The 54,962-nt window shown below is 70.1% G+C and carries 56 protein-coding genes, 2 tRNA genes, 1 other RNA gene and 3 pseudogenes (1 of these 62 running past the window's edge); 22 read left to right on the top strand and 40 right to left on the bottom strand.

The window, feature by feature from the left end:
* From ACFWP5_RS17305 to ACFWP5_RS17275, 7 genes are all read left to right on the top strand, one after another.
* Positions 1 to 84 carry the 3' portion of an amidohydrolase family protein gene (locus ACFWP5_RS17305; RefSeq protein ID WP_384156423.1) on the top strand. Its footprint begins 798 nt before the window's first position, so 84 of the gene's 882 nt are visible here — the last part of the coding sequence; the start codon falls outside the window, past its left edge; the stop codon is at positions 82 to 84.
* A 220-nt stretch (positions 85 to 304) separates the two neighbouring features.
* Positions 305 to 1,045 (top strand): response regulator transcription factor, encoded by a 741-nt coding sequence (locus tag ACFWP5_RS17300; RefSeq protein ID WP_384156420.1) that lies wholly within the window; start codon positions 305 to 307, stop codon positions 1,043 to 1,045.
* Entirely contained in the window at positions 1,042 to 2,751 is a 1,710-nt protein-coding gene (locus ACFWP5_RS17295; RefSeq protein ID WP_384156417.1) for a sensor histidine kinase, read from the top strand. Before ACFWP5_RS17300 ends, ACFWP5_RS17295 begins: the two co-directional genes overlap by 4 nt.
* Before the next feature lie 13 nt (positions 2,752 to 2,764).
* Positions 2,765 to 4,273 carry a glycosyltransferase gene (locus ACFWP5_RS17290; protein WP_384156414.1) on the top strand — a complete coding sequence of 503 codons (1,509 nt, stop codon included), beginning with the start codon at positions 2,765 to 2,767 and terminating at the stop codon, positions 4,271 to 4,273.
* On the top strand, positions 4,270 to 6,495 hold the full coding sequence (locus ACFWP5_RS17285; protein WP_384156412.1) for a glycosyltransferase family 39 protein: 2,226 nt from the start codon (positions 4,270 to 4,272) through the stop codon (positions 6,493 to 6,495). Before ACFWP5_RS17290 ends, ACFWP5_RS17285 begins: the two co-directional genes overlap by 4 nt.
* A 110-nt stretch (positions 6,496 to 6,605) precedes the next feature.
* A complete protein-coding gene (locus tag ACFWP5_RS17280) occupies positions 6,606 to 8,099 on the top strand; it encodes an MFS transporter (protein ID WP_384156409.1) in 1,494 nt (497 codons plus the stop codon).
* Between the two features lie 116 nt (positions 8,100 to 8,215).
* Entirely contained in the window at positions 8,216 to 8,986 is a 771-nt protein-coding gene (locus ACFWP5_RS17275; RefSeq protein ID WP_384156407.1) for a TetR/AcrR family transcriptional regulator, read from the top strand.
* 15 nt (positions 8,987 to 9,001) lie between these two features.
* Here ACFWP5_RS17275 and ACFWP5_RS17270 read toward each other — a convergent pair whose 3' ends face one another.
* From ACFWP5_RS17270 to ACFWP5_RS17255, 4 genes are all read right to left on the bottom strand, one after another.
* Complete coding sequence (locus ACFWP5_RS17270) at positions 9,002 to 9,472, bottom strand: PPOX class F420-dependent oxidoreductase (protein ID WP_384156404.1); 471 nt, start codon at positions 9,470 to 9,472, stop codon at positions 9,002 to 9,004.
* Between the two features lie 48 nt (positions 9,473 to 9,520).
* A complete protein-coding gene (locus ACFWP5_RS17265) occupies positions 9,521 to 10,345 on the bottom strand; it encodes a YceI family protein (protein ID WP_384156401.1) in 825 nt (274 codons plus the stop codon).
* Positions 10,346 to 10,458: 113 nt separating this feature from the next.
* Positions 10,459 to 13,008 carry an MFS transporter gene (locus ACFWP5_RS17260; RefSeq protein WP_384156398.1) on the bottom strand — a complete coding sequence of 850 codons (2,550 nt, stop codon included), beginning with the start codon at positions 13,006 to 13,008 and terminating at the stop codon, positions 10,459 to 10,461.
* A gap of 21 nt (positions 13,009 to 13,029) precedes the next feature.
* Positions 13,030 to 13,548, bottom strand: coding sequence for a MarR family winged helix-turn-helix transcriptional regulator (locus ACFWP5_RS17255; RefSeq protein ID WP_384156467.1), 519 nt, complete (start codon positions 13,546 to 13,548; stop codon positions 13,030 to 13,032).
* Positions 13,549 to 13,738: 190 nt separating this feature from the next.
* Here ACFWP5_RS17255 and ACFWP5_RS17250 point away from each other — a divergent pair, with 190 nt between their 5' ends.
* Positions 13,739 to 13,942 (top strand): hypothetical protein, encoded by a 204-nt coding sequence (locus tag ACFWP5_RS17250; RefSeq protein ID WP_384156395.1) that lies wholly within the window; start codon positions 13,739 to 13,741, stop codon positions 13,940 to 13,942.
* A gap of 60 nt (positions 13,943 to 14,002) precedes the next feature.
* Here the strand turns inward: ACFWP5_RS17250 and ACFWP5_RS17245 are convergent, their stop codons facing one another.
* The 10 genes from ACFWP5_RS17245 to ACFWP5_RS17200 all read right to left on the bottom strand — a co-directional run bounded on the left by ACFWP5_RS17245 (position 14,003) and on the right by ACFWP5_RS17200 (position 19,733).
* Positions 14,003 to 14,446 (bottom strand): GNAT family N-acetyltransferase, encoded by a 444-nt coding sequence (locus tag ACFWP5_RS17245; RefSeq protein WP_384156392.1) that lies wholly within the window; start codon positions 14,444 to 14,446, stop codon positions 14,003 to 14,005.
* Between the two features lie 33 nt (positions 14,447 to 14,479).
* On the bottom strand, positions 14,480 to 15,154 hold the full coding sequence (locus ACFWP5_RS17240; protein WP_384156389.1) for a hypothetical protein: 675 nt from the start codon (positions 15,152 to 15,154) through the stop codon (positions 14,480 to 14,482).
* A 56-nt stretch (positions 15,155 to 15,210) separates the two neighbouring features.
* Complete coding sequence (locus ACFWP5_RS17235) at positions 15,211 to 16,101, bottom strand: RNA polymerase sigma factor SigF (RefSeq protein ID WP_384156387.1); 891 nt, start codon at positions 16,099 to 16,101, stop codon at positions 15,211 to 15,213.
* A gap of 299 nt (positions 16,102 to 16,400) precedes the next feature.
* Entirely contained in the window at positions 16,401 to 17,249 is an 849-nt protein-coding gene (locus ACFWP5_RS17230; protein WP_384156384.1) for an RNA polymerase sigma factor SigF, read from the bottom strand.
* A gap of 173 nt (positions 17,250 to 17,422) precedes the next feature.
* Complete coding sequence (locus tag ACFWP5_RS17225) at positions 17,423 to 17,716, bottom strand: Dabb family protein (protein ID WP_384156381.1); 294 nt, start codon at positions 17,714 to 17,716, stop codon at positions 17,423 to 17,425.
* 30 nt (positions 17,717 to 17,746) lie between these two features.
* The gene (locus tag ACFWP5_RS17220; protein WP_019054914.1) at positions 17,747 to 17,923 is read right to left on the bottom strand and encodes a hypothetical protein; all 177 of its coding nucleotides are present in this window, start codon (positions 17,921 to 17,923) and stop codon (positions 17,747 to 17,749) included.
* A 167-nt stretch (positions 17,924 to 18,090) separates the two neighbouring features.
* Positions 18,091 to 18,175: transfer RNA gene (locus ACFWP5_RS17215), tRNA-Ser, on the bottom strand.
* 80 nt (positions 18,176 to 18,255) lie between these two features.
* Positions 18,256 to 18,687, bottom strand: a complete 432-nt coding sequence (tadA, locus tag ACFWP5_RS17210; protein ID WP_384156378.1) for a tRNA adenosine(34) deaminase TadA — start codon at positions 18,685 to 18,687, stop codon at positions 18,256 to 18,258.
* 56 nt (positions 18,688 to 18,743) lie between these two features.
* A complete protein-coding gene (locus tag ACFWP5_RS17205) occupies positions 18,744 to 19,283 on the bottom strand; it encodes a hypothetical protein (RefSeq protein WP_384156464.1) in 540 nt (179 codons plus the stop codon).
* Between the two features lie 243 nt (positions 19,284 to 19,526).
* Entirely contained in the window at positions 19,527 to 19,733 is a 207-nt protein-coding gene (locus ACFWP5_RS17200; protein WP_384156375.1) for a hypothetical protein, read from the bottom strand.
* Between the two features lie 128 nt (positions 19,734 to 19,861).
* Between ACFWP5_RS17200 and upp the strand changes: the two genes are divergently transcribed.
* Positions 19,862 to 20,497 (top strand): uracil phosphoribosyltransferase, encoded by a 636-nt coding sequence (upp, locus tag ACFWP5_RS17195; RefSeq protein WP_384156372.1) that lies wholly within the window; start codon positions 19,862 to 19,864, stop codon positions 20,495 to 20,497.
* A gap of 136 nt (positions 20,498 to 20,633) precedes the next feature.
* On the opposite strand, the gene ACFWP5_RS17190 is transcribed toward upp, so the two are convergent.
* A complete protein-coding gene (locus ACFWP5_RS17190; RefSeq protein ID WP_384156461.1) occupies positions 20,634 to 21,260 on the bottom strand; it encodes a LytR C-terminal domain-containing protein in 627 nt (208 codons plus the stop codon).
* A gap of 167 nt (positions 21,261 to 21,427) precedes the next feature.
* Entirely contained in the window at positions 21,428 to 21,724 is a 297-nt protein-coding gene (locus ACFWP5_RS17185; RefSeq protein WP_003999914.1) for a type II toxin-antitoxin system VapB family antitoxin, read from the bottom strand.
* Between the two features lie 105 nt (positions 21,725 to 21,829).
* On the opposite strand from ACFWP5_RS17185, the gene ACFWP5_RS17180 reads away from it, so the two are divergent.
* The gene (locus ACFWP5_RS17180) at positions 21,830 to 23,350 is read left to right on the top strand and encodes a helicase HerA-like domain-containing protein (protein WP_384156369.1); all 1,521 of its coding nucleotides are present in this window, start codon (positions 21,830 to 21,832) and stop codon (positions 23,348 to 23,350) included.
* 30 nt (positions 23,351 to 23,380) lie between these two features.
* Here the strand turns inward: ACFWP5_RS17180 and ACFWP5_RS17175 are convergent, their stop codons facing one another.
* The 6 genes and pseudogenes from ACFWP5_RS17175 to ACFWP5_RS17150 all read right to left on the bottom strand — a co-directional run.
* Entirely contained in the window at positions 23,381 to 23,503 is a 123-nt protein-coding gene (locus ACFWP5_RS17175) for a hypothetical protein (RefSeq protein WP_019054906.1), read from the bottom strand.
* A gap of 51 nt (positions 23,504 to 23,554) precedes the next feature.
* Positions 23,555 to 23,905 (bottom strand): hypothetical protein, encoded by a 351-nt coding sequence (locus ACFWP5_RS17170; RefSeq protein WP_384156366.1) that lies wholly within the window; start codon positions 23,903 to 23,905, stop codon positions 23,555 to 23,557.
* Positions 23,906 to 23,980: 75 nt separating this feature from the next.
* The gene (locus tag ACFWP5_RS17165; RefSeq protein ID WP_384156362.1) at positions 23,981 to 24,640 is read right to left on the bottom strand and encodes an HdeD family acid-resistance protein; all 660 of its coding nucleotides are present in this window, start codon (positions 24,638 to 24,640) and stop codon (positions 23,981 to 23,983) included.
* A 62-nt stretch (positions 24,641 to 24,702) separates the two neighbouring features.
* Entirely contained in the window at positions 24,703 to 25,299 is a 597-nt protein-coding gene (locus ACFWP5_RS17160; RefSeq protein ID WP_384156360.1) for an HhH-GPD-type base excision DNA repair protein, read from the bottom strand.
* A gap of 25 nt (positions 25,300 to 25,324) precedes the next feature.
* Positions 25,325 to 26,677, bottom strand: a pseudogene (locus tag ACFWP5_RS17155) (hypothetical protein); the annotation flags it as partial.
* Positions 26,678 to 26,879: 202 nt separating this feature from the next.
* Positions 26,880 to 27,514: pseudogene (locus ACFWP5_RS17150) on the bottom strand (siderophore-interacting protein); the annotation flags it as partial.
* A gap of 8 nt (positions 27,515 to 27,522) precedes the next feature.
* Between ACFWP5_RS17150 and ACFWP5_RS17145 the strand changes: the two are divergent.
* From ACFWP5_RS17145 to ACFWP5_RS17130, 4 genes and pseudogenes are all read left to right on the top strand, one after another.
* Positions 27,523 to 27,621, top strand: a pseudogene (locus tag ACFWP5_RS17145) (siderophore biosynthesis protein); the annotation flags it as partial.
* Between the two features lie 9 nt (positions 27,622 to 27,630).
* Positions 27,631 to 28,113 carry a cupin domain-containing protein gene (locus tag ACFWP5_RS17140; RefSeq protein ID WP_384156357.1) on the top strand — a complete coding sequence of 161 codons (483 nt, stop codon included), beginning with the start codon at positions 27,631 to 27,633 and terminating at the stop codon, positions 28,111 to 28,113.
* Positions 28,101 to 28,880 carry an SDR family NAD(P)-dependent oxidoreductase gene (locus tag ACFWP5_RS17135; protein ID WP_384156354.1) on the top strand — a complete coding sequence of 260 codons (780 nt, stop codon included), beginning with the start codon at positions 28,101 to 28,103 and terminating at the stop codon, positions 28,878 to 28,880. The genes ACFWP5_RS17140 and ACFWP5_RS17135 overlap by 13 nt, the downstream gene beginning before the upstream one ends.
* A gap of 150 nt (positions 28,881 to 29,030) precedes the next feature.
* The gene (locus ACFWP5_RS17130) at positions 29,031 to 30,854 is read left to right on the top strand and encodes a copper resistance CopC/CopD family protein (RefSeq protein WP_384156458.1); all 1,824 of its coding nucleotides are present in this window, start codon (positions 29,031 to 29,033) and stop codon (positions 30,852 to 30,854) included.
* A gap of 17 nt (positions 30,855 to 30,871) precedes the next feature.
* On the opposite strand, the gene ACFWP5_RS17125 is transcribed toward ACFWP5_RS17130, so the two are convergent.
* The 3 genes from ACFWP5_RS17125 to ACFWP5_RS17115 are packed head-to-tail and all read right to left on the bottom strand — an operon-like array spanning position 30,872 to position 33,008.
* Positions 30,872 to 31,237 (bottom strand): GIY-YIG nuclease family protein, encoded by a 366-nt coding sequence (locus ACFWP5_RS17125; RefSeq protein ID WP_384156455.1) that lies wholly within the window; start codon positions 31,235 to 31,237, stop codon positions 30,872 to 30,874.
* Positions 31,238 to 31,266: 29 nt separating this feature from the next.
* A complete protein-coding gene (locus ACFWP5_RS17120; protein WP_384156352.1) occupies positions 31,267 to 32,184 on the bottom strand; it encodes a haloalkane dehalogenase in 918 nt (305 codons plus the stop codon).
* The gene (locus tag ACFWP5_RS17115; protein WP_384156349.1) at positions 32,181 to 33,008 is read right to left on the bottom strand and encodes an SDR family oxidoreductase; all 828 of its coding nucleotides are present in this window, start codon (positions 33,006 to 33,008) and stop codon (positions 32,181 to 32,183) included. The genes ACFWP5_RS17120 and ACFWP5_RS17115 overlap by 4 nt, the downstream gene beginning before the upstream one ends.
* Positions 33,009 to 33,109: 101 nt before the next feature.
* Between ACFWP5_RS17115 and ACFWP5_RS17110 the strand changes: the two genes are divergently transcribed.
* On the top strand, positions 33,110 to 33,712 hold the full coding sequence (locus ACFWP5_RS17110; protein WP_384156346.1) for a TetR/AcrR family transcriptional regulator: 603 nt from the start codon (positions 33,110 to 33,112) through the stop codon (positions 33,710 to 33,712).
* 9 nt (positions 33,713 to 33,721) lie between these two features.
* Here ACFWP5_RS17110 and ACFWP5_RS17105 read toward each other — a convergent pair whose 3' ends face one another.
* From ACFWP5_RS17105 to ACFWP5_RS17065, 9 genes are all read right to left on the bottom strand, one after another.
* Complete coding sequence (locus ACFWP5_RS17105; protein ID WP_384156343.1) at positions 33,722 to 34,720, bottom strand: cytochrome c oxidase assembly protein; 999 nt, start codon at positions 34,718 to 34,720, stop codon at positions 33,722 to 33,724.
* 113 nt (positions 34,721 to 34,833) lie between these two features.
* Positions 34,834 to 35,397 (bottom strand): alpha/beta hydrolase-fold protein, encoded by a 564-nt coding sequence (locus ACFWP5_RS17100; protein WP_384156340.1) that lies wholly within the window; start codon positions 35,395 to 35,397, stop codon positions 34,834 to 34,836.
* On the bottom strand, positions 35,367 to 35,723 hold the full coding sequence (locus tag ACFWP5_RS17095) for a GMC family oxidoreductase N-terminal domain-containing protein (RefSeq protein WP_384156337.1): 357 nt from the start codon (positions 35,721 to 35,723) through the stop codon (positions 35,367 to 35,369). Before ACFWP5_RS17095 ends, ACFWP5_RS17100 begins: the two co-directional genes overlap by 31 nt.
* Positions 35,724 to 35,970: 247 nt before the next feature.
* Positions 35,971 to 37,215: an ABC transporter permease gene (locus tag ACFWP5_RS17090; RefSeq protein WP_384156335.1), complete on the bottom strand. Its 1,245-nt coding sequence runs from the start codon at positions 37,213 to 37,215 to the stop codon at positions 35,971 to 35,973.
* Positions 37,212 to 37,916, bottom strand: coding sequence for an ABC transporter ATP-binding protein (locus ACFWP5_RS17085; protein ID WP_384156332.1), 705 nt, complete (start codon positions 37,914 to 37,916; stop codon positions 37,212 to 37,214). Before ACFWP5_RS17085 ends, ACFWP5_RS17090 begins: the two co-directional genes overlap by 4 nt.
* Complete coding sequence (locus ACFWP5_RS17080; RefSeq protein WP_384156329.1) at positions 37,913 to 39,373, bottom strand: peptidoglycan-binding protein; 1,461 nt, start codon at positions 39,371 to 39,373, stop codon at positions 37,913 to 37,915. Before ACFWP5_RS17080 ends, ACFWP5_RS17085 begins: the two co-directional genes overlap by 4 nt.
* On the bottom strand, positions 39,370 to 40,281 hold the full coding sequence (locus ACFWP5_RS17075) for a hypothetical protein (RefSeq protein ID WP_384156326.1): 912 nt from the start codon (positions 40,279 to 40,281) through the stop codon (positions 39,370 to 39,372). The genes ACFWP5_RS17080 and ACFWP5_RS17075 overlap by 4 nt, the downstream gene beginning before the upstream one ends.
* A gap of 106 nt (positions 40,282 to 40,387) precedes the next feature.
* Positions 40,388 to 41,218: a hypothetical protein gene (locus ACFWP5_RS17070; RefSeq protein ID WP_384156323.1), complete on the bottom strand. Its 831-nt coding sequence runs from the start codon at positions 41,216 to 41,218 to the stop codon at positions 40,388 to 40,390.
* Positions 41,219 to 41,220: 2 nt separating this feature from the next.
* The gene (locus tag ACFWP5_RS17065) at positions 41,221 to 41,838 is read right to left on the bottom strand and encodes a SigE family RNA polymerase sigma factor (protein WP_384156320.1); all 618 of its coding nucleotides are present in this window, start codon (positions 41,836 to 41,838) and stop codon (positions 41,221 to 41,223) included.
* A 330-nt stretch (positions 41,839 to 42,168) separates the two neighbouring features.
* On the opposite strand from ACFWP5_RS17065, the gene ACFWP5_RS17060 reads away from it, so the two are divergent.
* Positions 42,169 to 42,615: a hypothetical protein gene (locus ACFWP5_RS17060; RefSeq protein WP_384156317.1), complete on the top strand. Its 447-nt coding sequence runs from the start codon at positions 42,169 to 42,171 to the stop codon at positions 42,613 to 42,615.
* 41 nt (positions 42,616 to 42,656) lie between these two features.
* Positions 42,657 to 42,986, top strand: a complete 330-nt coding sequence (locus ACFWP5_RS17055; RefSeq protein ID WP_384156314.1) for a hypothetical protein — start codon at positions 42,657 to 42,659, stop codon at positions 42,984 to 42,986.
* A 366-nt stretch (positions 42,987 to 43,352) separates the two neighbouring features.
* On the opposite strand, the gene ACFWP5_RS17050 is transcribed toward ACFWP5_RS17055, so the two are convergent.
* Entirely contained in the window at positions 43,353 to 43,631 is a 279-nt protein-coding gene (locus ACFWP5_RS17050; protein WP_384156311.1) for a glutaredoxin domain-containing protein, read from the bottom strand.
* Complete coding sequence (locus ACFWP5_RS17045; RefSeq protein ID WP_384156308.1) at positions 43,624 to 44,595, bottom strand: LysR family transcriptional regulator; 972 nt, start codon at positions 44,593 to 44,595, stop codon at positions 43,624 to 43,626. The genes ACFWP5_RS17050 and ACFWP5_RS17045 overlap by 8 nt, the downstream gene beginning before the upstream one ends.
* A gap of 102 nt (positions 44,596 to 44,697) precedes the next feature.
* On the opposite strand from ACFWP5_RS17045, the gene ACFWP5_RS17040 reads away from it, so the two are divergent.
* From ACFWP5_RS17040 to ACFWP5_RS17030, 3 genes are read left to right on the top strand one after another with little or no spacing between them, the layout of a single operon-like run.
* Entirely contained in the window at positions 44,698 to 46,155 is a 1,458-nt protein-coding gene (locus ACFWP5_RS17040; protein WP_384156305.1) for an acyclic terpene utilization AtuA family protein, read from the top strand.
* Position 46,156: 1 nt separating this feature from the next.
* Positions 46,157 to 46,492, top strand: coding sequence for a hypothetical protein (locus tag ACFWP5_RS17035; RefSeq protein WP_384156302.1), 336 nt, complete (start codon positions 46,157 to 46,159; stop codon positions 46,490 to 46,492).
* A 4-nt stretch (positions 46,493 to 46,496) separates the two neighbouring features.
* On the top strand, positions 46,497 to 48,098 hold the full coding sequence (locus tag ACFWP5_RS17030; RefSeq protein ID WP_384156299.1) for a carboxylesterase/lipase family protein: 1,602 nt from the start codon (positions 46,497 to 46,499) through the stop codon (positions 48,096 to 48,098).
* A gap of 79 nt (positions 48,099 to 48,177) precedes the next feature.
* Here ACFWP5_RS17030 and ACFWP5_RS17025 read toward each other — a convergent pair whose 3' ends face one another.
* The 4 genes from ACFWP5_RS17025 to ACFWP5_RS17010 all read right to left on the bottom strand — a co-directional run bounded on the left by ACFWP5_RS17025 (position 48,178) and on the right by ACFWP5_RS17010 (position 53,233).
* Complete coding sequence (locus tag ACFWP5_RS17025; RefSeq protein WP_384156295.1) at positions 48,178 to 48,321, bottom strand: hypothetical protein; 144 nt, start codon at positions 48,319 to 48,321, stop codon at positions 48,178 to 48,180.
* Positions 48,322 to 48,949: 628 nt separating this feature from the next.
* Positions 48,950 to 50,371, bottom strand: a complete 1,422-nt coding sequence (locus ACFWP5_RS17020; RefSeq protein WP_384156292.1) for an ATP-binding protein — start codon at positions 50,369 to 50,371, stop codon at positions 48,950 to 48,952.
* Positions 50,372 to 50,435: 64 nt separating this feature from the next.
* Complete coding sequence (locus ACFWP5_RS17015) at positions 50,436 to 52,871, bottom strand: helicase C-terminal domain-containing protein (protein ID WP_384156289.1); 2,436 nt, start codon at positions 52,869 to 52,871, stop codon at positions 50,436 to 50,438.
* 274 nt (positions 52,872 to 53,145) lie between these two features.
* Positions 53,146 to 53,233, bottom strand: a tRNA-Ser gene (locus ACFWP5_RS17010).
* A 71-nt stretch (positions 53,234 to 53,304) separates the two neighbouring features.
* Here ACFWP5_RS17010 and ffs point away from each other — a divergent pair.
* Both ffs and ACFWP5_RS17000 read left to right on the top strand, forming a co-directional pair.
* Positions 53,305 to 53,403, top strand: an RNA gene (gene ffs / locus ACFWP5_RS17005) — signal recognition particle sRNA small type.
* Positions 53,404 to 53,585: 182 nt separating this feature from the next.
* Positions 53,586 to 54,962, top strand: a 1,377-nt coding sequence (locus tag ACFWP5_RS17000) for a DNA polymerase III subunit gamma and tau (RefSeq protein WP_384156286.1), incomplete at its 3' end; no start/stop codon positions are given.

Raw genomic sequence — 54,962 nt, 5'->3', positions numbered from 1 at the left:
CACGTCCTGGAGCGGCTGGACCTCGGCGACGACTGGCTGCGCGCGGTCTGCCACGACAACGGGGCGCGGCTGTTCGGACTGTGAGGGGGAACTGAGAGCCCGGCCGGTACGGGTGATGCGGGGGGAATGTGCAGATACAGGGGAGACCGAGGCGACTGTGAGAAGGATGCACGGCTCTGTGACCGCTGGATGAGAGCTGGGCAAGCGGTTTCAAGGCGTGGCCTGAGAGGCGCCTGTGCGTTTCTCAGGAAAATCACAGACTCCGGAAAGCGTGTTCTTAGGGGACCCCGACAAGGTGTCCACTATGACCACGACCTCGCCCCAGGGGCGCACCGAACTGCTGAGGCCGGACGGGAGCCCCGTCCGAGTGCTTGTGGTGGACGACGAGCTGTCGATCACCGAGCTGCTGTCCATGGCCCTGCGATATGAGGGCTGGCAGATCCGTAGTGCGGGTGACGGGACCGGCGCGATCCAGACCGCGCGCGAGTTCCGGCCCGACGCCGTCGTACTCGACATGATGCTGCCCGACATGGACGGCCTGACCGTTCTAGGGCGGATGCGGCGCGAGCTGCCGGACGTGCCGGTGCTGTTCCTGACGGCGAAGGACGCCGTCGAGGACCGTATCGCCGGGCTCACCGCCGGCGGCGACGACTACGTCACCAAGCCCTTCAGCCTCGAAGAGGTCGTCGCCCGGCTGCGCGGACTGATCCGCCGCTCCGGTGCCGCCGACCGCCGCTCGGACTCCGTGCTCGTCGTGGGTGACCTCACCCTCGACGAGGACAGCCACGAGGTGTCGCGGGCCGGGGACGGCATCCACCTCACCGCGACCGAGTTTGAGCTGCTGCGCTTCCTCATGCGTAATCCCCGGCGTGTACTCAGCAAAGCGCAGATCCTCGACCGTGTGTGGTCGTACGACTTCGGTGGGCAGGCCAATGTGGTCGAGCTCTACATCTCGTACCTCCGCCGCAAGATCGACGCCGGTCGTGAGCCGATGATCCACACCCGGCGTGGGGCCGGTTACCTGATCAAGCCCGCGGTGTCATGAGCGGGCGACGACGGCCGCGTGCGCAGAAGAAGCGAGCGGGTAAGCCGCGCACCCTGCGGACACGGCTCGTCGTCGCGTCCGTGACGCTGATCGCGGTGGTGTGTGCGGTGATCGGGACCGTGACGACTGTCGCGTTGCAGTCGCACCTGTACCAGCAGCTCGAGGGCAAGGTGACGGACACGGCCATCCGTGCCGTGGGCCGTCCTCAGGACGCCCCGGGTGGCAGCAACGAGAACGGTGCCCCGGGCGTTGATCCGGGGAACCCGGACAAGCCATCCTCCAACTCGTCCTCTTCTTCCTCGGGTTCCGATCCCGGTAAGGCCGTCACGCCGGCCCGCAAGGTCAACAGGCTCCTCACCGGCCTCATCGGTCCGACGCAGGAGAAGACCGTCGCCGCCTATGTGAAGAAGGGCGTGATCACCACCGCGTCCTACAACAAGCAGAAGACCGACAGCAGCGGCGCGGGCAACGGGATGGCCACCGTAGGTCTCAACACGGCTCAGAAGCAGGCCCTCGCCTCGGTGGCGAAGGACAACAAGACACACACCGTGACCATCCCCGGCCTCGGTGACTACCTCGTCAAGTACGCCAAGACCCCCGACACGACCAACGAGGGCTTCTACGTCGCCCTGCCGACCACGGACGTCGACAACACCGTCAACACCCTCATCCTGGTCGAACTCAGCGTCACCGCCGCCGGCCTGGTGGCCGCCGGTATCGCCGGGTACGTACTGGTCGGCATCGCCACCCGCCCCCTCCGCCGCGTGGCCTCCACCGCCACCCGGGTCTCCGAACTCCCCCTGCACACCGGCGAGGTCACCCTCAACGAACGTGTCCCCGAGTCCGAGACCGACCCGCACACCGAGGTCGGCCAGGTCGGGGCCGCGCTGAACCGGATGCTCGACCATGTGCACGGCGCCCTGCACGCCCGCCAGCAGAGCGAGATGCGGGTACGGCAGTTCGTGGCCGACGCCAGTCATGAGCTGCGGACGCCGCTCGCCTCCATCCGCGGTTACGCGGAGCTGACCCGGCGCGGCCGGGAACAGACCGGCCCGGACACCAAGCACGCCCTCGGCCGGATCGAGTCCGAAGCGGGCCGCATGACCCTCCTCGTCGAGGATCTGCTGCTCCTCGCCCGGCTCGACGCGGGCAGACCGCTTCAGTTCGACCAGACCGACCTCATCCCGCTCGTCGTGGACACCATCAGCGACTCGCGCGCGGCCGGCATGGACCACAACTGGCGGCTCGACCTGCCCGACGAACCGGCCCTCGTGTCGGCGGACGCGGCCCGCATCCAGCAGGTGCTGATCAATCTGCTGGGCAACGCCCGCAAGCACACCCCACCGGGCACGACGATCACCGCACGCGTCCAGCGGCGCGGGCCGTGGATGTGCGTGGACGTCGAGGACAACGGCCAGGGCATCCCGGCGGATTTGCTGCCGCATGTCTTCGAGCGGTTCGCGCGCGGCGACTCGGCGCGCTCCCGCTCCACCGGATCGACCGGTCTGGGTCTCGCCATCGTGCAAGCGGTCGCGACCGCGCACGGTGGTGCCGTCACCGTGGACAGTGTTCCCGGACGCACTGTGTTCACCGTGCATCTGCCCGCGCTTGCACCCGCTGTGCCCGCGCCTGCCCCCGAAACGAATTGGCAATCGCACTCACAGGCACAGCACAGTGCCACCACATGGGTGCAACAGGGCGCTTGAGGAGAGTCGGTGCATGCGAACCGACTCTTCTCCCGGCACCCTGCCGGCGCGGGAGCACCTCCCGGCCGGAGACGCCGGTACGCCTGTCCTGGACGTAGTGATCCCCGTCTACAACGAGGAGAAGGACCTCCAGCCATGTGTGCTCAGACTGCACGAGCACCTCAAGCGCACGTTCCCGTACGCGTTCCGCATCACCATCGCGGACAACGCGTCGATCGACACCACTCCTCAGGTGGCCGCGCGGCTGGAGTCGGAAATCCCCGAGGTGAAATCCTTCCGGCTGGAGCAGAAGGGGCGCGGTCGAGCACTGCGCACCGTCTGGTCCGCCTCGGACGCCCCGATCCTCGCCTACATGGACGTCGACCTCTCCACCGACCTCAACGCGCTGCTCCCCCTGGTGGCGCCGCTGATCTCGGGTCACTCAGACCTGGCGATCGGTTCCCGGCTGGCCCGCTCGTCGCGTGTCGTGCGTGGCGCCAAGCGCGAGTTCATCAGCCGGACCTACAACCTGATCCTGCGCGGCTCGCTGCAGGCCCGCTTCTCGGACGCCCAGTGCGGGTTCAAGGCGATCCGGCGTGATGTGGCCCAGGCCCTGCTGCCGCTCGTCGAGGACACCGGCTGGTTCTTCGACACCGAGATGCTGGTGCTCGCCGAGCGGGCCGGACTCCGTATCCACGAGGTGCCGGTCGACTGGGTCGACGACCCGAACTCGACCGTCCACATCGTGAAGACCGCGACCGAGGACCTGAAGGGAGTGTGGCGGGTGGGCAAGGCCCTGGCCTCCGGTTCGCTGCCGCTCGACCGTGTTACCCGGCCCTTCGGCGACGACCCGCGCGACCGCGACATCCAGGATGTGCCCAAGGGGCTGGCCCGCCAGCTCGTCGGGTTCTGCGTGGTCGGCGGTCTGTCCACCCTCTTCTACCTGGTGCTCTACAGCCTCTTCCGGCAGTTCGGCGGCTCGCAGATCGCCAACGCGCTCGCGCTGCTGGTCTCGGCGGTCGCCAACACCGCCGCGAACCGCCGGCTGACCTTCGGGGTCCGCGGCCGGGGCGGCGCCGTCCGTCACCAGGCACAGGGCCTGGTCGTCTTCGCCATCGGCCTCGCGCTGACCAGTGGTTCGCTCGCCGCGCTCAACGCGGCCAGCAGCGACCCGGCGCACTCCACCGAACTGGCGGTCCTGGTGGCCGCCAACCTCGCGGCGACCGTGCTGCGGTTCCTGCTCTTCCGCGCCTGGGTGTTCCCGGACCGCGACGACAACGACCAGGAACCGGCGGTCGTAGCCCTCAACACCCCTTCCTCGCCCACCTATGCGACGGCGTCGCACCACCCGCAGAACCCGCAGCACCCCGGTTCGTACACCCAGCTGCCCCAGCGCCAGCCCCAGCAGGGGACGTACGACACCACCACGAACACCACCACCCAGTTCCGCGCCGGTGAAGCCGCGGACGGCACCTGGAGGGACGCGACGATGCGGTTGCAGCCGGTGCGTCCCCACGACACCGATCCGAGGGACCCCCGATGAGCACCGACACCGATCAGACGACCTATCCGGGAGGAGACAGCCCCTCGTCCTGGGGGCCGCCTACCGGTGACAGCGACACGGGCAGAGACACGGCCGTGGCTGAGCCGGTCGTCGTGGACTCGCACACGCCGGCTCCCGGGGCCGGTGAGCCGAAGCAGCCGCTCGGGCGCCGCCTGTGGCGCGGCCGGCCCGAGGACCCGCGCTGGGTGCGCCCCGCGTTCTGGGGCATGCTGCTGGCGACGGCGCTGCTCTACCTCTACAACCTGAGCGCGTCCGGCTACTCCAACTCCTTCTACTCGGCGGCCGTCCAGGCCGGCAGCAAGAGCTGGAAGGCGTTCCTGTTCGGCTCGCTCGACGCGAGCAACGCGATCACCGTCGACAAGCCCTCGGCCTTCATGTGGCCGATGGAGATCTCGGTCCGGATCTTCGGCCTGAACTCGTGGGCGATCCTGGTCCCCGAGGCCCTCATGGGCGTCGGCACGGTCGCGGTCGTGTACGCGGCGGTACGCCGCCGCTACAGCCCCGAGTCCGGTCTGATCGCGGGCGCCGTGCTGGCGCTCACCCCGGTCGCCGCGCTGATGTTCCGGTTCAACAACCCTGACGCCGCACTGGCGTTGCTGATGGCGGTCGCCTGCTACCTCGTCGTCCGGGCCCTGGAGGACGGCCGTACGAAGTGGCTGGTGTGGGCCGGTGTCGCGATCGGCTTCGCGTTCCTGGCGAAGACCCTGCAGGCCTTCCTGGTCCTGCCGCCGCTGGCCATCGTCTATGCGGTGTGCGCGCCGGTGAGCGTGAAGAAGAGGTTCGCCCAACTGGGCCTGGCCACGGGCGCGTTGGTCGCCGCGGCCGGCTGGTGGGTCGCGATCGTCGAACTGTGGCCGGCGTCCTCCCGCCCGTACATCGGCGGCTCGCAGGACAACAGCTTCCTCGGACTGACCTTCGGCTACAACGGCTTCGGCCGGCTCAGCGGCGACGAGACCGGCAGCGTCGGCGGCGGAGGCGGTGGCACCGGGACGGGCATGTGGGGTGCCACCGGCTGGAACCGCATGTTCAACTCCGAGATCGGCAGCCAGATCTCCTGGCTGCTGCCCACCGCGCTGATCCTCCTCGTCGCGGGCCTGGTGGCCACGCGCAAGCTGGGCCGCACGTCGGTCAGGCGCAGTTCGCTCCTGGTGTGGGGCGGCTCGCTGGTGACGACACTGCTCGTCTTCAGCTACATGGCGGGCATCTTCCACCAGTACTACACGATCGCCATCGCCCCCTACATGGCGGCCGTCATCGGTATCGGCGGCGGCTCCCTGTGGGAGAAGCGCAGCGAGATCTGGGCGTCGATCACCCTCGCGGCCTCGGTCGTGGCGGCAGGCGTCTGGGGCTACGTCCTCCTCAACCGCACCCCCGACTACCTGCCCTGGCTCAAGTGGCTGGTCCTCCTGGGCACCCTGGTCGGCGCGCTCGGCCTGATCTTCGTCGCGAAGATCGGCCGCCAACTCGCCCTCGCGGCAGTCGGCTTGAGCATCGTGGCGGGTATCGCCGGTCCTACGGCGTACACGCTCTCGACGGTCAACTCCGCGCACACCGGCTCCATCCCGACGGCCGGTCCGGCCGGCGCGAGCATGATGGGCGGCGGCGGCCGAGGCGGCTTCGGCGGCGGCAACCGCACCGGCGGCACGGGCACCGCGCCCGGTGGCGGCGGTACGACGCAGAACCAGGGCGGAGGCTTCCCGGGCGGCGGCACGGGCACGATGCCCGGCGGCGGTACGGGCACCGCACCCGGCGGTGGCGGTACGACCCAGAACCAGGGCGGCGGCTTCGGCGGCGGTCGGACGGGTGACGGCGGCATGGGTGGCGGGGGCGTCGGCGGCCTGCTCAACGGCGCGACGGTCACCTCCGCGGCCAAGAAGCTGCTGCAGACGGACGCGAGCAAGTACACCTGGGTGGCCGCGTCCATCGGCTCCCAGAACGCCGCGAGCTACCAACTCGCCACCGGCGACCCGGTGATGGCGATCGGCGGCTTCAACGGCACCGACCCGTCGCCGACGCTGGCCCAGTTCCAGAAGTACGTGGCGGACGGCAAGATCCACTACTTCATCTCGGGCAGCACCATGGGCGGCAGCAGCAGCACCGGCAGCTCCTCGCAGATCACCTCGTGGGTCGAGAAGAACTACAAGAAGGTGACGGTCGGTTCGGCCACCTTCTACGACCTGACGCAGAAGACGAGCAGCTGACGGTTCCCTGCTGAGCGGCGGTTGAACAGAGGCGGTGGCCCGCGACAAGGCCACCGCCTCTCTCGTATCTCCGTTGTACGCCGTATAGGAGTTGTTCTACGGTGTACAACATGTCGACTTCCCCAGGCCCCCGAGGCACCCGCCCCCAAGGCCTCCAGGGCCACCCCCAGCGCTGGATCGTCCTCGGAGTCATCTGCCTCGCGCAGCTCACCGTGCTGCTCGACAACACCGTCCTGAACGTCGCGATCCCCTCGCTCACCCGCGAACTCGACGCGAGCACCGCGGACATCCAGTGGATGATCAACGCGTACTCGCTGGTGCAGTCCGGGCTGCTGCTCACCGCGGGCAGCGCGGCCGACCGGTACGGCCGTAAGAAGATGCTGATCGCGGGTCTCGTGCTGTTCGGCGTGGGCTCGCTGGTCGCCGGACTCGCCCAGTCCACCGGGCAGTTGATCGCCGCGCGGGCCGGGATGGGGGTCGGCGGGGCGCTGCTCATCACGACCACCCTCGCCGTCGTGATGCAGATCTTCACCGCCGAGGAACAACCGAGGGCGATCGGCATCTGGGCCGCGGTCAACGCGCTCGGCTTCGCGACGGGTCCGCTCCTCGGCGGCTTCATGCTGAACCACTTCTGGTGGGGCGCGATCTTCCTGATCAACCTCCCGGTCGCGGCACTCGCCCTGGTCGCGGCGGTGGCCCTCGTCCCCGAGTCGAAGAACCCCCGCGGCGACCGCCCCGACCTCCTGGGCGCCCTGCTCTCCACTGTCGGCATGGCCGCGCTGGTCTACGCGATCATCTCCGGCCCCGCGCACGGCTGGACGTCCGGCCGGGTGCTGCTCACCGGCGCGGTGGCGGTCCTGGTCCTCGCCGCCTTCGCGTACTGGGAGAGCCGGATCCCGTACCCGATGCTCGACCTGTACTTCTTCCGCGACCGCCGCTTCACGGGCGCGGTCACCGGCGTGGTCCTGATCACCTTCGGCATGGCCGGCTCGCTGTTCCTGCTCACCCAGCACCTCCAATTCGTCCTCGGCTACGGCCCGTTGGAGGCCGGTGTCCGTACGGCGCCGCTTGCTCTGGCGATCGTCGCGCTCAACTTCTCGGGGTTGGCGGCGAAGTGGACGACGAGACTTGGGGCGCCGGTGTCGATCGGGCTGGGGATGGTGTTGATGTCGGCGGGGCTCGTGTCGATCGCGTCGCTTGCGCCCGGCGGGTATGCGGGGACGTTGGTGGGGTTGTTGCTGATCGGGGCGGGGGCGGCGTTGGCGAATCCGGCTATGGCTCACGCGATCATGAGTGCGATTCCTCCGGAGAAGGCGGGGGTCGGGGCCGGGATCAACGGCACGTTGGGGGAGTTCGGGAACGGGTTGGGGGTTGCCGTGTTGGGGGCGGTGTTGAGTTCTCGGTTCGCGGCGGTGTCCCTGCCGGTCGGCTTGGCGGGGGCGTCTTCGGTGGAGGAGAGGCAGAAGGTGACCGATTCCTTCGCTGCCGGGCTGGAGGTCAGTCAGTTGGTGGGGGCGGTCGCTGTTTTGGCCGGGGGGTTGCTTGCCGCGGCGTTGTTGTGGAGGGCTGAGCGGGCAGACTCGGGGGTGGTGGTCGCTCAGTAGTGTCTGCGGGTGCGTTGTGGCTGGTCGCGCTCACGCGGCGGTAGCCGCATATGTCACAGCCCCGCACCCCTAGGTGAGTACAGCCGGCCGGGATTTGACGTTGAGGAAGGTGTGTTGTGGCCAAGACATCGCCGCCGTCGGGGCGTTCTGCGCGCACCAGTGTCTGGCTTGAGACGAAGACGCGCCGGAGCGGGCGCGGCGGCGGAGGGCAACCCGGCCTCGACCGCACCCGCATCACCGACGTGACCGTACGGCTGCTGGACGCCGAAGGGCTGGCCAAGTTCTCGATGCGGCGGCTGGCCGCGGAGCTGAACGTGACCGCGATGTCCGTCTACTGGTACGTCGACACCAAGGACGACCTCCTCGAACTCGCCCTGGACGCCGTTTTCGGCGAGTTGCGGCTGCCCGATCCGGAGGCCGAGGGCGAGGAGTGGCGGGACCAACTCCGCGCGCTGGCAACGGAGTACCGGGCCCTGCTCGTCCGGCACCCCTGGCTGTCGCCGCTCGCCGGTACCTTCCTCAACATCGGGCCGAACTCGCTCGCGTTCTCCCGTGTCGTCCAGCGCGTGATCCGGCGCACGGGGCTGCCGGACCACGGGCTGACGGGGGCGATCTCGGCCGTCTTCCAGTTCGTGTACGGCTACGGCACGATCGAGGGCCACTTCTTCGCCCGGGTCGCCGACACCGGCATGACCCCCGACGACTACTTCCGGCACGCCATGACGACGCTGGACGGGGCCCCGACGACCGCCGAGGTCGTGGAGGAGTCCAAGCAACTCATGGCGGCCCGGGGCGGCGACACGGTCGCGGAGATGATGGACCGCGACTTCACCTTCGCCCTGGACCTGCTGGTGGCGGGCATCGAGGCGATGGTGAAGCGGGGCTGAACTCCCCTGTGGGTTCTAGTCGTCGGTGGCCATCCGCGCCGGGAAGCCTCCCGTGGCCACCGGACCCCACCGCTCCGGCGTCACCCGCACGATCGACTTCCCCTGCTTCACCATCGCCGCCCGGTACTCGTCCCAGTCCGGGTGCTCGCCGGAGATGTTCCGGAAGTACTCGACGAGGGGTTCCACGGAGTCCGGGGAGTCGATGACCTCGGCGGTGCCGTCGATCTGGACCCACGGGCCGTTCCACTCGTCGCTCAGGACGATCAGGCTGACCCGCGGATCCCGCTTGGCGTTGCGGGTCTTGGCGCGCTCGGGGTACGTGGAGACCACGATCCGCCCCGAGTCGTCGACCCCGCAGGTCAGCGGCGAACCCTGCGGGCTGCCGTCCGTCCGGCGGGTCAGCAGGATGGCCCGGTGCCGGGGGCGTACGAAGTCCAGCAGCTCGTCCAGGGACACAGAGGTGTTGCTCGCGATGTTCGAAGCCATACGGCCAGCCTAGGCGCCCCGCCCCCGCCCAGGGTGGCCGTGTCGTTCCTACGCACCCTGCGGCAGCGCGTCGCCCTGTACCGCCTGGATGTCCAGCTCGACCCTGAGCGTCGTACCGATCGCGGCGATGCCCGCCTGGACGACCTGGTTGTAGTTCATCGCGAAGTCCTCGCGGTGCAGTTCCGTGGTGGCCCGGAACGCGGCGCGCGTGCCGCCCCAGGGGTCCGCTCCGGTGCCGAGGTAGGCGAGGTCCAGGTCGACGGGCCGTACGACCCCGTGGAGGGTCAGCTCGCCGTGGACCGTCCAGCGGTCGGAACCGGCCGGGGTGAGGGCGGTGGAGCGGTAGGTGATCTCCGGGTAGCGGGCCACGTCCAGGAAGTCCGCGGAGCGCAGGTGCTCGTCGCGCATGCCGTTGCCGGTGTCGATGGACGCGGCCCGGATGACCGCCTCCACCCGGGACTTGGCGATGTCGTCGGGCGCGATCTCGACCGACGCGGTGAAGTCGGTGAACCGGCCGCGCACGCTGGAGATGCCCAGGTGCTGGGCGACCGCGCCGACCGTGGAGTGCGCCGGATCGACCGTCCAGGGTCCGGGCGGCGGCAGTTCGGTGCCGCCCTGCCGGGCCAGCGTCACCGTGCCGACCTCGGCCCGGCCGCTCGCGGTGACGATCGCGGTGGCGGCGGCGGGCGCGTACCCGACGGCCGTCACGATCACTGTGTACGGCCCGGGGGCCATCGGATTCGGATCCCGTACGGCCCCCTCCGCGTCCGCCTCGGCCCGCAGCACCTGCGCCCCGGTCATGTCGGTCACCGTGACGACCGCGTGCGACACGGCCCATCCGTCGCGGGTACGGATCTTCGCCGTCAGTCCCATGTCCCTCAAACTCCTTGCCTTACAAAGCCGTTCAAGCCGTACACATGCAACCGGCCCGTGGAGCGCCCTCGTTCGGAAAGCGCTCCACGGGCCGAGGTGCTGAACTACGTCAACTACTCACCGGGGTGGGCGAGTTCGATGTCGTGGCCGTCGGCTCCGCGGCCGTTCACCGTGAGGGCGGTCGCGACCGGCGGGTAGCCCGTCGCGATCACCGTGTACTCGCCGCCGCTCAGGTCGGTGAAGGCGTACGCCCCGTCCGAACCGGTGGTGGCGGTGCCGACCACGTTGCCCGCCGCGTCCACGAGGGTGACGCGGGCGTCGGGGAGGGGGCCGTGCGGGGCGCGGACGACGCCCTGGACCTGGGCGCCGGAGTCGAGGTCTATCTCGACCCGGGTGACGCCGGTGCCGCCGACCTCGACGGGCAGCGCGCGCGGCCGGTACCCGGCGGCGTTCACCGCGACGGTCACGGCACCCGGCACCAGCTCGGCGAAGGCGAACTCGCCCTGCTCACCGGTGGTTCCGGTGGAGAGAAGGTCGCCGCGCACGTCCGTCACGATGACCATCGCGTCCTTGACGGGCAGGCCCGTCTCCGCCGCCCGGACGAGCCCGTTCAGGCCGCTGGTGCCGCTGAGCAGGACGTCGTAGGACACCGGCTCGTGGCCGTTGACGACGACCGTGGACGCCTGCGGCTGGAAGCCGTCGGCGGAGGCGATCAGGACGTACGAGCCCACGCTCGGCGCGTCCAGCGCGTAGGAGCCGTCCGCCTGCGTGACCGAGCGGCCCAACTGGCGTCCCCCGAGGGAGATCAGGGTGACGGCGGCCTGCGGGACGGGCGCGCTCTCGGCGCCGCGGACGTAGCCGCGGAGGGGAGTTCCACTGGACACGGGGGCGGTCTCCTCCCTGGCCACCGTGGTTACGGCGGCGAGTTGCCGGGTGCCTTCGGGACCGGACTCGGTGCTTGTCTCCGAGGTGGCGACGGCCCAGCTCGGGGTCTGCTCCTCGACCGGTGCGGGAGCCTGTGCGGCGGCGGGGACCTCGGTCGCCGGAGCCTCCGCGGTGTCGTCGGCGGCCTGCGCCAGCGCGCCCTTGGTCCGCAGCGGGACCTCCTTGATGAACAGCGTGACGAGGAAGGCGAGCAGTGCCAGGCCCGAGGCGATCAGGAAGACGTCCGCGATGCCGTGGCCGTACGCGCTCTCCATGACCGTGCGCAGCGGCGCGGGCAGCTTGTTCATGTCGGGGATGGAGTCGCTGGAGCTCGAACCGGAGGCCAGGGCGGCGTACTTGGGGTCGAGGCCGGCGATGCCGTCCTTGGCGTAGTCGGTGATCCGGTGGGCCATGACGGCGCCCAGCGCGGAGACGCCGACCGCACCGCCGAGGGAACGGAAGAACGTGACCGTGGAGCTGGCCGAGCCGAGGTCGGCCGGGGCCACCTGGTTCTGCGTGGACAGCACCAGGTTCTGCATCATCATGCCGATGCCGAGACCCAGCAGAGCCATGAAGATGGCGATCTTCCAGTAGTCCGTGTCGTACCTGATGGTGCCCAGCAGGCCCAGCCCCGCCGTCAGCAGCACACCGCCGCTGACCAGCCAGATCTTCCACTTGCCCGTCCGGGTGATGAACTGGCCGGAGACGGTCGAGGAGATGAAGAGCCCGCTGATCATCGGGATCGTCATGACCCCGGACATGGTCGGGGACTTGTCCCGGGCCAGCTGGAAGTACTGGCTGAAGAAGACGGTGCCGGTGAACATCGCGACGCCCACGAACAGCGAGGCGAGCGAGGACAGCGTGATGGTGCGGTTGCGGAACAGCCGCAGCGGGATGATCGGTTCGCTCGCCTTGGTCTCCACGAGGATGAACAGCAGGCCGAGCACGACCGAGCCGCCGACCATCGCGTACGTCTGCCACGAGATCCAGTCGTACTTGTCACCGGCGAAGGTGATCCAGACCAGCAGCAGGGAGACGGCGGCGGAGATGAAGAACGCGCCGCCCCAGTCGACCTTGACCTCGCGCTTGACGACGGGCAGGTGCAGGGTCTTCTGCAGCACGATCAGCGCGATGATCGCGAACGGCACACCGACGTAGAAGCACCAGCGCCAGCCGAGCCACGAGGTGTCGGTGATGACGCCGCCGAGCAGCGGGCCGCCGACGGTGGCGACGGCGAAGGTCGCGCCGAGGTAGCCGGAGTAGCGCCCGCGCTCACGCGGGGAGATCATCGCGGCCATCACGATCTGCGCGAGGGCGGACAGACCGCCGACGCCGACGCCCTGGACGACACGGCAGGCGATGAGCATGCCCGGGTTCTGGGACAGACCGGCGGCGGCCGATCCCAGCACGTAGATGACGAGGGCTATCTGTACGAGCGCCTTCTTGCTGTACAGGTCGGAGAGCTTGCCCCACAGAGGCGTGGTCGCGGTCATGGCCAGCAGCGAGGCCGTGACGACCCAGGTGTAGGCGGACTGGCCGCCGCCCAGGTCGCCGATGATCTTGGGGAGTGCGTTGGTGACGATCGTCGACGACAGGATCGCGACGAACATTCCGAGCAGCAGCCCGGAGAGCGCCTCCATGATCTGCCGGTGCGTCATCGGAGCGCCGTCGGGGGCAGCGGGGGATGCCCCTCCGTGCTTGGCGTGAGCCCGCACACCGGCTGGTGTGGTCGTTGCCATGGGCTTCCTTTTCTTCCGTGCTTATGCGGGTGTACGGGTGGTGTGTTCGAGTTCGTGGTGGGGCGTGTGGGGGGTTTCGAAGGCGGTGGTCGTGGGCCGTGGCGGCGCCGCGCGGCAGTCGTCGAAGCTCGCCCGGAGCCGGGTCATCAGCCGGATCAGCTGCCCGACCTCCTCGTCGCTCCAGTCGCTCAGCCGGTCGGCGAGCAACCGGGCGGTCCGCCGGGACAGTTCGTCCACCTGGGCCCAGCCGCTGGGGGTGAGGCGCAGGATGCGGGAGCGCTTGTCCGCGGGGTCGGGGGAGCGTTCGATCCAGCCCCGGTCGGCGACGTGCGCGACGTGGCGGCTGGTCACGGACATGTCGACGGCGAGCAGCTCCGCGAGCCTGCTGATGCGCATGTCGCCGTGCCGGCCGAGCAGGGTCAGTACGGCCACGGAACCGCTCGGGCAGTCGGACGGCAGGATCCGCCCCAACTCCCTGCGTACGGCGCCGAAGGCACTGAACTGACGGATCAGCTCCTCGTACTGCGCCTGCTCGGCCATCACACCTCCCATGTTCGTTGCTTAGGGCAACCATAAGATCTATTGGTTGCTACAGGCAAATAAAACCGGGCAGGCATGGCATAAAAAGTTGGCAAAGGCAAGCATTGCTGCATGTAAACCCGCAGGTGGGAAAGGATGTCCGAGGCCCCGCACTTGGGTGTCACCCGGGGATTCGCTAGTGTCTCGGCCCATGGCAAACACCCAGGGCCCCGAGGGCAACTACGACCCCGCCGGCAGCACCCAGATGTTCCGTGCCTTCGTCGACGAGACCCCACAGGGCGTCCGGCAGCAGGCCGCGCCCACCGCGTCGGCCGGACCCCGCGTCGGCCTGATCATCGGCGTCGTCGTCGCCGTGCTGGTCGTGGCGGCGGTGGCCTACCTGGCCTTCATGTAGCACTGACCGTTCAGCACCGACCGCTTGATACCGACCGCTTCATCCGGGCGGGGCGGTGGTCTACCGGGCAGGCCCCAGAGGGAACCGGTAGACCGTCGACTCCCGGACCCGGAAGCCGAGCCGCTCGTACAGCCGGTTCGCCGCGGCGCGGTCCGGCCGCGAGGTGAGATCGACGGTCCGCGCCCCGGCCTCCCGGGCGATCCGCAGCGCTTCGTCGATCAGCAGCGCGGCGATCCCCCGCCCCCGGGCGGCGCTGTCGACGACCACGTCCTCGACGCGCCCGCGCAGCCCGGACGGCACGGGGGACATCACCAGCGTCAGGGTGCCGACGACCGCGCCCTCAACCCGCGCGACCAGCACGGTGTTCGTGGCGCACGAGACCAGCCGCTCGACCGCCGCCCGGTCCAGCGGCTTGGCCGTCGAGGACAGCTGCGGCAGCAACAGGCCGAACGCGTCCACCAGTTCCTGGGTCGCCGCGCGCACGACCTCCACCTGAACGTCCATGCCGCGGAGCCTACCGACCGCCCCCGGCGCGCCCTACTTCCACTCCACGGACACGTCCCGCGTCTCGATGTGCATCCCCAACGGCACGCGCCACGCGTCGACGCACACCGTCCAGGTCTTGTCCTTGCGCGCGTCGGCAGCGATCGGCGCGGGGAGTTTTTCGGTGGAGTCGATCGTCGCCCAGTCGATCCCGAGGGCGCCGATGATGTGCGTCCCGAGGGTCACCGTGCCCGAACGCACCGCCGTACCGCCGGAGTTGCGGAAACTCAGGGTCACGTCCTCGCACCAGCGCTGATCCGTGGCCTTGCGCACGGGGTCGCCCCAGCTGAGGGCGGCGGGGGTGCCGGGAGCCGTCGTAGGACCGGTAGTTGGGGTCGGTGACGGTGAAGTGGTGCTGCTAGGGCCGGACTTGGCGCCCGTGGGTGGAGAGGCCACCGGGGTGGGCGTGCCGGACGCCGGTTCTGGGGTGCTCGCGGTTTCCGAAGTCCCGCTCGCGGCAGGTGACTTCGGGGCGTCGAGCGGCACCAGGGTGACGCTTCCGGTCGGGCGTACCGCCGTAGTCGATGGGCGGGGCGGCCCGACCGCCACGTAGCCGTCGCCGCCACTGCCGCCTCCGCAGGCGGTCAGGAGGCCGGTGAGGCAGGCGACGGCCGCCGACGCACCCGGGAGGGCGCACCGGCGGCCACGTGTCCGGGTCGCTCGGAGCATCGCGCCATGGTGGCTGACACTCCGTCAAATAGGAACCCTCGCGACCCTGTTGGGGGTCAGTCCGAGATCAGGCCCTCGCGGAGCGTCGAGAGGGTGCGGGTCAGCAGCCGGGAGACGTGCATCTGGGAGATGCCGACCTCCTCGCCGATCTGCGACTGGGTCATGTTGGCGAAGAAGCGCAACATGATGATCCGGCGCTCGCGGGGCGGGAGTTTGGCGAGCAGCGGCTTGAGCGACTCGCGGTACTCCACGCCCTCCAGGGCCGTGTCCTCGTAGCCGAGGCGGTCCGCGAGGGAGCCCTCGCCGCCGTCGTCCTCGGGGGCCGGGGAGTCGAGCGAGGAGGCCGTGTAGGCGTTGCCGACCGCGAGGCCGTCGACGACGTCCTCCTCGGACACGCCCAGGACCACGGCGAGTTCGGGGACGGTCGGCGACCGGTCCAGCTTCTGGGAGAGCTCGTCGCTGGCCTTCGTCAGGGCCAGCCGCAGCTCCTGCAGGCGACGCGGGACGCGCACCGACCACGACGTGTCGCGGAAGAAGCGCTTGATCTCGCCCACGACGGTCGGCATCGCGAACGTCGGGAACTCCACCCCGCGTTCGCAGTCGAAGCGGTCGATCGCCTTGATCAGGCCGATCGTGCCGACCTGGACGATGTCCTCCATCGGCTCGTTGCGGGAGCGGAAACGCGCGGAGGCGTACCGGACCAGCGGGAGATTGAGCTCGATGAGGGTGTCCCTGACGTAACCACGCTCGGGGCTGTTCTCGTCGAGTGCGGCGAGCCGCAGGAAGAGGGAGCGGGACAGGGTGCGGGTGTCGATGGCTCCCGTGGTCGGGAGGGCCGGGGCCGGTACGGCGGGTACGGCCTCAAGGACCGTAACGGCGTCGAGTGCGGGCTCGGCTTCGCTCTTGGTGAGCGTGAGCACCTTCGAGCTGCCCTGGTCTGCGGACATGCCACCCCCTTTGGGTCGCGGGACGGTCGCGGCGATCGCCCCCGTCTGGGGAGCGGTGCCTTCACCTGAATACCGGAGCCGGAGCCACGGCAAACGCGCTTCCCGCAGAATGTCACATGTCGGCAACACGCTGTAGTGACATGTCGACATGTCAGTGACGAAACAGCCCTGGAAACAGGGGGTCTGACGGCTTTTCAGCGCAGAACCGTCGGGAAAGGGCCGCGTGAGCGATTCGTTCGTACCGGTGACAGCTCGCTCGGGCTTTCGGTTATGCCCCGATACGGCTTCGCCTACGGCTTCTACGCCTCGATGCGGTTCGCGGAACGCAGCCGCTGGAAGCTGCGCGCGAGGAGTCGCGAGACGTGCATCTGGGAGACGCCGAGTTCCGCGCTGATCTGCGACTGGGTGAGGTTGCTGTAGTAGCGCAGCAGGAGGATCCGCTGTTCCCGCTCGGGGAGTTGGACGAGGAGATGCCGGACCAGATCGCGGTGTTCGACGCCATCCAGGGCCGGGTCCTCGTAGCCGAGCCGGTCGAGGAGGCCGGGCAGTCCGTCGCCCTCCTGGGCGGCCTCCAGGGAGGTCGCGTGGTACGACCGTCCGGCCTCGATGCAGGACAGCACCTCGTCCTCGCCGATGCGCAGCCGCTCGGCGATCTCGGCGGTCGTGGGGGTGCGTCCGAAGGCGGTCGTCAGGTCCTCGGTCGCCGCGTTGACCTGCACCCACAACTCGTGCAGCCGGCGCGGGACATGGACTGTGCGAACGTTGTCACGGAAGTACCGCTTGATCTCGCCGATGACGGTCGGCATCGCGAACGTCGGGAACTGCACACCCCGGTCCGGGTCGAAGCGGTCGATGGCGTTGATCAGACCGATGGTGCCGACCTGGACGACGTCCTCCATCGGCTCGTTGCGGGAGCGGAAGCGGGCGGCGGCGTAGCGCACGAGCGGGAGATTCGCCTCGATGAGCGCTCCGCGCACCCGGTTGTGCTCCGGCGTACCCGGCTGGAGCCCCTTGAGCTGGCCGAAGAGCACCTGGGTGAGGGCCCGGGTGTCGGCGCCGCGGCTGCGCGGCGGAGCGGCTGCCGGCGGGGTCTGGGCGGGCGCCTCGTCCTGGGGCGGCGCTGTACTGGCCGACACGGTCAACGCCACACCTCTTCAATAGGTCAACTCATCCGTCAAAAGCGGTCATAGCATCACAAGACATGTGCACTGTGTGCAAGCACCGCCTAATACCGTGTTATGCCGTGTTGAGCAACAAAAGCCCCCTGCCGGGACGGCAAGGGGCTCTGCGGGAGGGCTCTTCGACGGAGTCGGCGGCGCGCTCAGAACTCGTAGTCGGCGACCACCCAGGTGGCGAACTCGCGCCACAGCGCGACGCCGGCCTGGTGTGCCGGGTGCTCGATGTACCGCTTCAGGGCGTCGGCGTCGTCGACCGCCGAGTTGATCGCGAAGTCGTAGGCGATGGGGCGGTCGCTGATGTTCCAGCCCAGTTCCCAGAAGCGCAGTTCGTCGACCAGATCGCCGAGCGGGCGGAAGGCCTCGACGCCGGCCACGACGCGCGGGTCGTCGCGCTCGACGCCCTCGTCGAGCTTGAAGAGGACGAGGTGGCGGATCATCTGCGCGCTCCTGGGTAGTTCGCTGTGTCGCTACTGCGCCCCGTCGGCCAGCCAGGTCATGAAGTCGCCGATGGCCTTCGCGGCGTCCGATATGCCCTCGAAGCCTATCTGGACGTAGTCGGCCGCCTTCGACGGGTCCGTGATGATCACGTACAGCGCGAAGACGACGAGCAGATAGACGGCAATCTTCTTGGCGTTCACCGCCATCGCGGCCTCCCCTGTGACTCCGTGCCCGTGGGCCCCCTGTTGCCGGCGGTGAGTGTAACCTTCACGGCCCCTTTTTGGATCAATCAGGGATCAACGGCCCGCAGGTGAAGAGCCGTTGCCGGCGTCACGCACGAAGGACCCCGTCTCTCGACGGGGCCCTTCAGAAGCGGTAGCGGAGGGATTTGAACCCTCGGTGACTTGCGCCACACTCGCTTTCGAGGCGAGCTCCTTCGGCCGCTCGGACACGCTACCGAGAGAGACCTTACAACAAGGTGGGGCGTGGTTTGAAATCGGTAATCGGGGCCCCGCCGCGGGTCCTGTGACGCGTCCCGCTACCGGTCCCGGAAGAACTCCGTGAGCAGCCGCGCGCACTCGTCCGCGAGCACGCCTTCGATCACCTCGGGGCGGTGGTTGAGCCGCCGGTCGCGTACGACGTCGAAGAGCGAGCCGGCCGCGCCGGCCTTCTCGTCGCGGGCGCCGTAGACGACCCGGTCCACCCGGGACTGCACCAGCGCGCCCGCGCACATCGTGCAGGGTTCGAGGGTGACGACGAGCGTGCAGCCGGACAGCCGCCACTCACCGAGGTGAGCGGCGGCCCTGCGGATCGCGAGGACCTCGGCGTGCGCCGTCGGATCGCCGGTGGCCTCGCGTTCGTTGTGCCCGGTGGCGAGCACGGTCGTACCGTCCGGGGACAGGACGACCGCGCCGACCGGGACGTCGCCGTCCCGGGCGGCCGCTCCGGCCTCGTCCAGGGCGAGCCGCATCGCGGCCCGCCAGCGGTCGCGTACCGGGTCCGGAGTCCCTTCTGTGCGTGCTGTGGTCAGCGGACGGTCTCCAGGACCTCCGAGGCCCCCAGGGCCTCGGCGATGGAGCTCAGCGCGTCGTCGGCGTCGAGGAGACGCAGCTCCTTCTCGCCGACGCCCAGGTCGTCGAGGATCTGGACATCACCGACGGGGCTGTGCGGAACGGCCTCGGCCGAGGAGGTGCCGTCCTCGTCGTCGTCCTCCTCCTCGGTGTCACCGTCCTCCGTACCGTCGAGGTCGAGGGAGTCCAGATCGGCGACGTCGTCGTCGTCCGGATCCCGTCCGAGCAGCTCGTCGGTGAGCAGGATCTCGCCGTACGAGCTGCGTGCTGCGGCAGCGGCGTCCGAGACGTAGATCCGGGGGTCGTCCTCGCCATCGATACGGACGACGCCGAACCAGGCGTCCTCCTGCTCGATGAGCACCAGCACCGTGTCGTCCTCGGGCGAGGCTTCACGGGCCAGTGCGGCCAGATCCGACATGCTCTCGACATCGTCGAGCTCTGTGTCGCTCGCTTCCCACCCGTCTTCGGTGCGCGCGAGCAGTGCGGCGAAGTACACCGTGACTCTCCCACTGGTCATAGGTGTGCCGGTTGGGGGTCCCCCCGGCTGAGGCTGCGGGCGGGGAGAGCTCGTGCTCCGAGCCCCACCCACTCGGAATCGTGGCAGAAACAAGGCGTTCAGGGGACGTCTTCGGCTCCCTGTGTCCGCCCGTTTTGATCGACCACCAGCGGGATCGTACGCGGCGATCGCCTTACGCACGCACCGGGTTGGCCTTACGAGCTGCTGTGAGAGGGGCCCCGACTACCAGCGGAACGTGCGCATACGCATGGCGTGGCGCAGCCGGGCGGTCTTGGCGCGGCGGGGCTGGACGCGGTCGCGCAGCTCGCGCGCCTCGGTCAGCTCCCGCAGGAACTGGGCCCGGCGCCGCCTGCGCTCGGCCTCGGTCTCCCGGTCCGTCTCCCGGCCCTTCGACTGCGACGGGTCCTCGTGGGACTCACGGTCAGGCATCGGTTCACCACCCCGTTCCGTCCCTCCCACTTTCCCCCGGACGGGCGGTTTGATGCCAGTGCGGGCGGGATCGGGGCCGGTGGGAGCGGGGACCGCGGCAGCCGCGGGGCCCGGCTACTGTTGTGGACATGCGTCTCCACGTCGTCGACCACCCCCTGGTCGCCCACAAGCTCACCACCCTGCGCGACCAGCGCACCGACTCCGCGACCTTCCGTCGCCTCGCCGACGAGCTGGTCACCCTGCTCGCCTACGAGGCCACGCGCGACGTGCGCACCGAACAGGTCGACATCACGACGCCGGTCGCCTCGACCACCGGTGTCAAGCTGTCCTACCCGCGCCCGCTGGTCGTGCCGATCCTGCGGGCCGGCCTCGGCATGCTGGACGGCATGGTCCGGCTGCTGCCGTCCGCCGAGGTGGGCTTCATGGGCATGGTGCGCGACGAGGAGACGCTCCAGGCGTCCACGTACGCCACGCGCATGCCGGAGGACCTCTCCGGCCGCCAGGTGTACGTCCTCGACCCGATGCTGGCCACCGGCGGCACCCTGGTCGCGGCGATCCGCGAGCTGATCAAGCGCGGCGCCGACGACGTGACGGCCGTAGTGCTGCTCGCCGCCCCGGAGGGTGTCGAGGTCATGGAGCGCGAACTGGCGGGCACCCCGGTGACGGTCGTGACGGCCTCGGTCGACGAGCGCCTGAACGAGCACGGCTACATCGTCCCGGGCCTCGGCGACGCGGGCGACCGCCTGTACGGGGCGGCCGAGTAAGACCGAGCAGGCCTCGGTCGACACCTGATCAACACCCGACTCCCGTACGGCTCTTACCTGCCGTACGGGAGTTTTCGTACGACCTCTCCTACGGCCGTTCCCCTACGGCCATTCGCGTACGGCCGTTCCCCTACGGCTACGAGCAGCTCTTCGGTGTCGAGGCGGGCGTCGGCTCGGGTCCGGCCAGTGCGGCCAGGGCCTTGTCGGCGGCCGCCTTCGCCGTGAGGTTCTTGAAGGCGGTGCCGATGACGAGGTCGACCGCGGTGCCCTTGCGGGTGGCCTCGGTGCGGCGCTCGGCGCCGGTGAGCTGGGTGGCGAGGACGGGCAGCGAGGTGTCGAGGGCGGAGGAGGGACCGAGCAGGACGCCGGTGCCCTTGACCTTCTTGTCCCACTGCGCGGACGCGTTGCCCACGTCACCGATCTTGAAGCCGCGCTTCTTCAGCTCGTCGGCGGTCGACTTGGCGAGGCCGCTGCGGGCCGTGGCGTTGTAGACGTTCACGGTGATCTGGGCCGGCTTCGGCACGGCGGCGTCCGTGCTCGTGCCGGCCGAGGGGCTGGCCTTGGTCGCGCAGGCGGCCTTGGGACCGGCCGCCGCGGCCTGCTTGCCGCCACCGGTGAAGACGTCGATGAGCTGCAACGTGCCCCACCCGCCCACACCCAGTACGGCGACGGACGCGACCACCATGAGGACGAGCCTCCCGCGGCGCCGCGAACGGCGCATGCGCGGGAATTTGTCCCCCGTGATCCGGTACTGGCCGCCCATGCCTGGGGGAGTCAGCATGCTCATGAGCGCAGCGTAGTGCGCCCGGGCGACGATGCCTACTAGATGATCATTCGACAGCGCCGAGACCAACCCGAAAGGGTCAACGCCGGACGGATCCGAGGCTCGTCCGGCTCGGGTCGGGGGCTCGGTTCAGCCCGGTCCGGGGCTCAGTCCAGCTCCAGGACGCGCGCGTGGAGCACCTGGCGCTGCTGCAGCGCGGCGCGGACCGCGCGGTGCAGGCCGTCCTCCAGGTACAGGTCGCCCTGCCACTTCACGACGTGCGCGAAGAGGTCGCCGTAGAAGGTCGAGTCCTCGGCGAGGAGGGTCTCCAGGTCGAGCTGGCCCTTGGTCGTCACGAGCTGATCGAGGCGGACCGGGCGCGGCGCGACATCCGCCCACTGCCGGGTGCTCTCCCGGCCGTGGTCGGGGTACGGCCGGCCGTTTCCGATGCGCTTGAAGATCACACGGAAAGCCTACCGGTCATGACGTTCCGGGCGCAGCCATGGAGACGGAGTGCGACGCTGGAAAAGATGCCGCAAAGCCGGGCAAAAAGGGAACAGGGGCCTGATATGAGTGACAGCGAGACGATCGCCGCCGGGTACGCCTTCACAGGACCTGCACTCGACCTGGGCGCCCTGCTGTGGGACGGGGCCTGTCTGCCCGACGCGCAGATCCGCATCCCCCTCCCGATGCTCAACCGCCACGGCCTGGTCGCGGGCGCCACCGGCACCGGCAAGACCAAGACCCTCCAGCTCATCGCCGAGCAGCTCTCGGCACAGGGCGTGCCCGTGTTCCTCGCGGATGTGAAGGGCGATGTGTCGGGCATCTCGGCGCCGGGAGCGGCGAACGACAAGGTCGCGGGCAGAGCGGCGGAGGTGAAGCAGCAGTGGACGGCGACCGGCTTCCCGGCGGAGTTCTACGCCCTCGGCGGCATCGGCCACGGCATCCCGGTCCGGGCCACGATCACCGGGTTCGGCCCGGTGCTGCTCTCCAAGGTCCTGCAGCTCAACCAGACCCAGGAGCAGTCCCTCGGCCTGATCTTCCACTACGCCGACACCAAGGGCCTGGAGCTGATCGACCTCAAGGACCTGCGGGCGGTCGTCACCTTCCTCACCTCCGACGAGGGCAAGACGGAACTGAAGAACATCGGCGGCCTGTCCACCGCCACGGCCGGCGTGATCCTGCGCTCCCTCACCGCCTTCGAGGCGCAGGGCATGGCCGACTTCTTCGGTGAGCCAGACTTCGACACGAGCGAGCTGCTGCGCACGGCGTCGGACGGCCGGGGCATGGTCTCCGTCCTCGAACTCCCCGCCGTACAGGACAAACCGCAGCTCTTCTCGACCTTCCTGATGTGGATGCTGGCCGACCTCTTCCACGACCTCCCGGAGGTCGGCGACGCCGACAAACCGAAGCTCGTCTTCTTCTTCGACGAGGCGCATCTGCTCTTCAACGACGCCTCCAAGGCCTTCCTGGACTCCATCACGCAGACCGTCCGCCTCATTCGCTCGAAAGGGGTCGGCGTCTTCTTCGTGACGCAGACCCCGAAGGACGTACCCGGCGACGTCCTGGCCCAGCTCGGCAACCGCGTCCAGCACGCGCTGCGCGCCTTCACCCCCGACGACCAGAAGGCCCTGAAGGCAACGGTGAAAACCTTCCCGAACTCCTCCTACGACCTGGAGGAGATCCTGACGGGCCTGGGCACCGGCGAAGCCGTCGTCACGGTCCTGAGCGAGAACGGCGCCCCGACCCCGGTCGCGGTGACCCGCCTCCGCGCCCCCGAGTCCCTCATGGGCCCGATCGACGCGGCGACCCTCGACGCGGCGGTCAAGTCCTCCTCCCTCTACGGCCGTTACGCACAGGCTGTGGACCGCGAGTCGGCGTACGAGAAGTTGACGTCCCGCCCGCAGGAGGTACAGGAGACACCGAAGACGGCTGCCAAGTCGGCTCCGAAGTCGGCCAAGGAGGACGAGTCGATGGTCCAACAGGTCGTCGGCAGCGGCATGTTCAAGTCCCTGGCGCGTTCGGTCGGCACCCAGATCGGCCGCGAGATCACCCGGTCCCTGTTCGGCACGGCCCGGCGGAAGCGCTAGCCACCACCGGGCCGTGCTGCCTACGGCGGGTCAGCGCGCCCGTTCCTCCGGGGGCCGCTGCGGCTCGGGTCGGCGGACTTCCGGCTTGGGCGCGTTGCGGACGGCCTCCGCGCGCAACAGGGCGCGCAGGACCGCGTACGGGTCGATGGGCATGGCTGTGTTCCTAGCGTCGCGGTGACGGTTGACCTGGGGACGGTCGGTCCGTCAGCAGCGCAGGACGACTGTGCGCAGAGCGCGGAGGGTGTACGGCGGCCGGGGCGGCGCGGGGAGGGAGCGGCTCTGGGGACCGGGGGACGCCGGGCTCGGGGCGGGCGCGGGTCGTAGAGGCGCGGTGGGCCGGTGGACGGTGAGGGAGACGGGCCGTAGGGCAGCCGCCGTATCGAGGACGTCGTACTCGATGGTCGTCTCTGCGGACGACGACGCGACCGGCATCGCGCGCACCTCGGCATGCGTGCCGGGCACCAGCAGGGCGAGCAGCAGCACGAGCGCCCGCAGCCGGGCGCGGCTGCGGGGGAGGCTTCGTGCGGGGCTCACCCCGCTCACCCTCGTGCTCATGGAAGGTCATCTCCCAGCGGCCGTACGGCGTTCATCGCGGCGGGCGCGTAAACCGCCCGCACGGCCCAACGAGCCTCACAGGGCCTGGGGCACCTGCTTGGCGTGGCTCCTCATCCGGACGGCGGTGACGATCTCGACGACGCCGACCGCGACCAGCCAGATGCCGCAGACGAGGGTGAGGACGGCGACCGAGCGGAAGGGCGAGTCGATCAGCACGATGCCGGCGATGAAGGTGACGATCCCGAGGAAGATCTGCCAGCCGCGGGCGGGCATGGTCTGGTCGTGGATGGCGGCCAGGGTCTGGGTGATGCCCCGGATCAGCCAGCCGATGCCGATCCACAGGGCGAGCAGCAGGATCGACTGCATCGGGCCGCGGAAACAGAACAGGCCCAGCACGATCGACAGCGCGCCGCTGATGAACGCCAGCACGCGCAGCGAGGTCGCCCGGTGGGTGCCGAAGGCGGCGACCAGCTGGAAGACGCCGCTGATCAGGAGGTAGACGCCGAAGAGGATCCCGGCCGCGAAGAGGGACGCGCCCGGCCACACCAGGACCAGGACGCCGAGGATCAGGGACGCGACGCCGGTGAGCAGGACGACCTGCCAGGCGGCTTTGGAGAGGGCGAAGAGGGGCCCCTCGAGTTCCTGCTCGTCATGTGGGGGCCGCGGGGCGCGTGGTGCGTGGGCGCGGCGGTCGTCGAACTCCGGGCCCAAGGGGCCGCTCGGTGCCTCGGTCATGGTCCATGCTTTGACCGGGCGCGGACGGCCCGCCACCGGGGCGGGCCACCTGGCTGACGGGGTTACTTCCCGCCCGTGGCCTTCGCCGCCTTGGCCGCGGCCTTCATCTCCTGCTTGTGGGCGCGGACCTTGGCCAGCGACTCGGGCCCGGTGATGTCGGCGACGGACCGGAAGGACTTCGTCTCGCCGTAGGCACCGGCGGCCTCCCGCCAGCCCTTGGGCGTCACGCCCAGCTGCTTGCCGAGCAGGGCGAGAAAGATCCGCGCCTTCTGCTTCCCGAACCCGGGCAGCTCCTCAAGCCGCTTGAGCAGCTCGGCCCCCGTGCCGACGCCCTCCCAGACGGCGCTCGCGTCCCCGTCGTAGTGCTCGACGAGGTACTGGCACAACTGCTGGATCCGCTTGGCCATGGACCCCGGGTAGCGGTGCACGGCCGGCTTCTCGGAGAGCAGCGCGGCGAAGGCCTCGGGGTCGCGGGCCGCGATGTCGTGCGCGTCCAGATCGGCGGCCCCGAGCCGGTCGGCGATCGTCCGCGGCCCCTTGAACGCCCACTCCATCGGCACCTGCTGATCGAGCAGCATCCCGACCAGCGCGGCGAGCGGGGAACGGCCGAGGAGTTCGTCGGCGGCGGGGTCCTGGGCGAGGTGAAGGGTGACGTCCATGACCCCGATGATGCCTCCGCGCGGGTCAGAGCTCCACGTGAGGACTGGCGAACACCGCGCCGAAGTAGCCCTTCACGCCGTACACGGTGATGCCGGCGCTCTTGCCGCAGATGTTGGCCGAACCGTTGGGCACGGGGCCGGAGGCCGAGCCGCGGGCGACCCAGACGCAGCCGTCGCTGTTCTCGGTGGGCGCGCCGACGACCGTCTCGGCCTTGCCGTCCTTGTTCAGGTCGGCGAGGTGGACGGCCGCGCCGAACTGGTCCCCGGTCTCGACCGCACCGGGCACGCCCGCCGTGTCCTGGGTGTATCCGGCGGCCTTGGCGGTCGTCAGGCCGGAGGCGGAGCCGCGCAGCAGGACCGCGGTGCCGGCCGTCTTGTGCGTGCCGACGGCTTCACCGGGGGCGCCGACGAGGACATCGGCGTACTTGTCGCCGTCGACGTTCCCGATGCTGATCGACTGGCCGAACATGTCCCCGTTCTCGGCGGCACCGGGCACGCCTGCGGTGTCCTGCTGGTAGACCTTCGGCTTCTGGTCGGCGGTGATGCCCTGCGCGCTGCCGTAGAGGACCTGGATCTCGCCGCCCCGCCGGGCCCAGCCGGCCGGGCCGCCGGACATGGAGTCGTCCGTCGAGATGCCGGTGACGAGGTCGCCGTAGCCGTCGCCGTTGAGGTCGCCGATCGCGCCCGCGTGGCCGTCGGCGTAGGGGAGTTCGACGCGGCCACTCTGTTCCGTGATGACGTACACCGGCCCGCGGAGGTCGCCGTCCGTGGGGCCGGGCAGCCAGAACTGCTCGGCCTTCCCGTCGCCGTCGACATCGCCCATCACGACGCCACGGGTCGCGCCGAAGTCCGAACCCCGGTCGTCGTAGGTGCCCTTTCCGGCGCGGGTGAACGGGCCGCGGTAGGTCGCGCCCTCGCAGTCCGAGCCGACGGCCGCGTCCGGTACGCCGTCGCCGTCCACGTCGCCCGTGGCCAGGGACATGCCGAAGCGGCAGTACGTCCTGCCGTCCCCGAAGCCGGTCGGCGGGGCGATGCTCGCGCCGCCCTTCAGACCGCTCGGGCCGCCCCACACGACGGTCACGGTGCCCCGGGCCGGCTTGCCGCTCACGCCCTCGTACGGGGCGCCGACGATCAGGTCCGCGTACCCGTCCCGGTCGAGGTCGGCGCTGGTCACCGTGGTGCCGAAGCGGTCGTACTCCTCGGGGTCGCCGGGGATTCCCGTCGTCGCCTGGGTGATGACCGTGCGCCGCGTGGCACTGACCGTCGACGCCGAGCCGTACAGCACGACGACCGAACCGGCCGCCTCCACCGTGCCGTTGGCGGCATCCGGCGCCCCGACCGCCAGGTCCCGGTACCCGTCCCCGTTGAAGTCGTCCTGCACGGCGGCCGTGTTGGCCCCCTTGTAGGGCGCGGCGGCCGACGACGACACCGGGGTGAGCGGGACGGCGACGACGGCGGTGAGCACGACGGCCGCGGCAACTGCCTTGCGCAACGGGGGCACTCCTCGGTTAACGAAGAAACAAGAGAAACAGGTGTCCCCATGGACACCCGAAGCGCTCGGATGGTTGTACGCCCCGCCGCTATGGCCGCCAGTACCCCAGCGCGTGCACCCGCTCCCGCCGAACCCCCAACTCCCTGCGTACGTACGACGACAGCCCCGAGTCGTAGCCGTGTCGGAGGTGATCCAGACGTAGGGGTCGGGGGTGGCCTTCAGGAGGTCGGGGAGTTCCGCGCGTACCCGCTCGGCGAGTTGGCCCCTGGAGAGCCGGCGGACCTCGTGCAGTGGCGGGTCGGTGCGGAACGGCAGGCCCTCGGTCCCGCCCTCGAACCAGATCGTCGCCGGAACCGTCGAACCCACCGTCCCCAGCAGGGAGTTGATGGCCGGCAGCGACGCCGGGTCGCCGATCACGAAGAGGTGGGACGGGTCGGGGTCGGAACGGTCGAAGCCCGTGCCCTGGACCGTCGCCTCGATCGTGTCACCGGGCTTCGCGGCCCGCGCCCAGTCGCTCGCACACCCCTCGTGCAGGGCGAATTCGAGGCCGAAGGTGCCGGCCGCCGGGTCCGGGTGGACCAGGGTGTACGCCCGCTGGTGCGGCCTGCCGGCGTTGTCGAACCAGAGGCGGACCCACATCGTCGGGTGGACGCCGGTCGCCGCGAGCATGCCACCGTCGGTGAGGCGGAGGCGGAGGCGGCGGTAGTGCGGGGTGACGTCCTCGGCCCTGCCCGAAGGTCGTCCTGCCGGAGATCGACATCCCGGACGTCTTCCTGCCCGAAAAGCACGCTCAACTGGCGTTTCTCCCTCGCGAGGTGGCCTTCCCGTAGCCTGCCGGGGTGACCCCAGAAGACCTCGTCGCCCACTACGACCTGGAGCCGATCCCCCGCGAGGGCGGCCTGTTCCGCCGTACCTGGGCGGGCCCGGAACGGCCTGACGGACGCCCGGAGGGCACCGCGATCGTCGCCCTGCTCACAGCGGACGACTTCTCCGCGCTGCACCGCCTCCCCGCCGACGAGGTCTGGCACTTCTACCTCGGCGACCCGCTGGAACTCCTGCTCCTCGCCCCGGACGGCACGTCGAGCACGGCCGTCCTCGGGCCGGACCTGCGGCACGGTCAGCACCTCCAGTTCACCGTGCCCGGCGGTACCTGGATGGGGGCGCGGGTGGTGACGGGCGGCGCGTGGACGTTCTTCGGCTGCACGATGGCACCCGGCTTCACCTACGGCGGTTACGAGCACGGCGACGCGGGCGAGTTGACCGCCCGCTACGCCCGCTCCCCGTCCGAGGCCGCCCGCATCACCGGGCTGTGCCGCCCGTGAGCGGCCTGCTGGAGGGCCAGTTCGCCCTGGTCACGGGCGCGAGCGGCGGCATCGGCCGGGGGATCGCGCTGCGGTTCGCGGAGGAGGGGGCGGCGGGGGTCGTGGTCCACTGCCGTGCGGCGGTGGAGGCGGCCAGCCAAGTCGCCTCCCACGTACGGGAGTTGGGCGCCCGGGCCGTCGTACTGCAAGCCGATCTGACCGACGAGGACGCCTGCCGCGGACTGGTCCGCGAGGCGGCCGAGTGGGCCGACGGACGGCTGACCGCGCTGGTCAACAACGCGGGCGTACAGCCGACGCAACCCCTGGCGGGCATGACGGCGGCGGACTGGCGGTCGGTCGTCGACACCAACCTGACCAGCGTGTTCGCCTGCACGCAGGCGGCGGCCGAGGTGATGCGCGAGCACAGTGGCGGGGGCACGGTGACGCATATCGCGTCCATCGAGGCGAGCGCCCCCGCCACCCTCCACGCGCACTACTCCGCCTCCAAGGCCGCCGTCGTCATGCACGCGCGGTCGGCCGCCCTGGAGTACGGCCGGTACGGCATCCGCGTCAACACGGTCTCGCCCGGTCTGATCGACCGGGAGGGGTTGGAGGAGGCCTGGCCGGACGGGGTGCGGCGGTGGCGGGAGGCGGCGCCGACGGGGAGGCTGGGGCGGCCGGAGGATGTCGGGGACGCGTGCGTGTTCCTGGCCTCGCGCCTCGCCTCCTGGATCACCGGGCACGACCTGGTCGTGGACGGTGGAGTGACGGCGCGCCCCACATGGTGAGCGAGAGGTGTGGTTCCTCCGTACATAACCGGAGGCCTGCAAGTCCAAAAGACGGAAGAGTTCCGAAGACGGAGAAGTGACGTGAGCCGACGACGGAATGAGCGTGACCAGAGGCGCCGGGGCCCTGGACCCCGGGGATTTCACCGGGTGTTGCTGCTGGGCCCCCTGCTGGTCCTGTTCCTCCTCGGCACCGCGGGCACCGCGTCCGCGCACGCCGCCCTCGAATCCACCGACCCCGCCGACGGCAGCGTCCTCAAGTCCGCCCCCCGCACCGTCACCCTCACCTTCTCCGAGTCCGTCGCCCTCCTCGACGACTCCTTCCGCGTCTACGACCCCGACAACCGGCGGGTGAAGACGAGTTCCGCCCACCATGCGAAGGACGCCGGTGACACGGCGAGCGTCACCCTCCCGGCCGAACTCGGCACCGGCACCTTCACGGTCGCCTGGCGCGTGGTCTCGGCCGACAGCCACCCGGTCTCGGGCGCCTTCACCTTCTCCATAGGCAAGCCCTCCGCCACGACCACCCCGATCAACACGGCCCCGACCGAGAACCCGCTGACGGGCAGCCTGTACGACATCGCCCGCTACTTCGCCTACATCGCCGCGGCCCTCCTCATCGGCACCGCCACCTTCGTCGCCCTCTGCCGCCCCCCGAACCCGTCCGTCCTCAACAAGCCGACCCTGATGGGCTGGTGGACCCTGCTGGCGGCCACCGTCGCGCTCCTGATCCTCCGGTCCCCCTACGAAGCGGGCACCGGCCTGGCCACGGCCTTCGAACCCTCCGCGATCCCGAAGACCCTGACGAGCCGCCCCGGCCTGGCACTTGCGGCCCGGCTCCTCCTCCTCGCCGCAACAGCCGCCTTTCTCCTACGACTTCGGGGGCGGGAGCGGTTCGGGCGGGTGGCCCTGGGGACGGGTGCCGCCCTGGCGGTCGGGCTGGCGCTGACCTGGGCGTCGGCGGAACACGCGTCCGCCGGGATCCAGGTGCCGGTGGCGATGACGTCGGCGGTCCTGCATCTGCTCGCGATGTCGGTGTGGCTGGGCGGCCTGACGGCCCTGCTCACCGTCCTCTACCGCTCGCCGCGCCTCGACGCGGCCCCGGTGGCCCGTTTCTCCCGACTCGCCTTCGCCTCGGTGACCGTGCTCGTCGTCACCGGCGTCTACCAGTCCTGGCGCGGCCTCGGCTCCTGGAACGCCCTGACCGGGACGTCGTACGGCTGCATCCTGCTCGTGAAGCTCGGCGCGGTGACGCTGCTGCTCGCGGTGGCGGGGTGGTCGCGGCAGTGGACGGGGCGGATGGTGGGGGCGGAAGTGCGGCTCCGGGTGCCGGAGTTGGTGCGGGCGGGCGCGTACGGAGCGGTGGTTCCGGAGGGGGCTTCGGAGGAGCCTTCGGGAGGTACGGGTACGGGCGAGGGCGTCTCGAATCGCGGTGACGGTTCCAAGGACGGTGGCGACGGTGGTTCTCAGGACCGGGGTGACGGTCCCCAGGACCGGTACCGGCGCGGCCTGCGCCGCTCGGTGCTCTTCGAAGTCGCCGTCGGTGTCACGGTGTTGGTGATCACCACCCTCCTGACCAACACCCTCCCGGGCCGGGCGGCGGCGGAGGCGCAGCAGACGGCGACACCGGCCGGCATACCGGCGGCCTCCGTCACCACCGTCCCCTTCGCCGTCGGCAACGCGAGCGGCAAGGTACAGATCACCCTCGACCCCGGACGCGTAGGCGAGAACTCGGTCGAGGCGGTCGTCTACGGCCCCGACGGCGGTTTCGCCACCGTCCCCGAACTCCGGCTCTCCTTCACCCTCCCGGCCCAGAAGATCGGCCCCCTCGACGCCAACGTCAAGGACGAGGGCGGCTATTGGGGGACCAACACCCTCAACCTGCCGATACCCGGGACCTGGACGATGAAGGTGACGGTCAGGACGTCCGACGTGGACCAGGTGAGTGTGTCGCGGCAGGTGCGGATCGTGCGGTAGCCGGGGTTCCCGGTCGGTCACGTCGGCTGTTTGCTGGCCCGCCACTCCAGTGCCTGGGGTTCCTCGGTGAACTCGATCAGGTGCTGGCCGGTGAACGGCCGTAGCGCGTCCCGTACTTCGGTCGGGGTGGCGTAGAAGAACTCCTTGCGGCTGTTCACCTGGTTCACCCGGCGTGGAGCGAACTGCCGGTGGAGTTCCGATTCCAGTCCGACCGCGTCCTTGCTGAAGATCAACGCGTGGACGTCGAAGCGGAAGGGCACCGCGGCGCCGCTCAACTCGTAGATCCGGTCCAGGGGTTCGAGCCTGCGGGTCATGCCGATCTTCACGACACGGTCGCCGAAGGCGCCGACGTTCGAGATGACGTAGACATAGCCGGTGCGGATGTTCGCCGCGCGGGTTTTGAGCTGATCCGCTACGTGCTCACCCCGGATCTCCCCGTCGTGACTGTTCTGTGACTGTCCGTAAGGCCGAGCCGCTCCGCCCAGGCCGCTATCGCGGCCGCGATCAACTCGGGCTGGTCTTCCGGCGTGTGGTGGCCGGCCACTGCGTCGGAGTGCTCGATCTCCAGGGCCGCGATGTGCGCCGCACACCAGGCGATGATGTCCGAGCTCATCATCGTCCCCGCGCCGGGCGCGAACGTGAGCAGCAGCTTGGGTACGTCCGGGCTGGCCTCCAGCCACCGGTCGTAGGCCTCGATCCTGGTCACGACGTCGGCGGGTTCGCCGCCCAGCGGCATCGAGCGCGGCCAGCGCAGGAGGGGCCGTCGGCTCTCCCGGGTCGGGTACGGCCTGCGGTAGACGGCGAGGTCGGCCGGTGGGAGCGGGGTCGCGGAGGCGGCGGGCAGTGCCTGTTCGATGAAGGCGTTCTCGTCGAGGATCATGGCCTCGCCGACGCCCTCCGCCCTGATCGCCCGGAACAACTCCCGGCCGCCTTCGGGGAATTCGTCCCAGCTCATCGGCTTGACGATGGTCTCGGTGAACGCGATGCCGCGCACCCGGTCCGGGTGGCGCGCGGCCCGGTCGAAGGCCAGGGCGCCACCCCAGTCGTGCCCGACCAGCACCACGTCCCGCAGTCCGAGCGCGTCGAACCAGGCGTCCAGGTAGCGGGCGTGGTCGGCGAAGGAGTACTCGATGTCCGGCTTGCCCGAGTCGCCCATGCCGATGAGGTCGGGCGCCAGCAGTCGCCCGGAGCCCACGCCCGGCATGACGTTCCGCCACAGGTACGACGAGGTCGGGTTGCCGTGCAGGAACACGATCGGCACGCCGGTGCCCGACTCCCGGTGGGCCATGGTCGAGTCGAGGACGCGGGTCGAGTGGACGTCGGCGGTCACCGGAACGCCACCACGTTCCGCTCGGCCCAGGCCGCGAACGCACCCGGCGCCCGCCCCAGCACCCGCTCGACGTCGGGACTCACGCGCCGCTCCTCGGCGGTCGGTTCGCCGAGCAGCGCCAACGTGCCCTCGACCACGGGCAGCGGCATGAACCGTGCCATCAACTCGTGGGCCTCCGCGCGGGTCTGCTCCGTGAACGTCACCGGCTCCCCGAGCGCGGTCGCTATCGCCGCCGTCCGCGCGCGGGGTGTCGTCGGCGCGGGGCCGGTGAGGGTGTAGGTCGCGCCCGCGTGCGTGTCGTCGCGTAGGACGGCGGCGGCCACCGCGGCCACGTCGTCGGGGTCCACGAACGGCAGCCCCACATCACCGAAGGGCGCCGCAGCCGTGCGCCGCGCACGGATCGACTCGGCCCACGCGAACGCGTTGCTGTCCAGCCCGCCCGACCGCAGGATCGTCCAGTCGAGCCCCGACTCCCGTACGGCCGCCTCGAATTGACGCGGATGCGCGTACGCCTCCGGGCGGGTCCCGGCCCCCTGTGAGGACAGCAGCACCACCTTGCGGACACCGGCGGACTTGGCCACGTCCAGAATGTCGTACGGCCGCTCTCCCGCCACCAGCAGGAACAGCGCCTGGGCCCCCTCGAACGCGCCCCGCAGTCCGTCCGGTTCGGCCAGGTCACCGGCCAACGCCCGTACTCCCGGCGGCACATCGGCGTCGCTGATGTGCCGGGCGACGGCCGTCACCGACACCTGCCCCTCGGCTTCGCCGAGCAGGCGTACCAGCGTCCGCCCCACGTTCCCGGTCGCACCCGTCACCACGATCATGTCGGTCTCCCCAGCCCCTGAGTGATGAGTTAGTTGGCTGACTAACTCCGTTGGGGAAGACGCTAGCACGGACCGTCCACTGATTGTCTATAGTTAGTGAGGTGACTGACTCAAAAGGATCCCGTGCCGCCCGGTCCGCCGCTGTGGGCAAACGGCAGCGTCTGACGACCGCCACCGCCCGGGTCCTGCACGAGCAGGGCGTGGAGCGCACGACCATCGCCGACATCGCCCGCGCCGCCGACGTCCCGACGGGCAACGTCTACTACTACTTCAAGACCAAGGACGAGCTGATCGAGGCGGCCCTCTCCGAGCACACCGGTTTCCTGGAGACCCTGACCGCCCGGCTCGACCAGCTCCCCGACCCGCGCGAACGCCTCAAGGCCCTCATCGGCGGCTGGGTCGACCAGCGCGACATGGCGGCCCGCCACGGCTGCCCCATGGGCACCCTCGCCGTAGAGCTGGACAAGCGTGAGGAAGGCGGCCTCGATCTCGCCGCCGGCCGGGTCATACGGCGGCTGCTGGACTGGGTGGCGGAGCAGTACCGGCAGCTCGGCGCGGCCGACCCCGAGGGCCTCGCCGTGACCCTGATCGGCGCCTACCAGGGCATGTCCCTGCTCTCCAACGCCCTGCGCGACCCGGAGATCATGACGCGCGAAGGGGCCCGGCTGATACGGGAGTTGGACGACCTGGTCGTGGCCGGCTGAGGGAGGCCCTCAGCGCTGACCCCGGATGCGTTGCGCGACCTCGCTGTTCTCGGTCTCCCACCAGGGGCGTACGAGGTCGGGCCCTTCAGTTGAAGTCCCCGTTGCAGTGCCTGTCGAGGTCTCCGCGGGCGTCGCCCGGACCACTTCCAGTTCCGTGTCCAGTCGCCGGTCCAGCGCGACCGTCTCGGCGCGTTCGGTGCGGGCCCACTGGACCAGGATCGCGAGGAGGAAGGGGAGGGCGACCAGTTCGGCGATGCTGACCATCGCGCCGCCGCCGAGCTGTTGGTCGTGCTGGACGTCGGGGGCCCAGGACGGGGAGTGGCTCAGGTACCAGGCCCCGGCGATGAGCGTGCCGTGGGTCATCACCACGATGCCGGGTACCGCGTCGATGATCCCGTCGACGAACACCAGCCCCGCCCGCACCGGATGCGTGCACCAGGCGGGCAGCGCCTCCTCGCGGGTGAGCACGGGCAGGACGAACAGGCTCCCGGCGAGCAGCAGATGGAGATACATCAGCTGGTGCAGCCAGTTGTGGGCCAGGGCCGTTTCGAAGTACGGCGTGAAGTAGATCGTCAGTTCTGTCGCCAGGACCAGGGCCGTGCTGACCAGGGGGAAGGTGAGCAGCCGGAACAGCCGGCCGGTCATCGCCCCCTGCGCGCGGGCGGCGGCGCGGTCGGGCAGGGCGCGCAGGGCCAGCCGTAGCGGATCGCCCAGGGCCAGGCCGAGCGGGGCGATCAGGTCGAGGAGGACGTTCTGGACGGCGGCCGGCCAGAACAGCACGCGGTCGTACACGGCGAGCGCGGACATCGTGGCGACCACGAGCGTGCCGAGGCCGAGCAGCGCGAACGCGACGGTCCGCGCCACCGGCCACGCCTCGCCCCGGCGCCTCAGGCGCAGGACGCCCCAGCCGTACAGGCCGCCGAGGAGCACGACGACCAGCAGCGCGGGGACGTCCGCCTGCCACGAGGAGAACAGCCGTGCCACGGTGAGCTGCGGCGGGGTCTCCATCGTGATCTACCTCCACGGCCGGTCGGCCGGTTCCGCCGGTTCTGTCGGATCTGCCGCAGCACTCTATGCCTCGGAGTGCCGCGGCGAAGACCCGCCCCCGCGCGCCCGTGTCCCTACGGCGACTGCCGCATGATCCAGTCCCGGATGCCGGGGATCGTGTAGGCGACCTGCCAGGTGGCCATGTGCGCACTGGTCGTCGAGCCGGTCGGTACGACCGTGCCGGTCTTGAAGGCGGAGAAGTTCACCGGGGTCCGCTGGGCCTTCATGGCGCGGACGTCCGCCGCGAACTCGGCGGCCGTGGACTGGCCGTCCCACAGCGCGGTGCTGACCTTCGTGCCCTGGTCCTGGATGACCTCGGTGATGGCCTGCTCGCCGGGGTAGGCCTTGGTGTCGTCCGCGGAGACGAGGATCCACAGGTCCTTCTTCGCCAGCGGTACGGCCTGGGCCTCCGGCCACTGCCCGGCGACGATGAACGCCGCCGCGAACAGGTCGGGGTACTTGATGTTCAGGCCGAGGGACATCATCGCGCCCATCGACTGACCGGTCGTGTAGCGGCGGCTGCGGTCGATGCTGTACTGCTGCGAGACGGACTCGACGAGGTTGGCGGTGGCGTCGAAGAGGGTCGACGGCAGGTAGGTGTCGTCGATCACGACCGAGCCGTACTCGGGGGCGAGCACGAAGGCCTCGTGCCGGGCCTGGTCCTCCGGGCTCGCCCAGCACACCGCGCGAGCGCGTGATCGTGCAGGTTGGCCCCGGCCCCCGGCACATCGGCGACCACACCGACCCCCAGCGCACGCAGTTCGTCGGCCGGCCCGGTCCCGCCGAGCAGCAGGAGCTGGGCGGAGCCGATGGTGCCGCAGGACAGGACGACATCACCCGCGCACCGTACGGCGGTGAGCCGACCGCCCTCGATGATCTCGACCCCGCGTGCGCGTCCGCCCTCGACGAGCACCGGGGCGGCCCGTGCCCCCGTCAGCTCGGTCAACAGCGGGCTGTCCAGCACGGGCCGTGTGCGCGGGCGTCGTCACGACGGACACCCGCACCGGACCGACCCGCGCGATCCTCAACTCCGCGTGGAATTCGGGCCCTTCACGCGGCACGATCTCCACTCGGCGTCGTGATCGAGGACATGGGCCTCTTCCTCCCCGGACTCCCCGAACCTCGCACTCCCGAACCCCGAACTCCCCGAAGTCCCCGAATCGGGCCCGAGGCGTGTAAATCAGGCGCTCGCCCCTGTCTCCGTCGTACAGCTATGAAGGTGCGCGCAGCGCGTCCACCGGTTCCATGCGGGCGGCGCGCAGCGACGGATAGAGCCCCGCGAGGAGTCCGACGAGGGCGCCGGCGAGCGTGGCGCCGAGCGCGAGCCGCAGATCCAGCACCGGCGTCCACTCCTTGAACACGGCGACGCAGACCACGACCGCGATGCCCAGGGCCGCGCCGACAACTCCCCCCAGCAGTCCGATGGTTGTCGACTCCAGCAGGAACTGTCCGGCCACCTGCCGCCGCGACGCACCCAGGGAACGCCGTAGCCCGATCTCCCCGACCCGTTCCATCACCGTCACCAGGGTCACGTTGGCGATGCCGATCGCGCCGACCACGAGCGAGACGAGGCCGAGGACGAGGAAGAGGCTGTTGGCGTCGTTCTGGACGCCGGCGCGGGCCTTGGAGAGGTCGGGTGGTGCCACGACGGCGAGCGAGTCCTGGTGCCCGGGCGCGAGCGCGATCGGCGCCTGTCGCGCGACCTGCTTGGCCGCGCCCAGCGCGGTGTTGACCAGGACGCGGGTGATGTCCCGCAGCCCGAGGCGGTCGGCCGCGGTGGTGGGCGGCACCATCACGGCGGTGGACAGCCGCTCCTCGCGCCGGATCCCGCCAAGGATGCCGATGACGGTGTACGACTGCCCCCGGAAGAAGACCGCCGGTGCGTCCTCCACCCGCTTGATGCCGAGGAGTTGGGCCGCCTGGTCGCCGAGCACCACCACGTGGTCGCGCCGGGCGATGTCCCCGGCGTCGTAGAACCGTCCCGCGGTCATCGCACCGTGCACGGCGGCCGGCAGCCCCGCCGAGGCGGCGACCACGGCGAGGGTCTGGCCGGACAGGTCGCCGGGCGCGGCCACGTCGTTGGCCCGCACCAGCACGCTGTCGGTCGCGTCGGAGTCGGCGAGCGCCGCCACCGACTCCACCCCCGCAAGCCGTCCTACGGCATCGGTCCCCGACCACGGCACCAACGGCCCGGCGTCCTCCGCACCGGGCAGCGGCTCCGGCACGGTCACGGTCACCGAGGTCGCGGTGAGCGCGTCGAAGCGGCCGACGATCTGGTTGCCCGCGGTGGACGCCACCCCGATGGTGATGACGAGCGTGGTGATGCCCAGGACCGTGCCGAGCGTGGTCAGCGCGGACCGCACCGGCCGGGCGAGCACCCCCGCGAGGGCCTCCGTCCACAGGTCCCGGGGGTCCATCCAGGGCCGCTCGACCTTGTTGCCCGTGGTGAGTGTCACCCGGCCTCCTCGGCCAGGCGCCCGTCGGTGATACGGACGCGGCGCCCCGCCCGGCGGCTGACCGCCTCGTCGTGGGTGATGACGACCAGGGTCATGCCCTGCGCGCACAGGTCGTCGAAGAGTTCCAGTACGGAGAGGGTGTTCTCGGTGTCCAGGTTGCCGGTCGGCTCGTCGCAGAGCAGCAGCGCCGGATCGCTGAGCAACGCCCGCGCGATGGCGACCCGTTGACGTTCACCGCCGGACAGCCGGTCGGGCCGGAAACCCACCCGGTGCCCCAACCCCACCTGCTCCAGCGCCTGATGGGCCCGCGCGAGCCGGCCTCCACGCCCACGTTCGGGACGCGGCCTGCGATATGCCTCGGCCAGCATCACGTTCTCGTCGACCGTCCGGTACGGCAACAGATGGAAGGACTGGAACACGAACCCGATCCGGCTCCCCCGCAACGAGGTTCGCTCAAGGTCGCCGAGCCCGGTGGTCTCCACCCCGTCCAGCAGATACGACCCCGCCGTGGGCCGGTCCAGCAGCCCGAGCGTGTTGAGCAGCGTGGATTTCCCGGAACCTGACGGCCCGACGATGGCCAGGTGTTCGCCGCGCCGTACGGTCAAGTGCACGTCGCGCAGGGCGTGTACGGGCGGGTCGGAGGGGAAAGTCCGCTCTACGCCGGTGAGTTGGATGACGCTGTCGACCACGGTATCGATCACTCGCCCACCACCACCCTCTCGCCGGCCTTCAACGTGCCCTCGGCGGGCTTGACTTCGACGATCCCGGCGGCGGAGAGCCCGACGGTGACATGGACGTCGGTCACGGTGTCGCCGTGCTCGACCTTGACCCGGGCCCGCCCGTCGGACGAGGTGTGGATCGCGGCCATCGGCACGGTCAGCACCTTGCCGTCCGAGGCGCCGACCTTGATGGTCACCTTCACGGCGGCCTCGGCCTCACCGGCGAGCGGACCGGGTTCCGGAACGGTGATCCGCACCTGGACCGCGGCGGTGGAGTCGGAGGTGGAGCCGGTGTCGGTGGTCGAGCCCGTGGTGGAGGGGGCCGTGGCGGAGGCGGCGGAGGAGTCGGTCCCACCCCCTATGACGTCCACCGTGCCCTTCGCCGACTTGCCGTCCGCCGTGGTCAGTTGGGCGGTCATGCCGTGGCGCAGGAGTTGGGCGTCGGTGCCGGGGACAGCCGCCTGCACCACCAGGTCGGAACTGGTCACCGTGCCGATCTGGGCGGACGGGGTGTCGCCCGTCTTCACGCTCACCTTGTCCAGCCGGGCGGGCAGCTTCGGCAGGAAGACGACCTCGCCGGCCGGGACCTTCGTACCGTAGGTGGCCTTGAGACTGCTGAGCGCGTCGTTCGCCAGGTCCAGTGCCTTCTGGGCGGACTTGACCTGGATCTCGTGGACCTGCTGGTCGGTGCTGGACTGGGGGCTGGGGCTGCTGGACGAACCAGCGTCGCCCGAACTTGCCTCACCGGCCCCGCTGTTGGTCGTCAGGAGTGCCTCCTGCGCGGCGGAGACGGCCTGTTCGAGCGAACCGAGCTGCTGCTGATCGGCGGGGCTCGGCTCCTGGGCGTCGTACCCCTTGCTCTTGTACCAGCCGTCGACGGCGGCGGCCGTCCCCTGCCCGTACGTCCCGCTGGTGGCACCGGGGTCGAACCCGAGCCGTTTCAGGGCTTTCTGAAGCTGTGTCACATCGTCGCCCGAAGTGCCGGGTCCCAGAGCGCGGTACATCGGCACGGAACCGCCCAGCGCGAACACCGGACGGCCGTTGACCGTCATCAGGACGTCGCCCTCCTTGATCTTCGTACCGGCGACCGGCGCCTTGGTGACCCGCTGCTCGGCGCCCTCGCCGCCGTCCGTCCCCGAGGACGTCCCGCTGCCGACCGGCCCGGCCAGCGACAACGGCCGCGGCGAGGCGAACTCGACCGACCCGGTCGCCACCACACTCGCGGTGAGCGACTGCCGTACGACCGCCACCGTCACCGGACCGGCCTTCGGTGCCTGGTGCGAGGCGGCGGCGTCCGCGGGCGACTGCACCTGCGTCCCGGCGAACCACCCACCTGCCCCAACCAGCACGACCGCCGAGACAACAACCCCAAGTCGCCTACGACCGCTGCCGATTCGGCTGCTGATCCGGCGCGGGCCCTCTCCCTCCGGGTGGCTCATCCGTTCTCCCCGTAGTAGGGCTTGGTCTTCTCCTTGGGGAAGTACGCGGCGCGGAACTTCTTGCCGCACTCCAGGTCCTTCAGGGCGATGCCGATGTCCTTGTTGAGGAGGGGCAGCGCGTCGTCCTTGCTCAACGACATGAAGTTCTCCGGCAGTTGGCGGGAGATGTCGAGGCGGACCATGTCGACCATGCCGGTCGGCTGGGTGGTGCCGACCGAGATGCCCTGACCGGTCAGGCAGGTCGCGAACTGCTGGGCGAGCTGGACGAGTTGGGAGTCACCGTTGAGTGCGAGGCCGTTGGCGTGGTTCTGGTCGTCGCGGGCCTTCTCCGCGTTCTTCTCGGCCGCCGCGCTGAGCGCCGGCCCGTGCGCCGCGGCCCGCCCCGTCTCCGAGCACCCGCCGGCCTTCTCCTCGGCCTTGGTCTTGGCCGGGGGACCGGACAGCGCGATGTCGTACGCCTTCTTCTGGGCGTCGGTCAGGCCGTCCTCGTCCTGGTCCGCGGGCGTGGTCCTGTCGGCCGATGCGGCCTTGCCGTAAGGGACGTTCGGGTCGTTGGGGTAGACGGCGCCCGCGTAGTAGCCGAAGCCGTACTTCTGCCGGAACTTCTTCGCCTGCGCGTAGTCCTCCCCGTCGACCGCGGAGAACGGATCGGCCGCGGTCGAGCTCTGCACGTGCGGGGTGTAGGTGAAGCCCTGCTTCTTCATGCAGACCGCGATGGCGTTCTCCTGGATGTACTCCTTCTTCGTCGTGTCGTCCACGCCGTCCGGGACGGTGAGTTGGGTGGCTCCGTCGACTGTCGTCGTGGCCGCGCTCGACCCCGAACCACCTTCGCTGGAGGCCGACTTGCCGTCCGAGCCACCGCCGCAGGCGGCGAGGAGGGGGAGCAGGCCGAGGGCGAGGGCGGACATACGTATTCTGGGCGTGCCGAATATAGGCATGCTCATGCCATGTTCTCCTTCAGGGTTGATCAAGGTGTGAGTAAGGGGTGTTTCACTCAGCCGGCGATGCCCCGGTTCAGCCGCCGCCGCTCCCCTTCACGGCGTCGAAGATGCGGGGATCCGTAGCGAGTTGGACGAGCGGACCCGTCCGCGGAGTGCTGTCGCTCCGGCCGCTGCCGGCCGCGCCGAGCGAACCGGCGATGACCTGCACCGTCCATCCGCCCGGGGTCAGATAGGTGACACCGGTGGCCCAGGAGTCGGCGGTCACGAAGTAGAGCAACAGGCTTCCCGACCCGCGCTCGGTCAGGGAGCACCGGGTGATCAGGCCGTTCCAGGCGGAGGCGAGCACACGGCCGTTGTTGTCCACACAGGCCCGGGTCGGGTGGGCGTACGACGGGTCCGTGGCGGTCCGACTGACGCTCACGTAAAGGTTGTTCACGCTGCCGTCGGTGGTGGTCATCGTGAAGTACCGCCCGGGCCGCAGGGGTTGGCGCGGTTGTCCGGCGGAGATGCTCGTACCGTCACTGCCACCGTCGACGTTGTCGGCGGGGAGGATCGACTGCAACAACTCCAGCGACGGATACCAGACCGACGACTGCCCGGCGGGAAGCGTGGGCGTACTCTCCGGCCGAGGCGCGAGCAACGCGTGCCCGCCGACCACGAGAACCCCCGCCATGACCGCGGCGCTCACGGTCGCGCCGACCCGCCGCCGCCGACGCATCCGCGTGCCGCGCACGACCGCGCCCGGCACCAGATCCGGCATGGGCGGCTCGGCTCCGGAACCCAGCCCTCCGAGGGCATCCGCCAGCGCGGACTCGTACACGTACTGGTCCGTCTGGCCTGTCCGGTCCGTCCGTTCCATCGGGTCTGTCTGGTCCGTGAAGTCGTCACCGGCCTTCCCGCTCATGCTCACCACTCCGCCCGCAGATAGCCGGTTCCAGTCCCAGTCCCAGTTCCAGTCCCCGTGCTTCCGGATCCGAAGTCCTTGCCGAGGTCCTTGCCGGAGTCGGCGAGGATGTGCCGCAGGGTGCCCAGCCCCCGGGAGGTCTGGCTCTTCACCGTGCCGACGCTGCACCCCAGCGCGGTCGCCGTGGCCTCCACGCTCTGGTCCTCCCAGAACCGCAGCACCAGCACCGCGCGCCCACGCGGCGGCAACTGCCGTAGGGCATCCAGCAACGTCAGCCGGAGATCCGGATCCGAGACGGGCGCCACCACGTCCTCCTCCTGCGCCCCCAGCCGCTCCCACCAGCGCCGGCGCCGGGTCTCGTCGATGAACGTCCGGTACAGCACCCGCCGGGCGTACCCGTCCGGCGACTCCAGCTGCCGCACCCGCCGCCACACCGCGTACAGCTTCGCCAACGCGGTCTGCGTCAGATCCTCGGCCAAGTGCCAGTCCCCGCACAGCAGATGAGCCGTACGCCGAAGATGCGCCTGCCGACTGCGAGCGAAGTCGTCGAAGTCGAGCCCGACGTCGACGACGCCACCGGAATCACCGGAGACGTCCTGCCCGGGGGACGTCCGGATCACAGGCCACCTCCACCCGGCACCGGCGCGGCGCGCGGTGAGAAGTACTTCATGCCCAAGGAACGGGCGTACGGGCTCGGGAGGTTGTCACGTCCCGAGAATTTTCTTCAACGACAACCACGACAACAACGGCAACAATGAACGACCGCATCGAATAAGTGGAACAAGCGGGGCAATGGGGCAACGGGGCAACGGGGCAACGGGGCAACGGGGCAATAGGACAACGGGGTGGCAGTGGTGGATTGTTCGCCGGGTGGAGCTCTGCCGTCGTCCGGGCGGCGCTATCGCATGACGGTGTGGCAACGCATAACGCCCTTTCTGCCCACGGTCATCATGACAGCGGCCCTCTTCATCACGTCCAGGACCGAGATGCCACCCCCGGGCGGACTGCCCGGCCTGGTGACGTTCTGGATCGTCCTGCTGGCGCTGGCCACCCTGCTCCCCGCCTACTTCGGCATCACCCTCACCCCGTCCGCGGCCGTGGTCCGCAACGTGCGCCGCCGAACCATCCCCTGGTCCGACATCCAAGCCATCCAGATCGAATCCACCCTGGGCACCAAGTCGATCGTCCTCCACGAGGCGAACGGCCGCCGCACCCGCCTACGGGCACCCACCACCGGATTCCCGGTCTGGGACCGCCACTTCGAGGAGAAGTTCCACACCATAGGAACCTGGTGGCTGACCCACAGAGGCCCCGACTGGACCCCGACCCCACCCCCACCGACCTGGTGGAACACCCCACCAACCAAAGAACGGGACCCGTTCACCCCTCCCAACTAGCCGAGCCGTGAACCGAGTTGTCCCAACGGCATTGGAGAGCCATGGCGTTGTCCCGCAAGGGAACCCGGCCCATCGTCGTCGACGGCACGACCTACCGGTGGCGCCTGCGCCGTAGACCGACCTACTCCCAGGCGCTGGCCTGGACACCGTGCACGTTCGCGGTCGAGCACGCGGACGGAGCCGGTACGACACTCGTGGTCACCACCGACCACCCGCACCCGGGCAACTGGCCGGGCCGTGAGGCCAAGCCGGTACTCCCGTCCGACGTCACCCACGCCATCGAACGCGCCCTGCGCGAAGGCTGGACCCCGACGGCCCCCGGCTCCCCGTTCCACCTGGACCTCTCCACCGGCTTCACGCCCTCACCGTGAACAAGGCCACGAGAACAAGGCCACGAGATCAAGGCAGCGAACCGGCGGTGGGGCAGCCATCATTCGTACCGTGGACGATGTACGAGACGGCGTCACAGGCGTCTGGCCGGTCAGCCGGTCCGGTCGACTCGGGGGCTAGCCATCGCGCTGGGCTTCGCCCTCTTCGCCTGGTCGCGTGTCAGCGCGGTGACCCTCGGCGATTGGGGAGCGCGGTTCCACCCGACGGACGGGTTCAAGTACACGGCGTACGCCCTGAGCGACCTCGCAGGCGGGACTTGCCAGGACGACAGGTTCGCCGACGTGAAGCGCGTGGCTGACGCCCAATTCCGAACCGGAGACGCCGTATGAACCGGACGGTCAGAACGGTCAGCCGCTCTCCGGCAACAGATGAGGCGCATAGGCCGCCACCGCGTCCAACAACTCCCCCTTCGACGGATTCACCATCACCCGCCCCGCCACAGTCACCGTCGGCACGGTCTCGTTCCCGTCCGCGACGGAGCGGACGAACGCCGCCGCGTCAGGGTCCCGCCAGATGTTGACCTTGGTGAACCGCAGTCGTGTGAAACGGAGTTGGGCGAGCAGCCTCATGCAGTACGGGCACATGGGCCGCCAGTAGACGACGACACCACCGGGCTCTTCAGACACGTCTCTCCCCCTCGCGCTCGCGGTCGTTTCCCTGCTCGCCGGTCGGATACCGGACCGGCGCCGAACCATCCTGCTCAGCGGCCGCGGTGTGCAGAAGCCGGTGAAGAAAGTACGCGGACGCCGTCGGCAGCACAGGCGTACGCGGCGTGTAGACCGCCAACTTCCGTACGGTACCGGGGTCGTTCAACGGACGGGTCACCAGTCGCCCGAAGGCCATCAGCGGCAGCACCAGCCGCGGTACGGCGCTGACACCGAGCCCCGCCGAGATCATGCCCGCCGCCGTACCCACCTCCCGGGTCTCGATCACGTTCGTCGGACGGACACCGGCCTGCTCGAAGGAGAGATCGGCGAGCCGCCGCACGCTGCTGGACGGCGTGAAGGCGACGAAGGGCTGCTGGGCCAGGTCGTTCCAGGTCACGGAAGCGCGCTCGGCGAGCGGATGGCCCGCCGGGAGCACAGCCAACACCGGTTCCTCGCACAGGAGTTGGCCGCGTACCTGAGAGTCCGCGTTCCCGCCCTCCGCGATCGCCAACTCCGCCGCGCCGGAACGGACGTACTCGATCACCTCCCGCGTGGTCCCGTCCAGAATCCGCAACTGCATCGCGGGATGCTCCGCCAGCACGGCCCGGAAGACACCGGGCAGCATCCCGGCGGCCACCGAGGGCAGTGCGGCCACCGTCACCGTGGCCCGCTCCCCGGCACGGCTCGCGGCGAACCGTTCCATGCCGCGGTGATACGTCCGGAGGATGTCGCGGGCGATACCGAGAAGCTCGACGCCCTCCGGGGTGAGCGCCAGCGACCGCGTGGTCCGCTCGAAGAGCTTCGCACCCACCGCGTGCTCCAACTGCTGGACGGTACGGCTCAGCACCGGCTGACTGAGGAGCACCTCCTCTGCGGCCCTGGTGAAGGACCCGGCTTCCGCGACGCTCAGGAAGAGCTCCATCTGCCGCAGGGTGATGTCCATGCGCCAGAGATACCAGACCACTAGCGCATTCATGCGTGCGCCACATGAATCAATACGAAATCGATCTTTGCCCCGATCCGCCCCCGGACCCACAGTGGTCCCATGAGCCGGACACGGGCACAGGCACAGGCAGGGGCACAGGTACAGGCAGGGGCACAGGCACAGGTAGGGCTAGAGGTAGGAGCACGGCGACGGATCCGCATCGGCTGCGGCGCGGGCTTCGCCGACGACCGTGTAGACCCCGCCGTAGAACTCGCGGAACACGGCCGCCTCGACTACCTCGTCTTCGAGTGCCTGGCCGAACGCACCGTGGCACTGGCCCAGTTGGACCGCCTCCGCGACCCGGACGCCGGCTACAACGAGTGGCTGGAGGAGCGTATGGAAGCCGTACTGGAACCCTGCGCCCGGCAGGGAACCCGGATCATCACCAACATGGGCGCGGCCAACCCGACGGCCGCCGCGAGGGTGGTGGCGGAGGTAGCCCAACGCCTGGGCCTCGACGGCCTACGCATCGCGACGGTGACCGGCGACGACGTACTGCACCTGGTCAAGGGCATCCTGCTCCCCCTCCTGGACGGCCCCGCCAAGACATTCACGGCGAGGGACCTGGGCGATGCCGTCGTATCGGCCAACGCCTACCTCGGCGCGACCCCCGTCGCCGAGGCACTCGCCCAGGGCGCCGACGTGGTCGTCACCGGCCGGGTCGCGGACCCGTCGCTCTTCCTCGCCCCGCTGATGCACGAGTTCGGCTGGCCCCCGACCAACTGGCCCCTCCTGGCCCGCGGAACCGCCGTAGGACACCTCCTGGAATGCGCCGGCCAGCTCACCGGCGGCTACTACGCCGACCCCGGCACCAAGGACGTCCCCGACCTCCACCGCCTCGGCTTCCCACTCGCCGAGGTGGCCGAGGACGGCTCCTTCACCGTCACCAAAGTCCCCGGCTCGGGCGGCCGTTTGACCCCGGCCACCGTCACCGAGCAACTGCTGTACGAGGTCCACGACCCGGCCGCCTACCTGACCCCGGACGTCACCGCCGACTTCTCCCACGCCCACCTCACCCACCTCGCGGAGGACCGGGTCGCGGTCACGGGCATCACCGGCCGCGAACGCCCCACCACCCTCAAGACATCGGTCGGCTTCCGCGACGGCTTCCTCGCCACCGGCGAGATCTCCTACGCCGGCCCCAACGCCGTGGCCCGGGCCCGCGAGGCGGCACGCATCGTGGAAACCCGCCTGACCACGGCCGAGATCCCGCCCACGGAGGCGCGCTACGACCTGATCGGCCTGGACGCGGTCCACCGCGGAACCGGCTCCACCCCCACAACGACCGCGGAACCAACCGAAGTTCGCCTACGAGTGGCTGCCCGCACCGACACGCTCGCCCAGGCACGCCGGGTAGGCAGAGAGGTGGCGTCCCTATGGCTGAACGGCCCCTACGGAGGCGCAGGCGTAGCCCGCACCACCCGCGAGAACATCGCCATCACGTCGGTCCTGCTACCCCGAGAACAGGTCCCGACGACAGTCACAGTCACCGCGACTGCCGAGGCCCTGGAGCCATGACATGAAACTCCACGAACTGGCCCACGCCCGCTCAGGCGACAAGGGCTCCACGGCAGACATCTCGGTCATCACGTACACCCCGACGACCTACCCCCACCTGCGCACACACCTCACCCCCGACCGCATACGCGCCCACTTCCCCGACCTCCCCCTGGGCCCGATCCACCGCTACGAGGTCCCATCCCTCCACGCCTTGAAGTTCGTCCTCTACGACGCGCTCGACGGCGGAGTCACCCGATCCCTGGCGCTGGACGCCCACGGAAAAAGCCTGGCGGCCTGCCTACTGGAGATGGACGTTCCGGCCCCCTCGCCCACCCCCGACGCGACGAAGGACTGACCCGATGACGAAGCCCCCGGCCGCACCCACCGCACCCACCGCGCTCACCCCGCACGGCGTCCTGCGCGGAACCACGGCGGACGACGGCACGTCGCTGTTCGTCGGCGTACCGTTCGCCGCCCCGCCCATCGGCCCCCTGCGCCTGCGTCCACCCCAACCCCCCACCCCCTGGGAGGGCGTACGCGAGGCGACCGCGTACCCCGCCGGCCCCGCACAACGAGGCGCGGACGGCCCCGGCGGCTGGGAGACATCCGAGGACTGCCTGTACCTGAACGTATGGAGCCCCACCCCGACCCCCGACCTGAACGACCGCCGCCCGGTCCTGGTCTGGATCTACGGCGGCGGCTTCGAAATGGGCACGGCCTCTCCGCCGACGACGGACGGCGGCGCACTCTCCCGCCTGACCGGTGCGGTAGTAGTGGCCCCCAACTACCGTGTAGGAGCCCTGGGTTGGCTACACCCGGCAGGCCCGGACGCGAATGAGTGGCGGGACAGCGCCAACCTGGGCCTCCAGGACCAGACCGCCGCACTGCACTGGATCCACGACAACATCGCCGCGTTCGGCGGCGACCCGGCCAACATCACCGTCGCAGGCCACTCGGCGGGCGCCTTCTCGATCGGCGCCCTACTGACCCACCCCGCGGCCCGAGGCACCTTCCACAAGGCGATCCTCCACAGCGGCAGCATCGGCCGCCTCTACCCACCCGACATCTCCGCCTCCATCACGGAGGACCTCCTGGCGCAGGTCGGAGCCAAGACGATGAGCGAACTGCAGGCCGCCCCACTGGCCCGCATCATCGAGGCCCAACACGCGGTGATCGACCAGGACTTCGGCGCCCGCAACCTCCCCGGCGGCCGAGCCTGGGGCCTGGTGCACGACGGAACGGTCATCACCGAAGACCCCGCCGAGACCATCGCAGCGGGCACAGCGGCGGACATCCCGCTCCTGATCGGCGCCAACCGGGACGAGTTCCGCACCTTCCAGTACCTCTACGCCAGCGAGCACTACCGCCACCCGACAGACGAGCGGGCCCTCCTGGCCGAGATGGAACTGGCGGGGGTACAACACCCGCGCGACCTGCTGGAGGCGTACCGCAGCCACCAAGTACCGGACCCGTCGAACGACCAGTCCAACACCAGGTCCAACACCAAGTCCAACGATCCGGCCAGCCACCCGTCCGACGAACTGTCCGATCTACGAACCCGTTTCCTCTCCGACGCCGTCTACCGCCGTCGAGCAACCCGCCTGGCCGAACTCCAGACCAAGGCCGGCGGCACCGCCCACACCTACCTCTTCTCCGCCGAACCCCTGGGCCCCCACTACGGCGCCTTCCACGGCTGCGAACGCTTCTACGCCTTCGACCAGCTCGCCCTCCTGAACATCGACACCCCGGAACACCGCGCGGCCCGCGACACCCTCATCGGCGCGTGGACGGCGTTCCTCACGGATGGCGATCCCGGTTGGCCTGCCTACGACTTGGAGGATCCCCAGGGCGCCCGCACCCGGCAGATCGGCGGGGACGCAGGTGGGAACGCAGGCGGGGACACACCCTTCGTCGATGAACCGCCGGCGTACGTGTCGCCCTGGTGGAGTCCCGGGTCATGACGAGCGGGACTCCGGGTGCCTGAGGCGCGGGGACATCTTCCGGGGCTCAGCACGCCTTACCCGCTCGTGGCCCGCAGGATCAGCGCTTCTTGGTCTTCTTCTTCTGCGGCGGGGTCCAGGGGCCTCGGTGCAACTGGCAGCGGGAGTAGCCGATCATCGCCGGTTTCTGGCACCGCCTGCCGGTCTTGGTATCGGTCGACCCGCACTTGACCTGCTTACCCATTCGTCCTCCCCTGTCCGGCCGAAGGTGTCGCATCTCGAACCCATCGTCACCGGACAGAGGAGCTGATCGCCCTACTCACAGCCATATTCGGCTGGTTCGCTCCTCTTCACGCCTGAATCATGACATTTGAATCCGTTGAATCTGTTGAATCCGTGAGCCGAACACGGTGCGCACGAGGACTTCGCTGATCACCGATCGTCGGTGTCCTCCGCCGTGTCGAGATTGATTCCCGGATCCTCGGCGTTCGGGTCGTCGTCCAGAATCGGCTTGCCATGGCGGCCGCGATGCTACGGAGCGCGGATGCGGTCAACGGGGTCTTGTTGGTGATCGAGTTGGAGTCGGCGGGGGGATCCAGCCCTTTTCGCACCAATGCCGACAAACGACGAAGGGCCCCGCTGCGAACAGCGGGGCCCTTCGACATCGTGCCCGGTGAGGCACTGGCGGAGGATACGAGATTCGAACTCGTGAGGGGTTGCCCCCAACACGCTTTCCAAATGTTCGTCTGGGGGTTCCGGGGCCTACGGGAGCGTTCTGACCTGCGATGGAGTGGGGGTGGTCGGGACTTCTGGACAGTGCCGTACGCAGGTGAACGCAACCAGCACTGCAACCAGGGCACCTCAGCCGCTGCTCATGCTCCGCGCCAGGCACTGAGCAGTTCGTCGGGACCGTACGCCGCATGAAGCCCAGCACAGCTGGTTCCATTTCGGGAAACTGCCACGAGCGGCACCGGCTCGTCGGTGATCGCCGCCCGGTGCTTCTGCAGCGCGGCCAGGTCGTGGCTGTCGAACGCGGAGTTCTCCAGCCACTTGACCGAGCCGAGGAAGAACAACTCCCTGGCCACCGGCTGCCGGTCGGCGCCCACCAAGTCGATTTCGACGTCGTTGCTGCGGGTCCAGTAACCGCCGATCGCCGGGGCGGCGGGCAGGAGCCCGTCCGGCAGGAGACGGGCGAGGGATTCCCGGACCAGGGGCTCGATCGCGCGGCCCCGCCAACTCGTCCACTGCTCCCTGATCCGGCTCAGTGTGAGATCTCCCCGCATCCGCTCGATCTCCGCCATGTGCGGATCCAGAAACGCGAGCCAGAACCGCAGGTAGGGATCGGCCACCCGGTAGCGGCGTTCCTTCGACGGCCGCAGGGAGAGGGGCAGTTCGGCTGCCACCACCCGCTTCTCGGTCAGGACGTCCGTGGCCCGGGTGAGCGTGGTGTGGGCGATGCCGCCGGCGCTGCGCGCGATGTTGGTGAAGGTTCGCTCCCCGCTTCCGATGGCCCGCAGGACTTCCCTGCTCATCGCCTGCGGTGGGAACTCCGCGGCCAGTGAGCGTTCGGCGGAGACCAGCAGCGCCGAGATCGGGTTGTCGAGCGAGTCGCGGAGGAACTCCCAGACGTCCGCTCCGGCCCGCCACTCCGCACAGATCAGCGGGAGACCGCCCGTGATCAGGGCGGCGTCGAAAGCGACCGCCGACGACAGGTCGAGCATCTCGCGGATGTCGGCCGGGTTCAGCGGTCCCACGACCATTTCCCGGCCCCGCTGATGGAAGGGGCGGTCGTAGCTGTTCAGCGCCTCCATCATCGACAGGTCGGATCCGACCAGGAGGAGGAGCACGGGCTTGCGGCTGAGCAGCCTGTCCCAGGCCCGTTGCAACATCCCCTCGAACGCGTCGATTCGGTCCATGAGATACGGAACCTCATCAATGACGACCACGCTCGGGCTGTCGTCGGGCAGGACCTCGGCAAGCAGCCTGAATGCCGCATTCCACTGCTCAGGGGCCTCCTCCGAGAACAGTCCCCGCTCCGGGAGGGTGGATCTGGCGACGGCGTCGAGCAGCTCCGTCAGCTCGTCGTCCGCAGTGCCGCCCGCCGCGGTGAAGAAGAGGTACGGCGTCTCGGTGCGCCGGAGGAATTCCTCGACGAGGCTGGACTTGCCGACCCGCCGCCGTCCGCGCATGAGGATGCACTGGCCTGGTTTCGCCGACCCGGCGGCATCATGAACCGCCCGCAAGGCGTTGCCGAGTACGTTCAGCTCGCGGTCCCGCCCGATGAAGCGACGCATGGCAAGCCTCCCGTAGGTGATGGTATCGGCGGAGATACTATCGCTCTCGATACCATCTTCCCTTTCATTCGGGCATGACACTCATGACGCCGTGAATGCGGGAGAGAGTGAAAACGCGCTCGGCCTCCCGAAGGTGGCACCAGGCATCCAGGTAGGGCGGGTCGAGTGCGAGGCGGCTGAGGGTGCGCACGGTCCGGTTGCCCGAGGTGGCGATGTACTCGACGGTGATGGCCTGACCGGTATCGATGGCATGCGCGAGCTGGCGGATGTCGCTGTACGGCAGGCGTTTCGCCCACCCTGCGACGATCTCCTCGGTGTCCGTGGCGAAGGGAACTCCTCCTTCGAACGGCGCCGGTTCGGGAGTCGCCGGCGGGGCGGCCAGCAACTGGGCCGCCAAGGTGTTCGGGTCGGTGGCGGCGGGTGCGTTAGCCACGCGCGTGGCAGCGATCCGGCCGCTGTTCCCCGCTCCGGCGCCGCGTTGATTCGGAACAGGAGGGGCGGCCCGCCGAGGCCGGGCCTTCTCGATGCGTACCCTGCCCTCGGCCGTCTCGGCGACAGGGGCGTACCCCTCGGCCCGGAGCGCGGCGAGGGTCGTGTCGATCGGGCTGCGGCTGATGAGCACCGTCGGCGCCAGCTGTCGCAGTCCGAGCTTGGCGAGTCCGCGGTGGGCGGCGAGCTCGGCCAGCAGCACGGGCTCGTCGCCGTGGATGACGCAGGCGGCAGGGGCGATGCGCACGCGTCCGTGACCGCGCGCGGTGTCGGCGATCAGATACGACAACGGCTGCGGCAGGGGCCCGGCGGCGACAGCGGCCAGGTCGGCTGTGATGTCCTCGGGGACGCGGCCGGCATCCAGAGCCCGACGGATGCCGCCGGCGCTGAACCGCCACACCGATGCCGTGCCGCTGGCCTCCCGGTCGGCGACGGAATCCAGGAGCGCGGCCAGTCGCGCGGACGGCGTGCCGGTGACGACGGCGGTGAGGTCGGCGCCGATCCGGGCCACTGCCGTGGCCGAGGGGAGCAGCCGCCGGCACTCGGTGCTCAGACCCTCCGTATCGCCGGTCCACAAGTGGATGCCGAGCGCGGACAGGGCACCACGCGCGAGTACGCCGAGGAGCTCGGCCTCACGGATCACGGCGGCGAACGGCGTTCCGTCCTGGGGTGTCGAGTCGGCGAGCGGGCGATGCCAGGCGATCAGCGGCCCCAGATCCGCGGCGACCCTCGCGCCCTGCCCGGCCGGGAACTGTGCGGCTGCGGCCAACAGCCCGAGGCGGGCCTGCACACAGCCGCCGCAGGGAGGCGCTCCGGCGACGGCGGGGAGCGCTCTGTTGTCCTCGTCGCGCGCCTGGGTGGGGGTGAGCGGCAGGTTCTGCCATGCCCGGAGCAGCACTGCGAACTGCTCCGGGGGTTCCTGTTCCGCCCAGGCGTCGTATGCCTCGGTGGGGGCCACACGGTCGCCGTCCCGGCCCAGAAGCCCAGCGGCGTACGAGATCTCCAAGGTGATGCGTACGACAGCGTCGTCGGCCTGGGCCGCCTTGCCGATCCGGGCCAGTTCACGTGCACCGATCCCGCCGGACTTCAGCCGGGCCGGTGCGGTTGCCGAGCAGGCCGCCAGGACCGAGGCGGCATGGGCCACGAAGGCTGTGGCCGCGGCCGATGCTTCGCGGTCCACCTCCGCCGGGGTGACAGATGCCAGTCGGGGGCACGGTGGGACGGGCGCGAACGGAGCGTGCCACCCGGGCCCGCGCAGCGCGAGCGCCACCTCGGCGGGCATACGGGCCGGGCCGTACCGGTGACGGCCCTGGATCAGGAGCCCTCGGTCCAGCGCCCATTGCGCGCCCGGTTCGAGGTCGGGCCCAGGGGACCCGAACACGATGAACTGCGGCTGCCTCGCCGCGCCCCGCGCCAAGCGGTCGAGCAGTTCCCGGGCAGCCGCAGGCGCCTTCGCAACCACGGAGGCGATCTTCTCCGGGTCGCTGTGGTGCTCCACCAGGGCGGCCAGTCGGTGTGGCTTGGCGCCCGGCGGTTTGACGCCCAGTGTCACCAGCATGCCGCGCAGTTCGTCGGAGGTCGTGCCCGCGAGCAGTTCCTCCAGCGGAGCATCCAGCCCAAGGGGTGTGTCCCATGCCTGCCGCAGCGGTCCGGTCATACGGAGCTGCCCCGCGCCGTCCGGCCAGACCAGAGCGTGATCGGCCAGCGTCTCCAGCACGGTGTCGAGTTCGCGGGTGGTTGCGTAGTCCACGGCTCCCAGCAGTTTCACCAGAGCATCGCGCGATGCGTGGACCCCAAGCGCCGCCAGCGCCTCGGCCACCTGGAGGTGCGGCAGCGCGAGCCGCGGCAGGACCAGCGCCACCGATCCCGGGCGCTGAAGCCGATCCGCCAGTTCCCCCAGCGAACGCGGCTCCGGAAGCGACACGGCGTCCTGCCGTGCCCCGAGCACGCGTGCCAGACGAGAGCCGTCGAGGCTGCCGAGCCATGTCGCCAGCGTGGATCGGGACTTCATGCGCCGTGCACCTCGTCAGACCAGGGAGCTTCGTAGCGGGGCCGGGTTCAAGGATGGCGTATCCCCGTGATCCGTGGGTGCCGCAAGGGGCAGGTTCCCCCTTGGCGGGCGTCGGCGGCTTGTGGGCCGCCTCAATTGCGGCGCGAGAGGGCTGACAGGTCGGCGAAATGCCCGAAATCAAAGCTTATAAATGCAACCAGAAATGCAACCAGTGCACGACGAAGGGCCCCGCTGCGAACAGCGGAGCCCTTCGACATCGTGCCCGGTGAGGCACTGGCGGAGGATACGAGATTCGAACTCGTGAGGGGTTGCCCCCAACACGCTTTCCAAGCGTGCGCCCTAGGCCACTAGGCGAATCCTCCGCGGCAAACAATACAAGACGTTGAGGAGTGCTCGCGAACTCGTTCCCCCCGCTCAGATCCTGTAGCCTGTGCGGAGCCCCTCACGCGGCGCTATCTGACTGAACTCCCCCAGGGCCGGAAGGCAGCAAGGGTAGGTTGGCTCTGGCGGGTGCGTGGGGGGCGCTTGCATTCCCGCCACCGCCACCGCCACCGGGACGGGACCGGGACCGGCTCTGATCGGACGGGCGCAGGCGCGGGGACCAGAACCGGGACGGCCCCGACCCGCCAGGCCGCACCCGACCGGTCTGGACCGGAGCGCCCCCGGACTCACGCGCGGCCCCGGTTGTCAGTGGGCGCCTATAACCTCGTACGCGTGTCGTCTCTCGCGCTGTACCGCCGTTATCGCCCGGAGTCGTTCGCCGAGGTCATCGGGCAGGAACATGTCACCGACCCGTTGCAGCAGGCGCTGCGGAACAACCGGGTCAATCACGCGTACCTGTTCAGCGGGCCGCGAGGCTGCGGCAAGACCACGAGCGCGCGCATCCTGGCCCGCTGTCTGAACTGCGAGAAGGGACCCACGCCCACGCCCTGCGGCGAGTGCCTGTCCTGCACGGACCTCGCGCGCAACGGACCCGGTTCCATCGACGTCATCGAGATCGACGCCGCGTCGCACGGTGGTGTGGACGACGCCCGTGAGCTGCGCGAGAAGGCGTTCTTCGGGCCCGCGAGCAGCCGTTACAAGATCTACATCATCGACGAGGCCCACATGGTCACGTCGGCCGGCTTCAACGCGCTGCTCAAGGTCGTCGAAGAGCCGCCGGAGCACCTCAAGTTCATCTTCGCGACCACCGAACCCGAGAAGGTCATCGGGACGATCCGGTCGCGGACCCATCACTACCCCTTCCGGCTCGTGCCGCCCAGCACCCTGCGCGACTACCTGGGTCAGGTGTGCGGGCAGGAGAACATCCCCGTCGAGGACGGCGTACTGCCGCTCGTAGTGCGCGCCGGCGCCGGTTCCGTGCGTGACTCCATGTCCGTCATGGACCAGTTGCTCGCCGGCGCGAGCACCGACGGTGTGACATACGCCATGGCGACCTCGCTGCTCGGCTACACGGACGGTTCGCTCCTCGACTCCGTGGTCGAGGCCTTCGCCACCGGCGACGGTGCCGCCGCCTTCGAGGTCGTCGACCACGTCATGGAGACGGGCAACGACCCTCGCCGCTTCGTCACCGACCTGCTGGAGCGCCTCCGCGACCTGGTGATCCTCGCGGCCGTTCCCGACGCCCTCGACAAGGGCCTCATCGACGCCCCCACCGACGTACTGGAACGTATGCAGGCCCAGGCCGGTACCTTCGGCGCCGCCGAACTCAGCCGCGCCGCCGACCTCGTCAACACCGGCCTGACCGAGATGCGCGGCGCCACCTCCCCCCGCCTCCAGCTCGAACTCATCTGCGCCCGCGTCATGCTCCCCGCCGCCTATGGCGACGAGCAGTCCGTCATGGCCCGCCTCGACCGGCTGGAGCGCGGCGTCAACTTCGCGGGCGGCGGCGGCACGCCCGCCATGGGCTACGTCCCCGGACCCGACCCCCATGCCCACGCGCAGGCCCCTGTCCAGACTCACGCCCACAGCGCCGCCGCACCCGCGGCCGCACCCGTCCTTGGGTCGGTTGCGACGCGGGGACACAGAACACCTCACGGGGCTATACAGGAGGCAAGGGCTGTGTCCAGCCTACGTGGCGCGCGCAGGGGT

This window comes from Streptomyces sp. NPDC058469, from assembly GCF_042721125.1.
Lineage (GTDB): Bacteria > Actinomycetota > Actinomycetes > Streptomycetales > Streptomycetaceae > Streptomyces.
The sequence above is the reverse complement of the archived record's forward strand: the minus strand, read 5'-3'. Positions and strand labels throughout refer to the sequence as shown.

Excerpts from the sequence above, each read along its gene's own strand:
- ACFWP5_RS17235 (WP_384156387.1), bottom strand. The coding sequence starts at position 16,101 with ATGTCCGCAGACCAGGGCAGCTCGAAGGTGCTCACGCTCACCAAGAGC.
- ACFWP5_RS17260 (WP_384156398.1), bottom strand. The coding sequence starts at position 13,008 with ATGGCAACGACCACACCAGCCGGTGTGCGGGCTCACGCCAAGCACGGA.
- ACFWP5_RS17030 (WP_384156299.1), top strand. The coding sequence starts at position 46,497 with ATGACGAAGCCCCCGGCCGCACCCACCGCACCCACCGCGCTCACCCCG.
- ACFWP5_RS17045 (WP_384156308.1), bottom strand. The coding sequence starts at position 44,595 with ATGGACATCACCCTGCGGCAGATGGAGCTCTTCCTGAGCGTCGCGGAA.
- tadA (WP_384156378.1), bottom strand. The coding sequence starts at position 18,687 with ATGCGGCTCGCCCTGGACGAGGCCGGAGCGGCCGCCCGGGACGGCGAC.
- ACFWP5_RS17020 (WP_384156292.1), bottom strand. The coding sequence starts at position 50,371 with ATGCGTCGCTTCATCGGGCGGGACCGCGAGCTGAACGTACTCGGCAAC.
- ACFWP5_RS17170 (WP_384156366.1), bottom strand. The coding sequence starts at position 23,905 with ATGAGCACGAGGGTGAGCGGGGTGAGCCCCGCACGAAGCCTCCCCCGC.
- upp (WP_384156372.1), top strand. The coding sequence starts at position 19,862 with ATGCGTCTCCACGTCGTCGACCACCCCCTGGTCGCCCACAAGCTCACC.
- ACFWP5_RS17160 (WP_384156360.1), bottom strand. The coding sequence starts at position 25,299 with ATGGACGTCACCCTTCACCTCGCCCAGGACCCCGCCGCCGACGAACTC.
- ACFWP5_RS17265 (WP_384156401.1), bottom strand. The coding sequence starts at position 10,345 with ATGGGACTGACGGCGAAGATCCGTACCCGCGACGGATGGGCCGTGTCG.
- ACFWP5_RS17245 (WP_384156392.1), bottom strand. The coding sequence starts at position 14,446 with ATGGACGTTCAGGTGGAGGTCGTGCGCGCGGCGACCCAGGAACTGGTG.
- ACFWP5_RS17300 (WP_384156420.1), top strand. The coding sequence starts at position 305 with ATGACCACGACCTCGCCCCAGGGGCGCACCGAACTGCTGAGGCCGGAC.
- ACFWP5_RS17070 (WP_384156323.1), bottom strand. The coding sequence starts at position 41,218 with ATGAGCGGGAAGGCCGGTGACGACTTCACGGACCAGACAGACCCGATG.
- ACFWP5_RS17220 (WP_019054914.1), bottom strand. The coding sequence starts at position 17,923 with ATGGCGGTGAACGCCAAGAAGATTGCCGTCTATCTGCTCGTCGTCTTC.
- ACFWP5_RS17165 (WP_384156362.1), bottom strand. The coding sequence starts at position 24,640 with ATGACCGAGGCACCGAGCGGCCCCTTGGGCCCGGAGTTCGACGACCGC.
- ACFWP5_RS17105 (WP_384156343.1), bottom strand. The coding sequence starts at position 34,720 with ATGGAGACCCCGCCGCAGCTCACCGTGGCACGGCTGTTCTCCTCGTGG.
- ACFWP5_RS17295 (WP_384156417.1), top strand. The coding sequence starts at position 1,042 with ATGAGCGGGCGACGACGGCCGCGTGCGCAGAAGAAGCGAGCGGGTAAG.
- ACFWP5_RS17075 (WP_384156326.1), bottom strand. The coding sequence starts at position 40,281 with ATGTCCGCCCTCGCCCTCGGCCTGCTCCCCCTCCTCGCCGCCTGCGGC.
- ACFWP5_RS17015 (WP_384156289.1), bottom strand. The coding sequence starts at position 52,871 with ATGAAGTCCCGATCCACGCTGGCGACATGGCTCGGCAGCCTCGACGGC.
- ACFWP5_RS17225 (WP_384156381.1), bottom strand. The coding sequence starts at position 17,716 with ATGATCCGCCACCTCGTCCTCTTCAAGCTCGACGAGGGCGTCGAGCGC.
- ACFWP5_RS17285 (WP_384156412.1), top strand. The coding sequence starts at position 4,270 with ATGAGCACCGACACCGATCAGACGACCTATCCGGGAGGAGACAGCCCC.
- ACFWP5_RS17035 (WP_384156302.1), top strand. The coding sequence starts at position 46,157 with ATGAAACTCCACGAACTGGCCCACGCCCGCTCAGGCGACAAGGGCTCC.
- ACFWP5_RS17290 (WP_384156414.1), top strand. The coding sequence starts at position 2,765 with ATGCGAACCGACTCTTCTCCCGGCACCCTGCCGGCGCGGGAGCACCTC.
- ACFWP5_RS17250 (WP_384156395.1), top strand. The coding sequence starts at position 13,739 with ATGGCAAACACCCAGGGCCCCGAGGGCAACTACGACCCCGCCGGCAGC.
- ACFWP5_RS17255 (WP_384156467.1), bottom strand. The coding sequence starts at position 13,548 with ATGGCCGAGCAGGCGCAGTACGAGGAGCTGATCCGTCAGTTCAGTGCC.
- ACFWP5_RS17240 (WP_384156389.1), bottom strand. The coding sequence starts at position 15,154 with ATGCTCCGAGCGACCCGGACACGTGGCCGCCGGTGCGCCCTCCCGGGT.
- ACFWP5_RS17280 (WP_384156409.1), top strand. The coding sequence starts at position 6,606 with ATGTCGACTTCCCCAGGCCCCCGAGGCACCCGCCCCCAAGGCCTCCAG.
- ACFWP5_RS17190 (WP_384156461.1), bottom strand. The coding sequence starts at position 21,260 with ATGGGCGGCCAGTACCGGATCACGGGGGACAAATTCCCGCGCATGCGC.
- ACFWP5_RS17115 (WP_384156349.1), bottom strand. The coding sequence starts at position 33,008 with ATGATCGTGGTGACGGGTGCGACCGGGAACGTGGGGCGGACGCTGGTA.
- ACFWP5_RS17270 (WP_384156404.1), bottom strand. The coding sequence starts at position 9,472 with ATGGCTTCGAACATCGCGAGCAACACCTCTGTGTCCCTGGACGAGCTG.
- ACFWP5_RS17175 (WP_019054906.1), bottom strand. The coding sequence starts at position 23,503 with ATGCCCATCGACCCGTACGCGGTCCTGCGCGCCCTGTTGCGCGCGGAG.
- ACFWP5_RS17040 (WP_384156305.1), top strand. The coding sequence starts at position 44,698 with ATGAGCCGGACACGGGCACAGGCACAGGCAGGGGCACAGGTACAGGCA.
- ACFWP5_RS17060 (WP_384156317.1), top strand. The coding sequence starts at position 42,169 with ATGACAGCGGCCCTCTTCATCACGTCCAGGACCGAGATGCCACCCCCG.
- ACFWP5_RS17200 (WP_384156375.1), bottom strand. The coding sequence starts at position 19,733 with ATGCCTGACCGTGAGTCCCACGAGGACCCGTCGCAGTCGAAGGGCCGG.
- ACFWP5_RS17025 (WP_384156295.1), bottom strand. The coding sequence starts at position 48,321 with ATGGGTAAGCAGGTCAAGTGCGGGTCGACCGATACCAAGACCGGCAGG.
- ACFWP5_RS17080 (WP_384156329.1), bottom strand. The coding sequence starts at position 39,373 with ATGAGCCACCCGGAGGGAGAGGGCCCGCGCCGGATCAGCAGCCGAATC.
- ACFWP5_RS17180 (WP_384156369.1), top strand. The coding sequence starts at position 21,830 with ATGAGTGACAGCGAGACGATCGCCGCCGGGTACGCCTTCACAGGACCT.
- ACFWP5_RS17055 (WP_384156314.1), top strand. The coding sequence starts at position 42,657 with ATGGCGTTGTCCCGCAAGGGAACCCGGCCCATCGTCGTCGACGGCACG.